At 70.4% G+C, this 55,690-nt stretch carries 53 protein-coding genes, 1 tRNA gene and 2 pseudogenes (1 of these 56 cut by a window edge); 28 read left to right on the forward strand and 28 right to left on the reverse strand.

Annotation, left to right across the window (positions count from 1 at the left end):
• The 4 genes and pseudogenes from ACFYO2_RS25920 to ACFYO2_RS25935 all read left to right on the forward strand — a co-directional run.
• Positions 1 to 112: pseudogene (locus ACFYO2_RS25920) on the forward strand (DUF1772 domain-containing protein); the annotation flags it as partial.
• A 304-nt stretch (positions 113 to 416) separates the two neighbouring features.
• Entirely contained in the window at positions 417 to 581 is a 165-nt protein-coding gene (locus tag ACFYO2_RS25925) for a hypothetical protein (protein ID WP_388354246.1), read from the forward strand.
• A gap of 124 nt (positions 582 to 705) precedes the next feature.
• Positions 706 to 1,035, forward strand: a complete 330-nt coding sequence (locus ACFYO2_RS25930; protein WP_388354249.1) for a hypothetical protein — start codon at positions 706 to 708, stop codon at positions 1,033 to 1,035.
• A complete protein-coding gene (locus tag ACFYO2_RS25935) occupies positions 1,032 to 1,517 on the forward strand; it encodes a hypothetical protein (RefSeq protein WP_388353547.1) in 486 nt (161 codons plus the stop codon). Before ACFYO2_RS25930 ends, ACFYO2_RS25935 begins: the two co-directional genes overlap by 4 nt.
• A 181-nt stretch (positions 1,518 to 1,698) precedes the next feature.
• Here the strand turns inward: ACFYO2_RS25935 and ACFYO2_RS25940 are convergent, their stop codons facing one another.
• Positions 1,699 to 1,962: a hypothetical protein gene (locus tag ACFYO2_RS25940; protein ID WP_388353550.1), complete on the reverse strand. Its 264-nt coding sequence runs from the start codon at positions 1,960 to 1,962 to the stop codon at positions 1,699 to 1,701.
• A gap of 342 nt (positions 1,963 to 2,304) precedes the next feature.
• Here ACFYO2_RS25940 and ACFYO2_RS25945 point away from each other — a divergent pair, with 342 nt between their 5' ends.
• On the forward strand, positions 2,305 to 2,817 hold the full coding sequence (locus tag ACFYO2_RS25945) for a YbaK/EbsC family protein (RefSeq protein WP_388353552.1): 513 nt from the start codon (positions 2,305 to 2,307) through the stop codon (positions 2,815 to 2,817).
• Positions 2,814 to 3,659: an EamA family transporter gene (locus ACFYO2_RS25950; protein ID WP_388353554.1), complete on the forward strand. Its 846-nt coding sequence runs from the start codon at positions 2,814 to 2,816 to the stop codon at positions 3,657 to 3,659. Before ACFYO2_RS25945 ends, ACFYO2_RS25950 begins: the two co-directional genes overlap by 4 nt.
• Before the next feature lie 18 nt (positions 3,660 to 3,677).
• Here the strand turns inward: ACFYO2_RS25950 and ACFYO2_RS25955 are convergent, their stop codons facing one another.
• Positions 3,678 to 4,082 (reverse strand): RidA family protein, encoded by a 405-nt coding sequence (locus ACFYO2_RS25955; protein ID WP_388353557.1) that lies wholly within the window; start codon positions 4,080 to 4,082, stop codon positions 3,678 to 3,680.
• A gap of 173 nt (positions 4,083 to 4,255) precedes the next feature.
• Here ACFYO2_RS25955 and ACFYO2_RS25960 point away from each other — a divergent pair, with 173 nt between their 5' ends.
• Entirely contained in the window at positions 4,256 to 4,531 is a 276-nt protein-coding gene (locus ACFYO2_RS25960) for a DUF1876 domain-containing protein (protein WP_388353560.1), read from the forward strand.
• A 25-nt stretch (positions 4,532 to 4,556) separates the two neighbouring features.
• Here the strand turns inward: ACFYO2_RS25960 and ACFYO2_RS25965 are convergent, their stop codons facing one another.
• From ACFYO2_RS25965 to ACFYO2_RS25990, 6 genes are all read right to left on the reverse strand, one after another.
• On the reverse strand, positions 4,557 to 5,729 hold the full coding sequence (locus ACFYO2_RS25965) for a serine hydrolase domain-containing protein (protein ID WP_388353563.1): 1,173 nt from the start codon (positions 5,727 to 5,729) through the stop codon (positions 4,557 to 4,559).
• Between the two features lie 55 nt (positions 5,730 to 5,784).
• Positions 5,785 to 6,258: an organic hydroperoxide resistance protein gene (locus ACFYO2_RS25970; protein ID WP_388353566.1), complete on the reverse strand. Its 474-nt coding sequence runs from the start codon at positions 6,256 to 6,258 to the stop codon at positions 5,785 to 5,787.
• A 154-nt stretch (positions 6,259 to 6,412) separates the two neighbouring features.
• A complete protein-coding gene (locus tag ACFYO2_RS25975) occupies positions 6,413 to 6,880 on the reverse strand; it encodes a MarR family winged helix-turn-helix transcriptional regulator (protein WP_388353569.1) in 468 nt (155 codons plus the stop codon).
• 13 nt (positions 6,881 to 6,893) lie between these two features.
• Complete coding sequence (locus ACFYO2_RS25980) at positions 6,894 to 7,661, reverse strand: energy-coupling factor ABC transporter ATP-binding protein (protein WP_388353572.1); 768 nt, start codon at positions 7,659 to 7,661, stop codon at positions 6,894 to 6,896.
• Positions 7,649 to 8,410: a cobalt ECF transporter T component CbiQ gene (cbiQ, locus tag ACFYO2_RS25985; RefSeq protein ID WP_388353574.1), complete on the reverse strand. Its 762-nt coding sequence runs from the start codon at positions 8,408 to 8,410 to the stop codon at positions 7,649 to 7,651. The genes ACFYO2_RS25980 and cbiQ overlap by 13 nt, the downstream gene beginning before the upstream one ends.
• A 1-nt stretch (position 8,411) precedes the next feature.
• Entirely contained in the window at positions 8,412 to 9,455 is a 1,044-nt protein-coding gene (locus tag ACFYO2_RS25990) for an energy-coupling factor ABC transporter permease (protein WP_388353577.1), read from the reverse strand.
• Positions 9,456 to 9,624: 169 nt separating this feature from the next.
• Here ACFYO2_RS25990 and ACFYO2_RS25995 point away from each other — a divergent pair, with 169 nt between their 5' ends.
• Positions 9,625 to 9,999, forward strand: a complete 375-nt coding sequence (locus ACFYO2_RS25995; protein WP_388353580.1) for an SsgA family sporulation/cell division regulator — start codon at positions 9,625 to 9,627, stop codon at positions 9,997 to 9,999.
• On the opposite strand, the gene ACFYO2_RS26000 is transcribed toward ACFYO2_RS25995, so the two are convergent.
• Both ACFYO2_RS26000 and ACFYO2_RS26005 read right to left on the reverse strand, forming a co-directional pair.
• Positions 9,976 to 11,649, reverse strand: coding sequence for a penicillin-binding transpeptidase domain-containing protein (locus ACFYO2_RS26000; RefSeq protein ID WP_388353582.1), 1,674 nt, complete (start codon positions 11,647 to 11,649; stop codon positions 9,976 to 9,978). The two genes, ACFYO2_RS25995 and ACFYO2_RS26000, sit on opposite strands and share 24 nt — an antisense overlap.
• A gap of 96 nt (positions 11,650 to 11,745) precedes the next feature.
• The gene (locus ACFYO2_RS26005) at positions 11,746 to 13,386 is read right to left on the reverse strand and encodes a penicillin-binding transpeptidase domain-containing protein (RefSeq protein ID WP_388353585.1); all 1,641 of its coding nucleotides are present in this window, start codon (positions 13,384 to 13,386) and stop codon (positions 11,746 to 11,748) included.
• 242 nt (positions 13,387 to 13,628) lie between these two features.
• Here ACFYO2_RS26005 and ACFYO2_RS26010 point away from each other — a divergent pair, with 242 nt between their 5' ends.
• The gene (locus tag ACFYO2_RS26010) at positions 13,629 to 13,916 is read left to right on the forward strand and encodes an SCO0607 family lipoprotein (protein ID WP_388353588.1); all 288 of its coding nucleotides are present in this window, start codon (positions 13,629 to 13,631) and stop codon (positions 13,914 to 13,916) included.
• 10 nt (positions 13,917 to 13,926) lie between these two features.
• On the opposite strand, the gene ACFYO2_RS26015 is transcribed toward ACFYO2_RS26010, so the two are convergent.
• A complete protein-coding gene (locus tag ACFYO2_RS26015; RefSeq protein ID WP_388353591.1) occupies positions 13,927 to 15,672 on the reverse strand; it encodes a dolichyl-phosphate-mannose--protein mannosyltransferase in 1,746 nt (581 codons plus the stop codon).
• A 63-nt stretch (positions 15,673 to 15,735) separates the two neighbouring features.
• Between ACFYO2_RS26015 and rsmI the strand changes: the two genes are divergently transcribed.
• The 9 genes from rsmI to ACFYO2_RS26060 all read left to right on the forward strand — a co-directional run bounded on the left by rsmI (position 15,736) and on the right by ACFYO2_RS26060 (position 26,911).
• A complete protein-coding gene (rsmI, locus tag ACFYO2_RS26020) occupies positions 15,736 to 16,593 on the forward strand; it encodes a 16S rRNA (cytidine(1402)-2'-O)-methyltransferase (protein WP_388353594.1) in 858 nt (285 codons plus the stop codon).
• 344 nt (positions 16,594 to 16,937) lie between these two features.
• The gene (locus ACFYO2_RS26025) at positions 16,938 to 17,348 is read left to right on the forward strand and encodes a hypothetical protein (protein WP_388353597.1); all 411 of its coding nucleotides are present in this window, start codon (positions 16,938 to 16,940) and stop codon (positions 17,346 to 17,348) included.
• A 44-nt stretch (positions 17,349 to 17,392) separates the two neighbouring features.
• Positions 17,393 to 18,274, forward strand: a complete 882-nt coding sequence (locus ACFYO2_RS26030; RefSeq protein ID WP_388353599.1) for a TatD family hydrolase — start codon at positions 17,393 to 17,395, stop codon at positions 18,272 to 18,274.
• Between the two features lie 141 nt (positions 18,275 to 18,415).
• A complete protein-coding gene (locus tag ACFYO2_RS26035) occupies positions 18,416 to 19,762 on the forward strand; it encodes a ubiquitin-like domain-containing protein (RefSeq protein WP_388353600.1) in 1,347 nt (448 codons plus the stop codon).
• A gap of 206 nt (positions 19,763 to 19,968) precedes the next feature.
• A complete protein-coding gene (gene rsmA, locus ACFYO2_RS26040) occupies positions 19,969 to 20,868 on the forward strand; it encodes a 16S rRNA (adenine(1518)-N(6)/adenine(1519)-N(6))-dimethyltransferase RsmA (RefSeq protein ID WP_388353602.1) in 900 nt (299 codons plus the stop codon).
• Positions 20,865 to 21,761: a 4-(cytidine 5'-diphospho)-2-C-methyl-D-erythritol kinase gene (locus tag ACFYO2_RS26045; protein WP_388353604.1), complete on the forward strand. Its 897-nt coding sequence runs from the start codon at positions 20,865 to 20,867 to the stop codon at positions 21,759 to 21,761. Before rsmA ends, ACFYO2_RS26045 begins: the two co-directional genes overlap by 4 nt.
• 248 nt (positions 21,762 to 22,009) lie before the next feature.
• Entirely contained in the window at positions 22,010 to 23,818 is a 1,809-nt protein-coding gene (locus ACFYO2_RS26050; RefSeq protein WP_388353607.1) for an ABC-F family ATP-binding cassette domain-containing protein, read from the forward strand.
• A 194-nt stretch (positions 23,819 to 24,012) separates the two neighbouring features.
• The gene (locus ACFYO2_RS26055; RefSeq protein WP_388353609.1) at positions 24,013 to 25,809 is read left to right on the forward strand and encodes a PQQ-binding-like beta-propeller repeat protein; all 1,797 of its coding nucleotides are present in this window, start codon (positions 24,013 to 24,015) and stop codon (positions 25,807 to 25,809) included.
• Between the two features lie 388 nt (positions 25,810 to 26,197).
• Positions 26,198 to 26,911 (forward strand): LuxR C-terminal-related transcriptional regulator, encoded by a 714-nt coding sequence (locus tag ACFYO2_RS26060; protein ID WP_388353612.1) that lies wholly within the window; start codon positions 26,198 to 26,200, stop codon positions 26,909 to 26,911.
• Between the two features lie 293 nt (positions 26,912 to 27,204).
• Here ACFYO2_RS26060 and ACFYO2_RS26065 read toward each other — a convergent pair.
• Positions 27,205 to 27,778: pseudogene (locus ACFYO2_RS26065) on the reverse strand (hypothetical protein); the annotation flags it as partial.
• Positions 27,779 to 27,934: 156 nt separating this feature from the next.
• Here ACFYO2_RS26065 and galT point away from each other — a divergent pair.
• From galT to galK, 3 genes are read left to right on the forward strand one after another with little or no spacing between them, the layout of a single operon-like run.
• Positions 27,935 to 28,996 (forward strand): galactose-1-phosphate uridylyltransferase, encoded by a 1,062-nt coding sequence (gene galT / locus ACFYO2_RS26070; protein WP_388353615.1) that lies wholly within the window; start codon positions 27,935 to 27,937, stop codon positions 28,994 to 28,996.
• Positions 28,993 to 29,955 (forward strand): UDP-glucose 4-epimerase GalE, encoded by a 963-nt coding sequence (gene galE / locus ACFYO2_RS26075; protein ID WP_388353618.1) that lies wholly within the window; start codon positions 28,993 to 28,995, stop codon positions 29,953 to 29,955. Before galT ends, galE begins: the two co-directional genes overlap by 4 nt.
• Positions 29,956 to 30,002: 47 nt before the next feature.
• Positions 30,003 to 31,169, forward strand: a complete 1,167-nt coding sequence (gene galK / locus ACFYO2_RS26080; RefSeq protein ID WP_388353621.1) for a galactokinase — start codon at positions 30,003 to 30,005, stop codon at positions 31,167 to 31,169.
• Here the strand turns inward: galK and ACFYO2_RS26085 are convergent.
• A complete protein-coding gene (locus ACFYO2_RS26085; RefSeq protein WP_388353624.1) occupies positions 31,162 to 31,617 on the reverse strand; it encodes a GNAT family N-acetyltransferase in 456 nt (151 codons plus the stop codon). The two genes, galK and ACFYO2_RS26085, sit on opposite strands and share 8 nt — an antisense overlap.
• 259 nt (positions 31,618 to 31,876) lie before the next feature.
• On the opposite strand from ACFYO2_RS26085, the gene ACFYO2_RS26090 reads away from it, so the two are divergent.
• Positions 31,877 to 32,644: a LuxR C-terminal-related transcriptional regulator gene (locus tag ACFYO2_RS26090; protein ID WP_388353627.1), complete on the forward strand. Its 768-nt coding sequence runs from the start codon at positions 31,877 to 31,879 to the stop codon at positions 32,642 to 32,644.
• Here ACFYO2_RS26090 and ACFYO2_RS26095 read toward each other — a convergent pair.
• Positions 32,603 to 33,100: a MarR family winged helix-turn-helix transcriptional regulator gene (locus ACFYO2_RS26095; RefSeq protein ID WP_388353630.1), complete on the reverse strand. Its 498-nt coding sequence runs from the start codon at positions 33,098 to 33,100 to the stop codon at positions 32,603 to 32,605. The two genes, ACFYO2_RS26090 and ACFYO2_RS26095, sit on opposite strands and share 42 nt — an antisense overlap.
• A gap of 119 nt (positions 33,101 to 33,219) precedes the next feature.
• Here ACFYO2_RS26095 and ACFYO2_RS26100 point away from each other — a divergent pair, with 119 nt between their 5' ends.
• Positions 33,220 to 34,038, forward strand: a complete 819-nt coding sequence (locus ACFYO2_RS26100; RefSeq protein ID WP_388353633.1) for a trans-aconitate 2-methyltransferase — start codon at positions 33,220 to 33,222, stop codon at positions 34,036 to 34,038.
• A 51-nt stretch (positions 34,039 to 34,089) separates the two neighbouring features.
• Here the strand turns inward: ACFYO2_RS26100 and ACFYO2_RS26105 are convergent, their stop codons facing one another.
• The 3 genes from ACFYO2_RS26105 to ACFYO2_RS26115 form a co-directional block, all read right to left on the reverse strand.
• Positions 34,090 to 34,692 (reverse strand): Uma2 family endonuclease, encoded by a 603-nt coding sequence (locus ACFYO2_RS26105; RefSeq protein WP_388354212.1) that lies wholly within the window; start codon positions 34,690 to 34,692, stop codon positions 34,090 to 34,092.
• 86 nt (positions 34,693 to 34,778) lie between these two features.
• Positions 34,779 to 35,456 (reverse strand): TetR family transcriptional regulator, encoded by a 678-nt coding sequence (locus tag ACFYO2_RS26110; RefSeq protein WP_388353635.1) that lies wholly within the window; start codon positions 35,454 to 35,456, stop codon positions 34,779 to 34,781.
• Entirely contained in the window at positions 35,453 to 36,463 is a 1,011-nt protein-coding gene (locus ACFYO2_RS26115) for an acyl-CoA desaturase (RefSeq protein WP_388353638.1), read from the reverse strand. The genes ACFYO2_RS26110 and ACFYO2_RS26115 overlap by 4 nt, the downstream gene beginning before the upstream one ends.
• 288 nt (positions 36,464 to 36,751) lie before the next feature.
• Between ACFYO2_RS26115 and ppc the strand changes: the two genes are divergently transcribed.
• Positions 36,752 to 39,493 (forward strand): phosphoenolpyruvate carboxylase, encoded by a 2,742-nt coding sequence (gene ppc, locus ACFYO2_RS26120; protein WP_388353641.1) that lies wholly within the window; start codon positions 36,752 to 36,754, stop codon positions 39,491 to 39,493.
• Positions 39,494 to 39,563: 70 nt separating this feature from the next.
• On the opposite strand, the gene ACFYO2_RS26125 is transcribed toward ppc, so the two are convergent.
• The 8 genes from ACFYO2_RS26125 to ACFYO2_RS26160 form a co-directional block, all read right to left on the reverse strand.
• Positions 39,564 to 40,247, reverse strand: coding sequence for an LPXTG cell wall anchor domain-containing protein (locus ACFYO2_RS26125; protein WP_388353644.1), 684 nt, complete (start codon positions 40,245 to 40,247; stop codon positions 39,564 to 39,566).
• 139 nt (positions 40,248 to 40,386) lie between these two features.
• On the reverse strand, positions 40,387 to 40,890 hold the full coding sequence (locus ACFYO2_RS26130; protein ID WP_388353647.1) for a hypothetical protein: 504 nt from the start codon (positions 40,888 to 40,890) through the stop codon (positions 40,387 to 40,389).
• 102 nt (positions 40,891 to 40,992) lie between these two features.
• Positions 40,993 to 41,595, reverse strand: coding sequence for an aminoacyl-tRNA hydrolase (pth, locus tag ACFYO2_RS26135; RefSeq protein WP_388353651.1), 603 nt, complete (start codon positions 41,593 to 41,595; stop codon positions 40,993 to 40,995).
• A gap of 70 nt (positions 41,596 to 41,665) precedes the next feature.
• Positions 41,666 to 42,250 (reverse strand): 50S ribosomal protein L25/general stress protein Ctc, encoded by a 585-nt coding sequence (locus tag ACFYO2_RS26140; protein WP_388353654.1) that lies wholly within the window; start codon positions 42,248 to 42,250, stop codon positions 41,666 to 41,668.
• A gap of 184 nt (positions 42,251 to 42,434) precedes the next feature.
• Entirely contained in the window at positions 42,435 to 43,415 is a 981-nt protein-coding gene (locus tag ACFYO2_RS26145; protein WP_388353657.1) for a ribose-phosphate diphosphokinase, read from the reverse strand.
• Positions 43,416 to 43,550: 135 nt separating this feature from the next.
• The gene (gene glmU, locus ACFYO2_RS26150) at positions 43,551 to 44,999 is read right to left on the reverse strand and encodes a bifunctional UDP-N-acetylglucosamine diphosphorylase/glucosamine-1-phosphate N-acetyltransferase GlmU (protein WP_388353658.1); all 1,449 of its coding nucleotides are present in this window, start codon (positions 44,997 to 44,999) and stop codon (positions 43,551 to 43,553) included.
• 125 nt (positions 45,000 to 45,124) lie between these two features.
• Positions 45,125 to 45,201 (reverse strand) — tRNA-Gln (locus ACFYO2_RS26155).
• A gap of 14 nt (positions 45,202 to 45,215) precedes the next feature.
• Positions 45,216 to 46,076: a hypothetical protein gene (locus ACFYO2_RS26160; RefSeq protein WP_388353661.1), complete on the reverse strand. Its 861-nt coding sequence runs from the start codon at positions 46,074 to 46,076 to the stop codon at positions 45,216 to 45,218.
• 168 nt (positions 46,077 to 46,244) lie between these two features.
• On the opposite strand from ACFYO2_RS26160, the gene ACFYO2_RS26165 reads away from it, so the two are divergent.
• Positions 46,245 to 47,561, forward strand: coding sequence for a sensor histidine kinase (locus tag ACFYO2_RS26165; RefSeq protein WP_388353664.1), 1,317 nt, complete (start codon positions 46,245 to 46,247; stop codon positions 47,559 to 47,561).
• Between the two features lie 20 nt (positions 47,562 to 47,581).
• On the opposite strand, the gene ACFYO2_RS26170 is transcribed toward ACFYO2_RS26165, so the two are convergent.
• Positions 47,582 to 48,076 (reverse strand): SUKH-3 domain-containing protein, encoded by a 495-nt coding sequence (locus tag ACFYO2_RS26170; RefSeq protein ID WP_388353667.1) that lies wholly within the window; start codon positions 48,074 to 48,076, stop codon positions 47,582 to 47,584.
• Positions 48,077 to 48,198: 122 nt separating this feature from the next.
• Entirely contained in the window at positions 48,199 to 48,795 is a 597-nt protein-coding gene (locus tag ACFYO2_RS26175; protein ID WP_388353669.1) for a YwqJ-related putative deaminase, read from the reverse strand.
• Between the two features lie 297 nt (positions 48,796 to 49,092).
• On the opposite strand from ACFYO2_RS26175, the gene ACFYO2_RS26180 reads away from it, so the two are divergent.
• The 3 genes from ACFYO2_RS26180 to ACFYO2_RS26190 all read left to right on the forward strand — a co-directional run bounded on the left by ACFYO2_RS26180 (position 49,093) and on the right by ACFYO2_RS26190 (position 54,103).
• Positions 49,093 to 50,082, forward strand: coding sequence for an SMI1/KNR4 family protein (locus ACFYO2_RS26180; RefSeq protein ID WP_388353671.1), 990 nt, complete (start codon positions 49,093 to 49,095; stop codon positions 50,080 to 50,082).
• 8 nt (positions 50,083 to 50,090) lie between these two features.
• A complete protein-coding gene (locus ACFYO2_RS26185; RefSeq protein WP_388353674.1) occupies positions 50,091 to 52,844 on the forward strand; it encodes an SUKH-4 family immunity protein in 2,754 nt (917 codons plus the stop codon).
• A gap of 371 nt (positions 52,845 to 53,215) precedes the next feature.
• Positions 53,216 to 54,103, forward strand: coding sequence for a cellulose-binding protein (locus tag ACFYO2_RS26190; protein WP_388353676.1), 888 nt, complete (start codon positions 53,216 to 53,218; stop codon positions 54,101 to 54,103).
• Positions 54,104 to 54,181: 78 nt separating this feature from the next.
• On the opposite strand, the gene ACFYO2_RS26195 is transcribed toward ACFYO2_RS26190, so the two are convergent.
• Positions 54,182 to 55,690, reverse strand: partial view of a cation acetate symporter gene (locus ACFYO2_RS26195; protein WP_388353679.1) — the 3' portion only. It continues 102 nt past the right edge of the window; 1,509 of the gene's 1,611 nt are visible here — the last part of the coding sequence; its start codon lies beyond the right edge, outside the window; its stop codon occupies positions 54,182 to 54,184.

Here is a 55,690-nt window from a genome sequence, read left to right on the forward strand (position 1 = left end):
GAACCGGCCCGAGGACTGGAAGGAGCAGATGACGCGTTGGGACCGCTGGCACTACGTCCGCGTCGCCGTCATCGTCGCCGCCTTCGCCCTGCTGGTCGCCGCCCTTGCCTGAGCCCGCGGGCCGACACCGCGCTGGTGGCGCACGATCCCCACTCCCCGGGCGGCAGCGGGCCGCCGAAATCCCGACATCCGGGAAATGCAGCACGGGCCATCGCACCGAGTCGGCCGCTCGGTGTCATCCTCCCAGCCCTGTCTGTCGTTGATCTCTACCGTCTGGTCGGCGGATATGGCCGTGTCGTCGGCCTGCGCTTCCTCGGCGGCAGCAGTGCCCGCAGTCCCGAGGCAGAGAAGCAATGCAGCAGTGGCAGCGCCGGTCGAAGCGCGCCGTGAGCTGATGCCCATGTGACACCTTTCAGGTGGACCGCCGCCTGGCGACCGTCGACCACGACGCCGAGCTCTACAAGGAGAGGAACACCGTCGAGCGCCTGATCAACAAGCTCAAGGCGTGGCGGGGCATGCGACCCGCTACGACAAGACCCCGGAAAGCTGCCTCGCCGGGCTTCACCTGCGTGCCTCGGTGATCTGGATCGAAGGCCTCACCCGAACCAGCGCCGAGAGCCGCGCAGGTCATCGAGGGTCGAAGACGAGCTACCACATTCCCTTTGGTGGAACGGCACCAAGTTCAAGGATGGTCCGGGCGGCACCATGTCGGCGAGCGTCACCAAATCCGGCACGATCACGGCGGAGATGACCGTCGGCGCAGAGGCTGAGTTGAAGGGGCTCATCACCAAGGCGAAGGCCACTGTCAGCGTCAAGATCGGTGGGAGCGTGTCGATCACCACCGGTCACACATACACCCACGAAATCAGCAGAAACAAGTACGGCCACCTGCAGTACGGTTCGTGGGGATACAAGGTGTCGTGGAAGAAGTACCGGGCCAGCGGCAACGGTTGCGACGGTGTTGAAATCGGCAGCGGCAAGGCCACGTTGCCCACGTCCGAGACCGGCTGGAAGTACTGGGAAACCGCGTCATGACCTATTTGAGCCCGCGGGCTTGGCTCGCCGGATGCGCAGTGGCGGCGTCAGCGTTCCTGCTCACGTCGTGTTCGTCCGGCGGCGGTGACGACACAGCTGCCGATTCGTCGTCTCCCGTACCGAGTGCCTCTCTGACGGCGACTGGATCGTCCGAGAAGAAGCTCACCGCGCAGGCTCAGGCGGCCCTTGCTGCCGTCCACAGCGGGACCATGGTTGAGGCTGGCACAGAGCGTGTGAGTGATGGCATCCACACCGAGCCCACCCTGAGTGAAGGTAAGACGTACAGGCTCAACCTGGTGTGCGTCGGCAGCGGTAGCGCGCAAGTTTCGTTCACACCGGCGAGCGCCGGCACCAAGGCCACGGTGCCGTGTGATCAGTCGGTGGTGCAGCAGCGGATCACCTCTCAGAAGCCGGTTCGCATCAACGTCGACGGCGCTAAGGGGTCGTCGGGCGTGATTGCCTGGCAAATCGACACCATCTGATCCAGACGCATGGTGGGCGCCCCCAGGATGACCGCTGGGGGTGCCCATAAATCGCTCAAGCACGGCTCATGCCTGTAATAACCTCGCTGGTCATAAGACTGCATGGAGAATGTTCCGTATACCCCGGATCCCATCCCTTGTCCGTTCCCTGCCGTTCCTACATGCGTGATCTTGGCGCTGCTCAGTCACGCCGGATGGAGAACAGGCTCGCCGCCACAGCCAGCACCAGCCCGGCCGCGACGAGGTAGAGGCCGAAACGTTCTTCGGGCACTGCCGGCGACCACACCCGCCAAGCTGACGAGGTGTAGCCATCGGCTGCCAGGAAGGACCCGTAGACCCTGGGAGGCGCGGTCTGGCCGCGCACCCACAGCAGGGTGCCTATGGCCGCACAAGTCGCGGATATCGCATACAGGACCGTGGCGCGGCGCGGGACCGGTCTGTTCACGGGTCCTCCCATGGCTTTGTCGTTGTGATGCGAGGATTCTCGCTGCCCGTGCCGGTCACGTTCGCGCCGGGGCATCGTGTCGAATATGGGCTTGATCCCATGGACACCGCCGCTGCCGACCGTCCGTCGGCGACCTACGACCGCATAGGCTGGCGGCGGGGCTGCTCGTCGTCGGAATCGGGCTGATGGTGCACGCCGGGTAGGCGTCATGGCCGTTCCACCACCGTGCCCTCTGCGCGTTAGGGCGTACCGCCACCTGATGAACGTCAGTACCTTCAGACCAGGGGGCGATCGCCGTAACCCGGTCGCATGCCCCGTACACGCACCGCTAGCGTGCCGGGTATGACGACGACCGACACCGACACCGACAGCGAGGGCTCCGGAGCCCACCCCCGTTTCGCCGAAGCCCTGCGCGAGCTGGGTCTTCAGAGCCTGGAGGTCCGCCGCTTCCCGGACGCCACCCGTACCGCCGCCGAGGCCGCGGCGGCGCTCGGCTGCGAGTTGAGTGAGATCTGCAAGTCGTTGATCTTCGCGGCGGACGGGGTGCCGGTGCTGGTGCTCATGGACGGCGCATCCCGGGTCGATCTCGACAGGGTCCGGGAGGCGCTCGGCGCCGAAAAGGTCACGCGGGCGAAGGCCGACGTCGTGCGGGAGACGACCGGGTATGCGATCGGAGGCGTGCCGCCCTTCGGGCACCGGACCCGGACGCGGGTTCTCGCCGACCGGTCGCTGCTCGACCACGACGTCGTGTGGGCGGCCGCGGGTACTCCGTACACCGTCTTTCCCATGCAGCCGAAGGACCTTGTCGCCCACGCCGGCGCCACCCTGGTGGACGTGCGCGAGCGCACCTCGTGACGCCGCTGGTCACCGCGGCCGTGCTGCTGGCCGCGGTGACGCACGCCAGCTGGAACGCCATCGCGCATCAGATCACCGACAAGCTCGTCGGGTTCACGCTCATCGCGGGCGGGGGATCTTTGATCGGGCTGGCCATGATGCCGTTCGTGCCGGTTCCGGCGGCGGGGGCGTGGCCGTATCTGGTCCTCTCGGCGGTCATTCATCTCGCCTACTACGTGCTGCTGATGAAGTCCTTCCGGCTGGGCGACTTCGGGCAGGCGTATCCGATCGCGCGCGGCACCGCGCCCCTGGTGGTCACGCTGCTCGCCGCCGTCTTCGCGCACGAGGTGCCGGACGCGTGGGCGGCGGCGGGTATCGCCTTCTCCTGCGCGGGGCTGACCGGCGTCGCCCTGTGGGGGATGCGCGGCCGCCGTCCCAACTGGGCGGCGATCAACGCGGCGCTGGCGACCGGGCTGACCATCGCGGCGTACAGCGTCGTCGACGGGCTGGGGGTACGCGCCTCCGGGTCGTCCCTCGGGTACATCGCCTGGCTGATGGCGGTGGAGGGCGTGGCGATCCCGGCGTACGCGCTCTACCGCTGGCGCGGGCAGTTCGGCACCGTCCTGCGGCCCTTCGCGGGCGTCGGCCTGCTGGGCGCGGCGCTCTCCGTGACGGCGTACGGGCTCGTCCTGTGGGCCCAGACCAAGGCGGAACTCGCGCCGATCGCCGCCCTGCGCGAGTCGTCGATCATCGTGGGCGCGGCGATCGGGGCGGTGTTCTTCAAGGAGAAGTTCGGAGCCCCGCGCATCGCCGCGGCGGGGCTGCTGGTGGTCGGGATCGGGCTGATGCTCCACGCCGGGTAACCGGTACCAAGGTGCGGGCTACGGCCGTATCGCGACCGCGTCCACCTCGAAGAGCATCCCGGGCAGCGCGAGCGAGGCGACACCGCTCAGGGTCTGCGCCGGCAGCCGGTCGCCGAAGTGGCGGTGCAGCGCCTTGCCGAGGATCTCCAGCTTGGCGAGGTCGTGGTCGACGATGAACGTGCCGAGCCTGACCACGTGTGCGAAGCCGAGCCCGACTCCCTCCAGAGCCGACCGCAGCCGGTCGAAGGCCAGGTCCACCTGCGCGGCGAAGTCGCCGGGCACCGGGGCGCCGGTGGCGTCGGAGGCGTACTGGCCGCCGATGAAGACGGTTTCGCCGGGCGCGGAGACGGCGTGGCTGTAGCCGAACGGCGTGGGATCGTGCAGGGCGGGCGGGTTGGTGATGGTGCGCTGGTCGGGCGTCATGACTGTGCGAACGTCCCGCGTGGCGCCGCCCATTCCACCTCCCGCGTGGCATCGCCCATTCCACCCTCCCGCGCGGGGCGACCCGTTCCGCGCCCCCGCGGGCGGCTTCCCAGGCCGTGCGTCCGCGCCCCCGGAGGAGCACCCTGGAAGGAGGTCTTCCGGAGGTGATCGTCATGATGCACAGCGCTGTGGGATGGCACATCGAGCTGGAGTTCCAGGAGGATGATCAGCAGACGCGGGCGGCCGCGATGGTGCGCCTGCCCGACGGCACGGAAGTACGTACGCGAGGACACGCCACCCGCCACCACACTGACTCGAATCAGCCGAGGGTGGGGGAGGAGGTCGCCGCTGCCCGCGCTTTGAACGAACTGGCCATGCAGCTGCTGACCAAGGCACACGACGAGATCGACCAGGCGTCCGGCCGGACCTCCCACCCGATCCACGTCTGAGCCGGCGGGGCCGAGCCGGCCGGGTTCAGGGCCGTACGACGCTCCGCACCGCCCTGACCAGCGCCTGCGCCCGTGGATCCGCCGTCACGGTCTTGCGGAAGCCGTTCGTCACATAGCCGAGGGCGATGCCGGTCTCCGGGTCGGCGAAGCCGAGGGAGCCGCCGCGGCCCGGGTGGCCGAAGGAACCCGGGCCGAGGAGCGGTGAGGCGCTGCCGTGCAGCATGTAGCCGAGGCCGAAGCGGGTGTTGACGACGAGGACGCGGTCGGGGCCCGCCGACTCCTCGGTGCGGGCCGCCTCCATGGTGGCCCTGTCGAGGAGGCGTACGCCGTCGACCTCGCCGATCAGTGCCGCGTAGAAACGGGCCAGCCCGTCGGCGGTCGCGATGCCGTTGGTCGCGGGCAGGGCGGCCGCCCGGTAGGCGGGGGCGTTCTGGTCGGGGAAGGGGGTGATCGCGGCGAAGGCGCGGCGGGTGAGGGAGGCGGGGTCGTCGTACGCCTCGGTGACCGCGCGCTTCGGGCGGACGCGCGGGCCCGCACCGGTGGCGGGCTCCGGCGTCTCGATACGGCCCACGCGGCCCGTCCGTCCGGCTGCCTCCTCGGCTTCCGGCAGGCCCAGCCACAGGTCGGCGCCCAGCGGTCCGGCGATCTCCGCCGCGATCCACTCGCCGGCCCACCGGCCGGTCACGCGGCGCACCAGCTCGTCGAGCATCCAGCCGTACGTCAGCGCGTGGTAGCCGTGGTCGGTGCCGGGCTCCCAGACCGGGGCCTGCGCGGCGACCGCCTCGGCGCCCCGGGCCGGGTTCAGCGCCTCGTCCGGCGTGAGCGGACGGTCGAGGACGGGTAGGCCGGAACGGTGGTTCAGCACGTGCCTGACCAGTACCCGCTCCTTGCCGCGCGCCTTGAACTCCGGCCAGTACTCGCCCACCGGCGCGTCCAGGTCAAGGAGCCCGCGCTGGTGCAGCAGCAGCGGTACGGCGGCGGCGACACCCTTGGTCGCCGAGCGCACGATCTGCGCGGTGCCGCGCCGCCAGGGCTCGGTCCCGTCGATGTCCCTGGTGCCCGCCCACAGGTCGACGACCCGGTGCCCGTCCCGGTACACGGCGACCGCCGAGCCCCGGTCCCCGAGCGCCTCGAAGTTCCTCGCGAACGCTTCCCTGACCGGCTCGAAGCCCTCGGCGACTGTGCCGTTCACGTCCACGTCCGTACTCCTCGTCTCGCTGCCGGGCACTTGGCTTCAGCGCCCGGCTCTCCCCTCAGCCAAGCAGGATCGTCACGTCGATGTTCCCGCGGGTCGCGTTCGAGTACGGGCAGACCTCGTGCGCCGCGTCGACCAGCTTCGCCGCGATGTCCGCGTCGAGGACCGGGAGGGAGACGCTGAGGGCGACGGCGAGGCCGTAGCCGCGCTGCTTGTTGGGGCCGATGCCGACCTTCGCGGCGACCGTGGAGCCGGACAGGTCGAAGCCGGACCGGCGGCCGACCATCACCAGCGCGTTGTGGAAGCAGGCGCTGTAACCGGCCGCGAAGAGCTGCTCCGGGTTGGTGCCGTTGCCGTCCCCGCCGAGCTCGGGCGGCATCGCGACCTTCAGCTCGATCTGCCCGTCCTGACTGGTGACAAAGCCGTCCCGGCCACCGTGCGCGGTGGCCTCGGCGACGTACACGATCTTCGACGGGCGGGTGTCGGCGGCGGTGCTTTGGACGGCGGTGCTTTCGACGGTTTCTTCGATCACGGCTGAACCTCCCCCAGCAATTACATCGTGCACAAGGTACCGGCCGGTAGCCATGCCTTCCACGACGGGGGGCGGCAACCGCGGGTAACGCGATGTCAGCGGCGCCAGAGGGGATGTCAGTGGGTGATGCCAGAGGGAATGCCGGCGGGTGATGTCAGTGGGCGCGCTCGGCCGCCGCCTCCGCCCGGTCCGCGAGCCGCCACAACTCCTCGCGCAACCGCGCTACCTCCGCACCGTCCAGCTCCGTCGCCGCGAGCAGGGCGCCGGGCACGCGCGCCGCGCGCTCCCTGAGCTCCTCGCCGCGCTCCGTGCACGCGATGAGCACCGAGCGCTCGTCGTTCACCGCGCGCGCCCGGCGTACGAGCCCCGCGCCCTCCAGCCGCTTGAGCAGCGGCGACACCGTGCCGTAGTCGAGCCGCAGCGCGCCCGCCAGTTCCTTGACCGTGATCTCACCGCGTTCCCACAGCACCAGCAGCACGAGGTACTGCGGGTAGGTGAGCCCGAGGTCCTCCAGGAGCGGCCGGTACGCGGCCGTCACCGCACGCTGGGCGGCGTACAGCGCGAAGCACAGCTGGTCGTCCAGCAGCAGCGAGCCCTCGACACCGGCGTCCTCTTGGTTCATCACGCGCTCATTGTCACGGACGGCCGGGACCAGCCGTCGCGGAACGCGGATCGAATCCGAACGGCAGCTCCAGCCGGTGGGCGCGCATCAGCGCGTCGTCGGCGAGGAGCTCCGCGGTCTTCCCGTCGGCGGCGATCGTGCCGTCGCTCAGGATCAGGGAGCGCGGGCACAGCTCCAGGGCGTAGGGCAGGTCGTGGGTGACCATCAGCACGGTCACGTCCAACGACCGCAGGATGTCGGCCAGTTCGCGGCGGGAGGCGGGGTCGAGGTTGGAGGAGGGCTCGTCGAGTACGAGGATCTCCGGCTCCATCGCCAGCACGGTGGCGACCGCCACCCGGCGCCGCTGCCCGAAGGACAGGTGGTGCGGTGGCCGCTCGGCGAAGTCCTGCATGCCGACCCGCCGCAGCGCCACCAGCACCCGTTCCTCCAGTTCCGGGCCCTTCAGCCCGGCCGCGGCCGGTCCGAACGCCACGTCCTCGCGCACGGTCGGCATGAACAGCTGGTCGTCCGGGTCCTGGAAGACGATGCCGACCTTGCGCCGGATCTCGGCCATGTGCTGCCTGCCTACGGGCAGCCCGGCGACCGTCACCGTGCCGGTGCCGCCGGTCAGGATGCCGTTGAGGTGCAGCACCAGGGTCGTCTTGCCGGCGCCGTTCGGCCCGAGCAGCGCGACCCGCTCGCCGCGGGCGATGGAGAAGTCCACGCCGAACAGCGCCTGGTGTCCGTCGGGGTAGGCGAAGGCGAGGCCGGAGACCTCGAGGGAAGCGGTCACAGCGTCCATCCCAGCAGACATACGACGAGGGCGGCGAAGGGGAGGGTGAGGGCGTACGACCACTGCGCCCGGGACGCGGTCACCTCGTCGATGACCGGCATCGAACCGGCGTACCCGCGGCTGACCATGGCCAGGTGCACGCGTTCGCCGCGTTCGTAGGAGCGGATGAACAGGGCGCCGGCGGACTTCGCGAGGACGCCCCAGTGCCTGACGCCGCTCGCCTCGAACCCCCGTGACTCCCGCGCGATCCGCATCCGCCGCATCTCGTCGGTGATGACATCGCCGTAGCGGATCATGAAGGAGGCGATCTGCACGAGCAGCGGCGGGAGCTTCAACCGCTGCAGTCCCAGCAGGAGTTCACGCAGTTCGGTGGTGGAGGCGAGGAGCACCGACGCGGCGACGCCCAGGGTGCCCTTGGCGAGCACGTTCCACGCGCCCCACAGTCCGCTCTCGCTGAGGGACATCCCGAGCACGTCGACCCGCTCGCCCTCCGCCACGAACGGCATCAGCACCGCGAAGGCGACGAACGGCACCTCGATCAGCAGCCGCTTGAGCAGGAAACCGGCGGGCACGCGAGCCGCGTACGCGACGCACGCCAGGAGCACGGCGTACAGGCCGAACGCCCACATCGCCTCCCGCGGGGTCGACACCACGACCAGCACGAAGCCGAAGGTCGCCGCGAGTTTCGTATGAGGGGGCAGGCCGTGCACGGGCGAGTGCCCGTGCCGATAGAGCTTGTGCGCGTGTCCGGCGCCCATGTCAGAGGCCCGTGCTCACGGGCGAGGTGTCATCCGTAGGACGCCTGCGCACGGCCCAGAACACCGTGCTGCCCGCGACGACCGTGACACCGACGCCGATCACGCCCGCGAGGCCGCCGGAGAGACGGGCGTCGTCGACGTCCTTGACGCCGTAGTCGGCGAGCGGGGAGTCGGCGTTCGTGTGCTTCTCGGCCTTCGCGTCGATGCCCTTGTCGGCGGCGACCTTCTCCAGGCCGTCGGGGTTCGCGGAGGCGTAGAAGCTGACGAACCCGGCGAGGAGGACGGAGGTGATCAGACCGGCGATCCACACCGTGCGGTGGGAGCGGGCGGCCACGGGGGCCGGCTGCGCCGCGGGTACGTCGACCAGCTCGCCGTTGACCCGCAGCTTCAGCTTCTGCTGGAGGCCGCGGGCGCCGTACACGAGGTCCGGGCGTACGGCGACGACGGCGCCGACGGTCAGTGCGGTGATCGCGGCCTCGCCGAGGCCGATGAGGACATGCACGCCGATCATGGCCGTGGCGACCTTGCCGATGGAGACGTCGGTGGTGCCGCCGAGCCAGTAGAGGAAGGTGAAGGCGAGGGCCGCGGCCGGCACGGACAGCAGGGCGGCGACGAAGGAGGCGACCGTGATCGAGCGCCGCTTGCGGGGCAGCACCTTCACCAGCCCGCGGAAGACGGCGTAGGCGACGACCGTCGTGACGATCGCCATGTCCGTGATGTTCACGCCGAGCGCGGTCAGGCCGCCGTCCGCGAAGAGGATGCCCTGCATGAGCAGGACCACGGAGATACAGAGGACGCCTGTATAGGGGCCGACGAGGATCGCCGCGAGCGCGCCGCCCAGCAGATGTCCGCTTGTTCCGGCCGCGACGGGGAAGTTGAGCATCTGTACGGCGAAGATGAACGCCGCCACGAGACCGGCCAGCGGCGCGGTGCGTTCGTCCAGTTCGCGGCGCGCGCCGCGCAGGCTCACCGCGACGGCGGCCGCGGCGACCGCTCCGGTCGCTACCGAGATGGGGGCGTCGATGAATCCGTCAGGCACATGCACCGTTCGATGATAGTGGCTTGTTGCGAACGTCTTGCAAGAGGGAATCGATGCGAACAGCAACGAACAAGCTGTGCGGCCCCAGGGGCGGAATCCAGGAAATATGCGACGCTGGAGGTGGAGTGGGTGCACAGCTTCCACACAGGTAACGCAGCGTGAGAGGGCCGTCACGATGTCCGTAGTCGAGCAGTACGCGCGAGCCCACATCGTTTCGGACGCCGACATCGTGGAGGACGAGGCGATCCCGGTCGTCCTTCGCTACGACCCCGAGTCCGACCCGCGTTCGGTGCGGGTAGGACTGCCCGGCACCCACGACGAGTGGACCTTCTCGCGTTCACTTCTGGAGCAGGGCCTGCGTGCCCCGGCCGGCAACGATGACGTCCGCGTGTGGCCGTGCGGGCGGGTGCAGGCCGTGCTCGAGTTCCACTCGGCGCAGGGCGTCTCGGTGGTGCAGCTCGAGACGAAGGCGCTGCTCAGGTTCCTGCGGCGGACCTACCTGGCGACCCCGATGGGATCCCGGGAGTCAACCGCCCATCTTCAGCAGTGACGCCACGATGGGACCGGCCGTGTCACCGCCGTGCCCGCCCTGCTGGACCACACCCGCGGCCGCCAGGTCGCCCCGGTACGCGGTGAACCAGCCGTTCGGCTTCTTCTGGCCGTCGACCTCCGCCGAGCCCGTCTTCGCGCCGACGTTCCCGGTCACTCCGGACATCGCCTCCGCCGCCGTGCCGTAGGCCGCCGTGTACGCCATCAGCTCCCGCAGCTGGGAGAGGGTGTTCGCGGACAGCGACCGCGAGGCCGTCGCCAGCGTGCGGTTGTCGACCGTCGGGGACACCAGGTAGGGCTGCTTGAAGGTGCCGGACTCGACCGTCGCCGACACCGACGCCATGTTCAGCGGGTTCATCCGGACCGCGCCCTGCCCGATGAGCGAGGCCGCCATCTGGGCCGCGCTCTGCACCGGCACCGAGCCGTCGAAGGACGGCACCCCGATGGCCCAGTTGTTCAGCCCCAGGCCGAAGACCTGCTGGGCCTGCTTGGTCAGGTCGTCGTTCTCCAGGTCGGGCGCCTGGCTGATGAAGGCGGTGTTGCAGGAGCGGGCGAAGCTCGCCTTGAAGGTGCCGCCCTTGATCTCGAACTTGTCGTCGTTCTGGAACTTCCAGCCGCCGTACGTGAAGTACTTCGGGCACGGATGCGCCTTGTCCGCCGACGCCAGCCCCTTGTCGATCAGCAGCGAGGAGGTGATGACCTTCATCGTGGAGCCCGGGGCGAGGGAACCCTGGAAGGCGGTGTTGAAGCCGTGCGAGGCGTTCGCCACGGCGAGGATCTCGCCGGTGGAAGGACGCATCACGACGACCGACGACCGCGCCTTCTTGGCCACCTGCTGCTCCGCCGCCGCCTGGAGCGTCGGGTTCAGGGTCGTCTTCACGGTGCCCGGCGTGCCCTTGCTCAGCTCCAGCAGGGTCTTGTCGGACGACTTCGACGACTTGCCGCGGATGACGCGCAGTTCGATGCCCGCCTTGCCGCCGGCGATCTTGCCGTACTTCTCGCGCAGTCCGTCGAGGACCGTACCCAGCGACGAGTACTTCGCCTCGGTCAGCTCGCCGCCGTTCCGGTCGAACGCCTTGATCGGCGGGGTCCCGGACTCGCCGGTGACCAGGGTGTCGCCGTCCTGGAGGTCGGGGTGGGCGACCGCGGAGTGCCAGCCGACCCGCGGCTTCCCGGTGCCGGTGTCGCGGACGACGGTGAGCGCGCTGTCGTACGCCAGCGGCTTCTCGGTGCCCTTGTACGACACCGTGGCCTTCACCGAGAAGGGGACCTTGTCGCCGGTGCGGGTGCCCGGCGTGAGCGTGACGCCCTTGATGTGGGCGTCCTTGGTGTAGCCGGTCAGCAGGGCGGTGGCCGACTTGGCGTCGTCGGTGGCGGCGGCCGCCGCGGCCACCTTGCCCTGCTGCCAGGCCGTGAGGAACGTCTGCGCGGCGGTGGTGACCTCGGTCGCCGAGAGGGGGCCGGACGGGATGTCCTTCGCCTTGTCGTCGGCGCTGGCGGACGTCGGCTGTGTCCGGTCGTCGGCCGCGGCCCCGCCGCCGTAGAGCACGTACACGCCGAAGCCGGCGCCGGCGACGACCACGGCGATCATCCCGCCGATCACGGCGGGCTTGGTCTTCCGTCGCTCGGCGACGCGCCTTCTGTTACCCACAGCTTTCGATTCCTCCGTAATAACCCCAGGGTCCCCGTTGCCCTCTTCAGTCCCAACGACGGCAACAGCCTAGAGTCCCGTCATCCGGAGATGACTTCAGCCGGCAGCTCGTAGCACAGTCGCGACAATCGGGCCGGCCGCGTCGCCGCCGTGGCCGCCCTCCTCGGTCATGGCCGCCGCCGACACGTCGTTGCGGAAACCGGTGAACCAGCTGTTGGACACGGCCTGCCCGTCGACCTCGGCGGAGCCGGTCTTCGCGCCGATGTCCCCGCCGAGCCCGGCCATCGCGTTCTGGGCGGTGCCCTGGGTCGCGGTCAGCCGCATCATCTGCTTGAGCTGGGAGGCGGTGTTGTTCGGCAGACCCTTGGCGGTGGCCGGCTGTCGGTCGTCCAGCTTGGGCGACACCAGGTAGGGCTGGCGGAATTCGCCGGTGATGGCGGTGGCCGTCACCGAGGCCATGTTCAGCGGGTTCATCTGGACCTGGCCCTGGCCGATCGCGTTGGCCGCGCGGTCCGGGCCGCCGGAGGCGGGGACCCGGCCGTCGAAGGAGACGACGCCGGTCTTCCAGTCCAGGCCGATCCCGAAGCGGGTCTGGGCCTCCGTGGTCAGCGACTCGTCCGTGAGCGGCTTCTCGTCGATGAGCTTGACGAAGGCCGTGTTGCAGGACCGCATGAAGCTGTTGGCGAGAGTGGCGTTCGGATTGGGCTTCATACCCGTGAGGTTCTTGAACGTCTGGCTCTGCCACACGGCCGAGTTCTCGCAGGGCGCCGGGCCGTTCATCGAGGTCACGCCGTTGTCTATGAGCATCGCCGCAGTGATGATCTTCATCGTGGAGCCGGGCGCGACCGTGCCCTCGAAGGCCGCGTTGAAGGCGTCGTTGCGGTTGTTGGCCACCGCCAGCACCTCACCCGTGCTGGGCTTGACGGCGACGACCGACGACTGGGCGTACAGCTTGACCGCCTTCTCCGCCGCGGCCTGCGCGGTCGCGCTGAGCGTGGTCTGCAGCTTGCCCGGTCTGCCCTCGGCGAGGGTCACCAGCGGGGTGTCGGCGGCGCCCTCCTCGGGGTGCCGGATCGCCAGCTCGACTCCGGCGGTGCCGCCGGCCTTGTCGCCGTACTTGCCGCGCAGCGCGTCCAGGATCGGCCCCAGGGAGGGGTACTTCTTCTCCGTCAGCACGGTCCCGTTCCGGTCCACGGCCTCGATCGGCGGGTTCGCCGACTCCCCGGTGACCAGGGTGTCGTCCCGCTGCAGCTCGGGGTGGATCACGGACGGCTGCCAGTCGACCAGCGCCCGCCCGGTGGTGACCCCGCGCACGACGGTCAGCTTGCTCTTGTACGTCAGCGGCTTCGACTTCCCGTCGTACGACACCTTCGCGCTCACCGTGTAGGGCACGGTCGCGTCGGACGCCGCACCGGGCGTGATCTTCACGTCGCCGATGTGGGCGGCCTCGCCGTACGCCGTCAGCAGCGGCTCGGCCGCCGTGTCGTTGTTCGTGTACGCCGCCGCGTTCACCGCGTCGCCCTTCTCCCAGGCCGCGAAGAACTTGGCGGTGGTCTCCTTGACCTCGTCCGCGCTCGGCGGCCCGCTCTTGACCGGAGCGGGCCCCGCCGCCGTCCCCGTCCCGCCGCCCTCGTCACCGTTCAGCGCGGACACGACGTTGTACGCCCCGTACCCCGCGCCCCCGACCATCACGGCAAACACACCGCCGATGACAGCCGTCTTCACCCCCCTGCCCATGTGGTGCTTCCCCTCCCCGTTGCGCCTTCCACGCATCTTCTGAACGCGTTCAGAAAGGCTGCTTATCGGTGGCACTCTATGCGCAAGCGGTTGCTGGCGTAACCGGAGTTTGACTTTTGTTGAGCGAATCCGGGGGGTTCCGCGCTCGGGTACTGCGACCACGTACTCCTGAGTACGGCTACTCATGCCGACCCTCCCCGCCCCGCCCAAGCTGGTCCTACACCGACCAAGGGGGAGTCAACGTGCGCAAGACCATCCTCGGCCTCGCACTGGCCGGCACGACCGCCGCCGTACTGCTGACCGGCTGCTCGATGGAGGACGCGAGCTGCGGCGGCGGCGAGTACGGCGTCATCGCCGTGGGCAGCACCGGCACCGCCTGCGTCTCCGACGACCAGGACCCGCCGAAGGGGTACGCCCGCTATCCGAAGGGCAAGGAGCCCGAGCACGTCGGCGACAAGTGGGACGTCTACTGGGAAACCCACACCGTCGACGAGAACGGAAAGATCATCAAGGCGCCGGACGAGGGCTGATCAGCCCCCACTAGACCCAGGTGTCCAGCCACATCCGCGACCGCCACTCGTCTATCGGGATGGCGGTGCCGGTGTACAGCGGCCAGAAATAGATGAAGTTCCAGGCGATCAGCAGGACCAGGACGCCCGCGCCCGCGGCGCCCGCCACCCGGCGGGTGTCGCCGGCGCCGGATGGGCCGATGATCGCGCCGAGGAGCATCGCTACGGCCAGGCAGAGGAACGGGACGAAGATGATCGTGTAGAAGAAGAAGATCGTGCGGTCCTGGTAGAGGAACCACGGCAGGTAACCGGCCGCGATACCGCAGGCGATCGCGCCGGCCCGCCAGTCGCGGCGGAAGAACCAGCGCCACAGGACGTACAGGATCGCGAAGCAGCCCACCCACCACAGCAGCGGTGTGCCGATGGCGAGGACCTCGCGGGCGCACTTCTCGCCGGCGTCCGTGGGGCAGCCGTCCTTGCCGGGCGCGGGGGACTCGTAGAAGTACGAGACCGGGCGGCCGGTGACGATCCAGCTCCACGGGTTGGACTGGTAGGTGTGCGGCGAGGAGAGGTTGATGTTGAACTTGTAGACCTCGTGCTCGTAGTGCCACAGACTGCGCCACCAGTCGGGGAAGAGCCAGGACCAGCTGCTGCCCTTGCCGTCAGGGGTGGTGGCCCAGTTGCGGTAGTAGCCGCCGCTGCCGTTGGCGGGGGAGAGGATCCAGCCCAGCCAGGACATGACGTACGTGGCGATCGCGACCGGCCATGTGGCCAGGATCGCGAAGCCGAGGTCGTGCCGGAGCACAGCCACGTACGGGCGGCCCGCGCCCGCCACCTTGCGGGAGCCGACGTCCCAGAGCACGGTCAGTACGCAGAAGAAGATCAGGACGTACAGGCCGTTCCATTTCGTGCCGATCGCGAGGCCGATCATCAGGCCCGCCAGCCAGCGCCAGGGGCGCCACCCGAATCGGGTGGTCTCCGCGATGTGAGCGTCGGGGCGGATCCGACCGTCGGCGTCGGCCGGGAGCGCGGCGGCGAGTTTCTCGCGCGCCCGGTCGCGGTCGATCAGCAGGCAGCCGAACGCGGCCAGCACGAAGAACATCAGCACGCCGTCGAGCAGCGAGGTGCGGGCCATCACGAACGCCAGGCCGTCCACCGCCATCAGCGCGCCGGCCAGGCAGCCGAGGAACGTCGAGCGGAACAGGCGGCGCCCGATCCGGCACAGCATCAGGATCGCCAGGGTGCCGAGCAGGGCGGTCATGAACCGCCAGCCGAAGGGGTTGAGCCCGAAGATCAGCTCCCCGAGCCCGATGACGTACTTGCCGACCGGCGGGTGCACGACGTACGCCGCGTCCGTCGGGATGGGGACCTTCCCGTTGTTCGACAGGATCAGGTCGTTGACGTTCTTGTCCCAGTTGACCTCGTAGCCGCGGTGGACGAGCGCCCACGCGTCCTTCGCGTAGTACGTCTCGTCGAATATCACCGCCTTCGGGCTGCCCAGGTTCCAGAACCGGATGACGCCCGCGAACAGCGTCACCAGCAGCGGACCGCCCCAGGCGGACCAGCGGCCGATCCGCCCGGCGAACTCCTTCGACACCCCGAGGGTCTGCCACAGCCGTGGGCTTGGCTCGACGTACGGCGGCACGAGGCGGTCGCGCACGTCGCTTCTGGGCCCCGCCGCATAACCGAAACGGCGCAGCCGCTGCTGCCACGACGGCCGCTGGTCCTTAAGGGCCTGCTCCTGCCGGGTGTCCATGGAGGACGCGGTACTGGTCACCGCGCCATCGTAGGGAACGGCGCTGTGTGAGTCCCGCGCTTGGGCCCCTGCGAGGATGGAAACGTGACAGTTACGCCCGGAACCCTGGTCCTTGCCGGAACCCCCATCGGCGACATCTCCGACGCCCCGCCACGGCTCGCCGAGGAGCTGGCCGGTGCCGACGTCGTCGCCGCCGAGGACACCCGGCGGCTGCGGCGGCTCACGCAGGCGCTGGGGGTGACGCCCAAGGGGCGGGTCGTGTCGTACTTCGAGGGCAACGAGGCGGCCCGCACGCCCGAGCTGGTCGAGGCGCTGGTGGGCGGCGCGCGGGTGCTGCTGGTGACCGACGCGGGGATGCCGTCCGTGTCCGACCCCGGGTACCGGCTGGTCGCCGCCGCCGTCGAGAAGGACATCCGGGTCACCGCCGTACCGGGGCCGTCCGCGGTACTGACCGCGCTCGCGCTGTCCGGGCTGCCCGTCGACCGGTTCTGCTTCGAGGGGTTCCTGCCCCGGAAGGCGGGCGAACGGCTGTCCCGGCTGCGGGAGGTCGCCGAGGAGCGACGCACCCTCGTCTACTTCGAGGCCCCGCACCGGCTCGACGACACCCTCGCCGCCATGGCCGAGGTCTTCGGCGCCGACCGGCGGGCCGCCGTCTGCCGGGAGCTGACCAAGACGTACGAGGAGGTCAGGCGCGGCGGGCTGGGCGAGCTGGCCGCGTGGGCGGCGGAGGGCGTACGCGGGGAGATCACCGTCGTCGTGGAGGGGGCGCCGGAGCGCGGCCCCGAGGAACTCGACGCCGCGGAACTGGTGCGACGGGTGCGGGTGCGCGAGGAGGCGGGGGAGCGGCGCAAGGAGGCGATCGCCGCGGTGGCCGCCGAGGCGGGGCTGCCGAAACGGCAAGTGTTCGACGCGGTGGTGGCGGCGAAGAACGCGGGGGCGTGAGCGGAGAAGCCCCAGGGGCGGGAGCGGCGAGGGGGCGGGAGCGGCGAGCACCCGGGGGCGCAGGCAAGGCGCACGGCCCTGTCGTGTGCGCTGGGCGCGTGCATCGTGTGAGCGGGCGCACATGCCCTCTGAGCAGGGCGTATCTCCTCTGAGCGAGCGCCCCATGGGTGCGCAAAGAGTCAGCTTGGAAGGCAAAGCCGGGAGCGGGTCAACGGGGCCGTTTGGCAAGGAACGCTCAAATCGGCGCCAACACTCGACAGCCTTGCTGCGTTCATGCCGGTGGAGGCGTCCACTGGGTCGAGGGACTCATCCGTCCCTCGATCCAGCGGACCACAGGAGCTGGCATGAGTGAGATCGCAGGGCAGACCGGACTCCGCGCCGGTGCCACGGCCGTCGTCCACGAGTCGTATTCCTTCGCCTGCATGCGGTGCGGGCACGGGTGGGAGCAGTCGTACGAAATAGAGCACCACGTGGACGCCCACGACCACGAGTTCGTGCTCTACGTGGTGAACGGCCAGGTCGTGCCCTCCCCGCTCTCCCGGCCCACGTGCACCAACTGCGACAACCACGTCGTACGGATCATGCGGCCGGGCCGGGTCGCGTCGGCCCGCGACGCGGCACACCGGCAGCACGGCACGCCGCCCGCCGGTCCGGTGGAGGCGCCGGCGGCCGAGGGGGAACGGGAGGAACGCGGGGAGCACCACCACTGGCACCTGTCCGATCTCCTGCACCCGTTCCAGCGCAAGGCGAGCTGAGCTCCGGCACCGGCGGCGGCATGCCCCTTTCGTAGGATCGGGGCATGCCTTCGAACACCGCCGACAAGAACGCCGCCCCGCCGCTGCCGGAACCCCTCCGGGTGCCGGTCGCAGACTCCCACACCCACCTCGACATGCAGTCGGGGACCGTGGAGGAGGGGCTCGCGAAAGCCGCGTCGGTGGGAGTGACCACGGTCGTGCAGGTCGGCTGCGACGTGGCGGGCTCCCGGTGGGCCGCCGAGACGGCCGAGCGGTACGACGCCGTCCACGCGACCGTCGCGCTGCACCCCAACGAGGCCCCGCGGATCGTCCACGGCGACCCGGACGGCTGGTCGCGGCAGGGGGCGCGTACGCCGGGCGGGGACGCGGGGCTCGACGAGGCGCTCGCCGAGATCGACCGGCTGGCCGGGCTGCCCCAGGTCAAGGGCGTCGGCGAGACCGGCCTCGACTACTTCCGCACCGGCCCCGAGGGCAAGGAGGCGCAGGAGAGGTCCTTCCGCGCCCACATCGAGATCGCCAAGCGGCACGGCAAGGCCCTGGTCATCCACGACCGCGACGCCCACGCCGACGTCCTGCGGGTGCTGAAGGAAGAGGGCGCTCCCGAGCGCACCGTCTTCCACTGCTACTCCGGCGACGCCGGGATGGCGGAGATCTGCGCCCGCGCCGGATACTTCATGTCCTTCGCCGGCAACGTCACCTTCAAGAACGCCCAGAATCTCCGGGACGCCGTGACCGTGGCCCCTTTGGAGCTGCTCCTGGTGGAGACCGACGCGCCCTTCCTGACGCCGGTGCCGTACCGCGGACGGCCCAACGCCCCTTATCTCATTCCCGTCACGGTGCGCGCGATGGCCGCCGTGCGCGGCATCGACGAGGACGCGCTGGCGTCGGCACTCGCCGCCAACACGGCGCGGGCGTTCGACTACTGACCCGCTGTCAGTCCGTTACCGACCTGCCCGAAGGCAACTCTGGGTAGCCGCGTCGCTTTGGAGAGTGACGGTGGCTCCGCTAGGTTCTGGGGGCCCGATCCGGACCCCTCTGGACCCTTCCGGCCCCTGGAGCGTGACGGCGTGAGCAACTCGCAGTACCAGACGTACGACACGTACGAGGCGTACGACCAGAGCGAGCCGTACACCGACGTGCACAGCGCGCAGACGCCGGCCTATGGCGTGTACGTGGCGCCGACGTCCTACCAGGACACATACACGCCCGCTTACGAGGCGGCACTTGAGCCCGAACCGCCGCCGCGGAGTGTGCCCAAGCCTGTCGTGGAGGCCGGAGCGGACGGGCGGGCCGCGCGCCGACGCAGGGCCCGCTACGCCGATCGCTCGGACGGGACCATGCGGCGACTCCTCCCGCAGGCGCTGGTCGTCGCGTTCCTCGCGGGCGGCACCACCGCGTTCGTGGCCGATGACAAGGCGATCGAGCTCAGCGTCGACGGCAGGCCGCGCAGCCTGCACACCTTCGCGGACGACGTCACCGAACTGCTCGCCGAGAAAGGCGTCCGGGTCGGCGCACACGACGTGGTCGCGCCCGCCCCCGGTGAGGAACTCGCCAGCGGCGACGAGATCACGGTGCGCTACGGGCGTCCCGTACGGCTCACCCTCGACGGACACCGGCGCCAGGTGTGGACGACGGCGCACACGGTGGAAGGGGCGCTTCAGCAGTTGGGGGTGCGTGCGGAGGGCGCGTATCTTTCCGCATCGCGCTCCCGGGGCATCGGGCGCGAAGGGCTCGCGCTGGACGTCCGTACCGAACGCGCCGTGACGGTCATGGCGGACGGCCGGGCCCGCACGATCCGCACCAACGCGGCGACCGTGCGCGAGGTCGTCGAGGAGGCCGGGATCACCCTGCGCGGGCAGGACGCCATGTCCGTCGCGCCGGACAGCTTCCCGCGCGACGGGCAGACCGTCACCGTGCTGCGCATCACCCGCACGAAGGAGGTCCGCGACGAGCAGATCCCCTTCGAGGTGGAGCGGACCGAGGACCCCTCCCTGTTCCGCGGCACCGAGGTCGTCGAGCGCGCCGGGCAGCCGGGGGTGCGGCGGATCACGTACTCCCTGCGGATCGTCAACGGGGTCAGGCAGAAGCCGCGGCGGACCCGGACGGAGGTGGTGCGGGAGCCGCGTTCGCACGTGGTCAAGGTGGGCACCAAGCCGCCGCCGACGTCCGTGCAGGGCGCCGACGATCTCAACTGGCAGGGGCTCGCGGTGTGCGAGTCCGGGGGGCGGCCGGACGCGGTCGATCCCTCTGGGACGTACGGCGGCCTCTACCAGTTCGACACCCGGACCTGGCAGAGCCTCGGCGGCAAGGGGCGCCCGCAGGACGCGTCGGCGGCGGAACAGACGTTCCGGGCGAAGAAGCTGTACATGCGGCGGGGGGCGAGTCCTTGGCCGCATTGCGGATCGCGGTTGTGAGCCCGCTGGCAATCGTGCCGCTGGGGCGATGTGGGTCCCCCCGCTCGAGCGAAGTCGAGAGTGGGGGAGGGTGGGCGCGGACGGCACCCCCGCGGCGCCGGGCTGCGCGACCCACCTCCGTCAGCCCCAGCCGCGACCCACCTCCCTCAGCCCCAGCGCCGGGCACCTGGACAATTACGTCAACTGCAGCCCCGTACCCTTGTCGCGTGAACAGCCCCACCCCCGACGCCCTCCTGGGCCCCGCCGACGTCCGTGAACTCGCGGCAGCGCTCGGCGTGCGTCCCACCAAGCAGCGCGGCCAGAACTTCGTGATCGACGCGAACACGGTCCGCCGTATCGTCCGCATCGCGGATGTCCGCCCCGACGACACGGTGGTCGAGGTGGGACCGGGACTCGGCTCGCTCACGCTCGCGCTCCTGGAGGCCGCCGACCGGGTCGTCGCCGTCGAGATCGACGACGTACTCGCCGGGGCGCTGCCCGCGACCGTCGCGGCGCGGATGCCGGAGCGGGCCGACCGGTTCGCGCTGGTGCACTCCGACGCGATGCAGGTGGGGGAGCTGCCCGGCCCCGACCCGACCGCGCTGGTCGCGAACCTGCCGTACAACGTGGCCGTACCGGTCCTGCTGCACATGCTCGAGACCTTCCCGAGCATCGAGCGGACCCTCGTGATGGTCCAGGCGGAGGTCGCCGACCGGCTCGCCGCCCCGCCCGGCTCGAAGGTGTACGGCGTCCCCTCGGTCAAGGCCAACTGGTACGCCGAGGTCAAGCGGGCCGGTGCCATCGGGCGCAAGGTCTTCTGGCCCGCGCCGAACGTCGACAGCGGGCTCGTCTCGCTCGTGCGGCGGGCCGAGCCGCTCAAGACGACCGCCTCCAGGCGCGAGGTCTTCGCCGTCGTGGACGCCGCGTTCGCGCAGCGCCGCAAGACCCTGCGGGCCGCGCTCGCCGGATGGGCGGGGTCCGCGGCCGCCGCCGAGGCCGCCCTTGTCGCCGCCGGGGTCTCGCCGCAGGCGCGCGGGGAGGCCCTGACGGTGGAGGAGTTCGCGCGCATCGCCGAGAACCGCGTCGCCGCCGAAGACGACGACAACAAGGAGCAGGCCGAGCAGTGAGCGTCACCGTCCGCGTCCCCGCCAAGGTCAACGTCCAGCTCGCGGTCGGTGCCGCCCGGCCCGACGGCTTTCACGACCTGGCCAACGTCTTCCTCGCGGTCGGCCTCTACGACGAGGTGACGGTGACCCCGGCCGCCGAACTGCGCGTGACCTGCTCGGGGCCGGACGCCGACCAGGTGCCGCTGGACCGTACGAACCTGGCGGCGCGTGCGGCGATCGTCCTCGCCGAGCGCCGCGGCCTCGATGCCGCCGTACACATCCACATCGCCAAGGACATCCCGGTGGCGGGCGGCATGGCGGGCGGGAGCGCGGACGGCGCGGGGGCACTCGTCGCGTGCGACGCGCTGTGGGGCACGCACGCCACCCGTGAGGAACTCCTGGACATCTGCGCCGAGTTGGGCAGCGACGTGCCGTTCAGCCTGGTCGGCGGGGTGGCGCTCGGCACCGGGCGCGGGGAGCGGCTGCGGCTCCTGGAGGCGGGCGGGACCTTCCACTGGGTGTTCGCGATGGCGTCGCGCGGGCTGTCGACGCCGGCCGTCTTCCGCGAGTTCGACCGGCTGACGGAGGGCCTCGGCGTCCCCGAGCCGGTCGCCTCCCAGCCCCTGCTCGACGCCCTCGCCAAGGGCGACCCCGACGCGCTCGCCGCCGCCGTCTCCAACGACCTCCAGCCCGCTGCGCTCTCCCTCTTCCCTGAGCTCGCCGACACCCTCGCGGCCGGGCGGGCCGCGGGTGCCCTCGCCACCCTCGTCTCGGGCTCGGGCCCGACCACGGCGTTCCTCACGCGGGACGCCGAGTCGGCGGCGAAGGTGGCGGAGGCGCTGCGGACGTCGGGCACGTGCCGGACGGTGCGTACGGCGTCGGGGCCGGCGCCGGGGGCGACGATCCGGCGCTGATCCCCGGCGCGTGCGCGTTCTTGGGGGCTCCGGCCCTGAATGGTCACCTCTCGACCCACCGAGTCGGGTGGTGGGTGGGCGAGGTCCGGGGGTCCAGGAGGCGGAGCCCCCTGGTACGGGGGTCGAAGGGGCGGCGCCCCTGGGGACGGGACGGGAAGGGGCGGCGGGGGCGAGAACCCCGGCCGGGAATGACCATCCACCCCGCCGACTACCCTGGAAGGTCGATCGTCCCCCCTGTCAGGAGAGTAATGGCCGTCAACCTGGTCAATGTCGAGAACGTCAGCAAGGTGTACGGCACTCGTGCCCTCCTGGACGGCGTGTCGCTCGGCGTCTCCGAGGGCGACCGCATCGGGGTGGTCGGGCGCAACGGCGACGGCAAGACGACCCTGATCCGGATGCTCGCCAAGCTGGAGGACGCCGACACCGGCCGCGTCACGCACTCCGGCGGCCTGCGGATCGGCGTGCTGACCCAGCACGACTCCCTCGACCCGACGGCGACGGTCCGGCACGAGGTCATCCGGGACATGGCCGACCACGAGTGGGCCGGGAACGCGAAGATCAGGGACGTACTCACCGGACTGTTCGGGGGCCTGGACCTGCCCGGCTTCCCGCAGGGGCTCGACACCGTCATCGCCCCGCTCTCCGGCGGCGAGCGGCGCCGTATCGCGCTCGCCAAGCTGCTCATCGAGGACCAGGACCTGATCGTCCTGGACGAGCCCACCAACCACCTCGACGTCGAGGGCATCGCCTGGCTCGCCCAGCACCTGCGCGAGCGGCGCTCGGCGCTCGTCTGCGTGACCCACGACCGGTGGTTCCTGGACCAGGTCTGCACCCGGATGTGGGACGTGCAGAAGGGCGACGTGTACGAGTACGAGGGCGGCTACTCCGACTACGTCTTCGCGCGCGCGGAGCGTGAGCGCATCGCCGCCACGGAGGAGACCAAGCGGCAGAACCTGGTCCGCAAGGAGCTGGCGTGGCTGCGGCGCGGTGCCCCCGCCCGTACGTCCAAGCCGCGCTTCCGCGTCGAGGCGGCCAACGAGCTCATCGCGGACGTGCCGCCGCCCCGGGACAGCAGCGAGCTGATGAAGTTCGCGTCCTCGCGGCTCGGGAAGACCGTCTTCGACCTGGAGGACGTGACCGTCCAGGCAGGTCCCAAGGTGCTGCTCAAGCACGTGACCTGGCAGCTCGGCCCGGGCGACCGGATCGGCCTCGTCGGCGTGAACGGCGCGGGGAAGACCTCCCTGCTGCGGGCCATGGCCGAGGCCGCGTGGACGGAGGGCGAGAAGCAGCCGGTCGGCGGGCGGGTCGCCGTGGGACGGACCGTCAAGCTCGCCTACCTCTCCCAGGAGGTCTCCGAACTCGACCCGAAGCTGCGCGTGCTGGAGGCCGTGCAGCAGGTGCGGGAGCGCGTCGACCTCGGCAAGGGGCGCGAGATGACCGCCGGGCAGCTGTGCGAGACGTTCGGCTTCAACAAGGAGAAGCAGTGGACGCCGGTCGGGGACCTGTCCGGCGGTGAGCGGCGCAGGCTCCAGCTGCTGCGGCTGTTGATGGACGAGCCCAACGTCCTCTTCCTCGACGAGCCCACCAACGACCTGGACATCGAGACGCTGACCCAGCTGGAGGACGTGCTCGACGGCTGGCCCGGCTCGATGATCGTCATCTCCCACGACCGGTTCTTCGTCGAGCGCACCACCGACCGGGTCTTCGCCCTCCTCGGCGACGCCACCCTGCGGATGCTGCCGCGCGGCATCGACGAGTACCTGGAGCGCCGCCGGCGGATGGAGGCGGCGGCGGCCGCGGCGGCTCCCGTCCCGGGCGCCGACAAGGCCGTACCGGAGAAGAGCTCCGCCGACCAGCGCGCCGCCAAGAAGGAACTCCAGAAGATCGAGCGGCAGTTGGACAAGATCTCCGAGAAGGAGACGAAGCTGCACGCCCGGATCGCGGAGAACGCCACCGACTTCGCGAAGGTGGCCGAACTCGACGCCGAGCTGCGCGACTTGGCCGGCGAGCGGGACGAACTGGAGCTGCGGTGGCTGGAACTCGCCGAGGACGCGTGAAGGGTGCGTGAAAGCGCGTAACGGGGGCATCACGGGCCGGTTTTCCCTTGGGAACAGGGGCAGAACCGGCCCGGTGCGTTGTCGGTCCTGAGTGATAGAAGTGGCCGTCTTGGATCTTTCTGAGTGCGACTCTGGGTCCACTACGTACCTCAGGGCGTGGCTAGAAATCAGTGACTGAACGGGGGAACGCGCTGATGACGCAGCCGCCCAACCAGCCGCCGCAGGGTGGCTTCGGAGCGCCGCAGGACCAGCCACCACAACAGCAGGGCGGAGGCTTCGGGGCCCCGCCGCCACCGCCACGGACTCCGCCGCAACCCGGTTACGGGTATCCCCGGCAGCCCCCGCCGCCGTCGGGCCCGTACGCCCCACCGCAGCCCGGCCCTTACGACCGGCCGGGACCGTACGGCGAGCAGCCGCAGCCGGGACCGTACGGCCAGCCGTCGCAGCCGGGATCGTACGGCCAGCAGCCGCAGCAGCCGGGGCCGTACGCACAGCCGCAGGGTTACGGCTCCCCGCCGCAGCCCCAGTTCCCGGGCGCGCCCGGCACCCCGCCGCCCGGCTCCGGGAACCGTCTCAAGGGCAAGCCCGCCGTCATGATCGGTGCCGCGGTGGCCGTGCTGCTCGTCGTCGGCGGGACCGTGTTCGCGGTCACCGGCGGTGGTGACGACGACAAGAAGCCGATCGCCGAGCAGAGCGACGACTCCAAGCCCACCGCCTCCGACTCCCCGGTCAACCCCGGCGACGGCAGCGGTGCCGGCGGCTCGGACCCGGAGAACCTCAACAAGGGCCGGAAGGCCGGCGAGGCCCAGGTGCTCTGGTACAAGGAGGCGCCCGACGCGCCCGGTGACGGAGCCGACGCTCCCGGCATGTGGATCACCGGCAAGACCGCGGTGAAGGCGGCGTACAAGCAGCTCGTCGCCTACAACGTCGGTGACGGTACCCCCACCTGGGACACGATCACCTTCGAGCAGAAGATCTGCGCGGTCACTCCGCAGAAGACGGCCGACGACAAGATCGTCGTCGCGTACATGAACGGCACCAGCGACCGCGCCGAGTGCAACCAGCTTCAGGAGATCGACCTCAACACCGGCGCGAAGGGCTGGACCGGCGAGGTCGAGGACGGCGCGCTGTTCGACAGCAACGCCTCGATCGAGCTGTCCATCACCGGCAAGACGCTGATGGTGGGCCGCTTGCAGTCCGGTACGGCGTACGACGTGACGACCGGCAAGAAGCTGTTCGACAAGAAGAAGTACGGCGACGCCTGCTTCCCGAGCGCGTTCGCGGGCGGCACCCGGCTGGTCCAGGTCGCCTCCTGCGACGCCGGCCAGACGACCGCGCACGACGAGATGCAGGAGCTGGACCCCGCGACCGGCAAGGCCAAGTGGACCCAGAGGTTCGACAACGGCTGGACCGTCGAGCACACATACTCCGTCGATCCGCTGGTCGTCTACAGCATCAACGACGACAAGAACGCGTGGAACATCTCCACGATCGCCGCCTCCGGCAGGTTCCGCTCGCAGGTCGCCTTCGACGAGGACTTCGCACCCGAGTGCGGCTGGGGATTCCTCGGCGGTGACCTTCAAGCCTGCGAGGGCGTGGCAGCGGACGCCGACACGCTCTACCTGCCCACCGAGGCGACCAGCGGGGCGAACGAGATCGTCGCGATCAATCTCGCCGACGGCAAGGAGAAGTGGCGCGTGAAGTCCCCGGCGGACGAGTCGATGCTGCCGATGAAGATCGAGGGCGGCAAGCTCGTCGCCTATGTGCAGCCGTCGTACGACGCGGGCGGCCGGATCGTGTCCATGCCGGTGACCGGGGGCAGGCACACGCCGACGACGCTGTTGCAGCTGCCGGAGGGCACCGCCGCCGTCGAGGGCGGCTTCTACTCGAAGGACATCGCCTGGGTCGACGGGCGCTTCTACATCTCGACCACACGGCTGGCCGGGGACACCGACAAGAAGGAGAAGTTGATGCTCGCCTACGGCAAGTGACCCTTCCCCGTCAGCTGTTCGCCGTCCCCGCCACCCGCCCGACCTTGTTGGGGCACCTGTTCATGTCGGACACCTGATGATCGCGTTCGGCGCGAGCCGAAGCGCCCGAGTGGCCTTGTCGCGACGGTCCCGTCCCTGCTCAGGGGCGGGGCCGTGCGCGTACCGCTCATCACCCTCGAATGCAGGGAAACCGATAAATTCCGTCGATCCGGGGCACTTCTGTCCCGTTAGGGGAAGCGCAACGTCGAACAAGCGTGTAGCTTCCGGGGGCATGAAGGGCGGGGGAGCCGGGAGGGAGCTTCTGTCCGTGCGGACCAGTGGGCATCCATAGTGGGGCATCCACAGCGATGCATGGGGATCCATTGGGGGGACTGGGGGGTTGGGCTCGATGGGAGTGCGGCTCATGGTGGTCGACGACCACCGACTGCTCGCCGAGGCGTTGGCCTCGGCGTTGAAACTGCGGGGGCACCGGGTGCTCGCCGCGGCGGCGCCCGCCGCGGGCGCGGCGGAACTGGTGATCAGCCGGGCGCCGGAGGTGTGCCTGCTGGGGACGGCGACACCGGCGGAGCCGGGGATGTTCGACCCGGTGGTGCGGATCAAGCGTGAGCGTCCACAGGTCGCGGTGCTGGTGCTGGGCCCGGTGCCCAGCCCGCGCGGTATCGCGGCGGCGTTCGCCGCGGGCGCCTCCGGCTACGTACGGCATGACGAGCGGATCGAGGGGGTCGAGCGCGCGATCATGAAGGCCCGGGCGGGCGAGGCGGCAGTGGCGCCGCAGTTGCTCCAGGGCGCGTTCAGCGAACTGCTCAACCCGGTGGCCCAGCCCGACGACGAGGGCCAGCGCCTGCTGCAGATGCTGACCCCCAGGGAGGTAGAGGTCCTGGTCCGGGTCGCCGACGGCGAGGACACCCGCCTGATCGCCGCCGGCATGGGCATCGCCCCGTCCACGGCCCGCACCCACGTCCAACGGGTCCTGATGAAACTGGGCGTGGGTTCAAGACTGGAGGCGGCGGCACTGGCAGCACGCACAGGCCTGCTGGACCGAGCGGGCCCGGTGCCGAACTCCTTGCCGGAGGTGGGGGCGGGACCGGGTCCGGAGTCCTAGCGGACGCCTTGGGGAACAGCATCGGGGAGTTCGCTCTCGCGGCTGGTCCCGGCCTGGTCCGCATGCCTGTGCGGGTGTGGGCGCGAGCGGTGTCCCTACCGCCCGCGCCTCGATCCTCAGTCCCTCGGATCGTCAGCCAGAACAACGTCCGGCGGCGGCGGAGCCACCGGTCGGAGCTTCAGTCGGACCAGGAAGAACACGCCCAGGGCGAGCATTCCCAGGCCGGTCCAGAGGTTGATGTTGACGCCCTCGGCCTTGTCGATGTCGGCGTCGGACGCGGTGAGGCCGGCGAGCAGCCAGTTGGCGCCCAGCGGATGCGCACTGCCGATGCCGGTGCCGCCCCAGGGGGTCATGAAGTCGGCGCCGTGCGTCTTGGACAGTCAGTCGGACAGCCCGTCCCAGCCGCCTACCTTCTTCAGGCCGAGGATGGACAGCGGGATCAGCGCCGCGAGGATCACGAAGAACTGGAGGACCTCGTTGTAGATCGCCGAGGACCGGCCGCCGAGGGTGATGTACGCGAGGACGAAGGCGCCGGCGACCACGATGGCGACCCATTCCGGCCAGCCGAGCAGCGCCTCGACGACGATCGCGAGGGCATAGAGGTAGACACCGGCGATCAGAATGGCGGCGAAGGCGAACAGGATCGAACTGAGCAGATGGGCCGCCTGTCGTAGCGCAGCAGCAGGAACTCGGGGACCGAGTGGACCTTGCTTCCACCGAGCGGCGGGCGGCGAAGCCGATGCCCAGGACGACGACGAAGTAGCCGAGGATCGTGTAGTCGAGCCAGTTCGTCGGGAGTCGCAGCTCGGCTGCGAGATTTGTAGCGGATTCGCATAAGAGCTCGCTTCGCTGCGTGAACTGACGCAGAGCGGAACCTACGCCTCCGCCTTCAGTAAATGAACAGTCACCTTGACGCTCTTTGTTTGATTGTGATGTTGACTGCTGTGGTGACTTGTGTTTCGATGTGTTTAGTTCTGTTTGATGATTCGGTGATGAATCGGTGGCTCGAAAGAGGAGTCCGGCGTGAAGAAGACCTCGACCCGACTGGCCGACGGTCGCGAGCTGATCTACTACGACCTGCGTGACGACACCGTGCGGGACGCGGTCGACCGCCGTCCGCTGGACCCGACCGTCACCACGTCCGAGGTCCGCCGGGACGTGTTGCTCGGCGACGCGGTCGCCATCGCCTCGCACCGTCAGGGTCGCACCTACCACCCGCCGGCCGACGAGTGCCCCCTGTGCCCGTCGCAGGGCGAGCGGCTGAGCGAGATCCCGGACTCGTCGTACGACGCCGTGGTCTTCGAGAACCGTTTCCCCTCGCTGGCCGGCGACTCGGGCCGCTGCGAGGTCGTCTGCTTCACCTCCGACCACAACGCGTCCTTCGCCGACCTCACCGAGGAGCAGGCGCGTCTTGTCCTGGACGCGTGGACCGACCGGACGTCGGAGCTGTCGCATCTGCCCTCCGTGGAGCAGGTGTTCTGTTTCGAGAACCGTGGTGCGGAGATCGGTGTGACTCTGGGTCACCCGCACGGCCAGATCTACGCCTACCCGTTCACCACTCCGCGCACCGCGCTGATGCTGCGGTCAGTGGCAACTCATAAGGAAGCGACCGGAGGTGAGAACCTCTTCGACGCCGTCCTGGAGCGCGAACTCGCCGATGAGCGGGTCGTCCTGGAGGGGGAGCACTGGGTCGCCTTCGTGCCGTACGCGGCGCACTGGCCCTACGAGGTGCATCTGTACCCGAAGCGCCGGGTGCCGGACCTGCTCGGCCTCGACGAGGACGCGCGCACAGAGTTTCCCAAGGTCTATCTGGAACTCTTGAGGCGCTTCGACCGGATATTCGGCGAAGGTGAGTCTCCGACGCCGTACATCGCGGGCTGGCATCAGGCGCCGTTCGGTGCGCTGGAGGAGTTCGAGGGCGTCAGCCGTGACGACTTCGCGCTGCACCTCGAGCTTTTCACCATCCGCCGTACGTCCGGCAAGCTGAAGTTCCTCGCGGGCTCCGAATCCGGCATGAACGTGTTCATCAACGACATCCGGCCGGAGGCCGCGGCCGAGCGACTGCGAGAGGTAGCGAGTTCATGAGCGGCAAGTATCTGGTCACGGGCGGTGCGGGGTACGTCGGCAGCGTGGTCGCCCAGCACCTGCTGGAGGCGGGTCACGAGGTCGTCGTTCTCGACAACCTCTCCACCGGCTTCCGCGAGGGCGTGCCTGCGGGCGCCACCTTCGTCGAGGGCGACATCCGCGACGCCGCCAAGTGGCTCGACTCCACCTTCGACGCGGTGCTGCACTTCGCCGCCTCCTCCCAGGTCGGCGAGTCGGTCGTGAAGCCCGAGAAGTACTGGGACAACAACGTCGGCGGCACCATGGCGCTGCTCGGCGCCATGCGCGAGGCGGGCGTACGCAGGCTGGTCTTCTCCTCCACGGCCGCCACCTACGGCGAGCCCACCGAGGTCCCGATCGTCGAGTCGGCGCCGACCCGGCCCACCAACCCGTACGGCGCCACGAAGCTCGCGGTCGACCACATGATCACGAGCGAGGCGGGGGCCCACGGGCTGGCCGCGGTCTCCCTGCGCTACTTCAACGTGGCGGGCGCGTACGGGGAGTACGGCGAGCGCCACGACCCCGAGTCGCACCTCATCCCGCTCGTCCTCCAGGTCGCCCAGGGCAAGCGCGACGCGATCTCCGTCTACGGCGACGACTACCCGACGCCGGACGGCACCTGCGTCCGCGACTACATCCACGTGGCGGACCTCGCCGAGGCCCACCTGCTCGCGGTGCGGGCCGCCACCCCGGGCGAGCACCTCATCTGCAACCTCGGCAACGGCAACGGCTTCTCCGTCCGCGAGGTCGTCGAGACGGTCCGGCAGGTCACCGGCCACCCGATCCCCGAGGTCGTCGCCCCCCGCCGCGGCGGCGACCCGGCGGCCTTGGTGGCGTCGGCCGCCACCGCCCGCGAGAAGCTGGGCTGGAACCCGTCCCGCGCGGACCTCGCGGGGATCGTCGCGGACGCGTGGGACTTCGCGCAGCGGCGCGCAAACTAGCGGCAACCAGCCGCATCGGCAGGTACGGAAAGGTCAGGGATCAGGGCATGAGCGAGGCTGTTGTCGCAGGGGCGGTCGCCGAGCGGTTCGAGGAGCTGTACGGGACCGGGCCGGAGGGAGTGTGGGCGGCGCCGGGCCGGGTCAACCTCATCGGCGAACACACCGACTACAACGACGGCTTCGTCATGCCGTTCGCCCTGCCGCACGTCACCGTCGCCGCGGTGTCCCGGCGCGAGGACGGTCTACTGCGCCTGCACTCGGCCGACATCGACGGCGGCGTCGTGGAGCTGCGCGTCGACGACCTGGCCCCGGAGACCGACCGGAACTGGACGGCGTACCCGGCGGGCGTGGTCTGGGCGTTGCGCGAGGCGGGTCACCCGGTCACCGGCGCGGACGTCCACCTGACGTCGACGGTGCCGTCCGGCGCGGGCCTGTCCTCGTCGGCGGCGCTGGAGGTCGTGGTGGCGCTCGCCCTCAACGACCTCTTCGAACTCGGCCAGAAGGGCTGGCAGCTGGCCCGCCTGTGCCAGCGCGCCGAGAACGTCTACGTCGGCGCCCCCACCGGGATCATGGACCAGACCGCGTCCGCCTGCTGCGAGGCCGGCCACGCCCTGTTCCTCGACACCCGCGACCTCTCCCAGAAGCAGATCCCCTTCGACCTGGCCGCCGAGGGCATGCGCCTGCTGGTCGTCGACACCCAGGTCAAGCACGCCCACAGCGACGGCGAGTACGGCAAGCGCCGCGCCGGCTGCGAGAAGGGCGCGGCCCTGCTCGGCGTCGACGCCCTGCGGGACGTCCCGTACGACGGACTGGACGCGGCCCTTGCCCGCCTCGGTGACGAGGAGGAGGTCCGCGGCCTGGTCCGGCACGTCGTCACCGAGGACCAGCGGGTCGAGCGGGTCGTGTCCCTGCTGGAGTCGGGCGACACCCGCGCGATCGGCCCGGTGCTGACCGAGGGCCACGCCTCCCTCCGCGACGACTTCCGCATCTCCTGCCCGGAGTTGGACCTGGTCGTGGACACGGCGCTGGGCGCGGGCGCGTTGGGCGCCCGCATGACCGGCGGCGGCTTCGGCGGCTCGGCGATCGTCCTCGCGGAGGCCGCCGACGTCGACACCATCACCAAGGCCGTCCAGGAGGCCTTCGCCGCGGCGGACTTCACCGCCCCGCGCGTGTTCGAGGCGGTGCCGGCGGCGGGAGCGCGCAGGCTCAGCTGAGCCGCTTCGTCAGCGTGTACTCCGTGATCCCCGGCGGATAGTCGGGGATCACGCACACCACCTCGTACCCCTGCCTCTGATAGAACCTCGGCGCCTGGAAGTCCCAGGTCTCCAGGCGTACGGCCGCACAGCCCCGTTCCCGGCGGGCCATCCGCTCCGCCTGCGCGAGCATCCCGGAGCCCAGGCCCGCGCCGCGGTGGCGGTCGTCCACCCAGAGGTAGGTCACATGGAGCCAGGTCGCCCAGGTGTGGCCGACGAGACCGCCGGCCAGGCGGTCGGCCTCGTCCAGGATCCAGACGTGCAGCGGATACTCGCGTTCGCCGGGGGTGCCGCGCAGAGCGCGCAGGACGGGAGAGGTCGCAGTGTTCGTCTCCCGCAGCCGGGTCCGGAGCAGATCACGCCGTTCCTTGTCGACTTCTGTCTCCATACGAAACATGCGCCTCACCATAAACGCGTCGGACAGCCAGTTCTGCAAATTACCTTCCGCTCCTGCCCCCCGGCCGTACCCTGATGAACAGCACCGGTGGGGGCCGGTGTGATCAGGGGGCGAGACAGTCGGGTACGACGCCCGAAGTGGGGGTAGCGGTTCTGCACGGCGGCGGCCGTGCGGCGGCGGATGCCCCTGGGCGTCGTACCCGCGTACAAGTCGTCGTTCTCCGGACCTTGAGGTATCCCCTGCTCTTCAGGAGCTTGGGGAAGGGGGTTTCGTGGTTCGCATCCGAGTTCTGGTCGTCGACGACCATCGCATCTTCGCCGAGTCACTCGCCGCGGCGCTGGCGGCCGAGCCCGACGTGGACGTCTCCGCGGCGGGCAGCGGCCCCGCCGCGGTGCGCAGTCTGGAGCGCGCGGCCGCCGAGGGGCGCCGCTACGACGTGCTGCTGGTCGACGCCGACCTGGGCGGCAACGTGCCCGGCGTCCGGCCCGCGGTGCCGGTTCAGGAGGTGGGCGAGGACGGCCTCGTCGACGGGATATCCCTGGTCGTCGGGGTGCGCGCGTCGCAGCCCGCCGTCCGGATCGTCGTGCTCGCCGAGAAGGACGATCCGCGCCGGGCCGCGCTCGCCCTGCAGGCCGGTGCCTCCGGGTGGGTCGCCAAGGACTGCTCGCTGTCCCGGCTGCTGACGGTCATACGGGGGGTCCTGCGCGACGAGACCCACCTGCCGCCCGCCCTGCTCACCGGCGTGCTGCGGGAGCTGACCGCCGCGCGCAAGCACCGCACCGAGAGCGAACAGCTGGTGGAGTCCCTCACGCCGAGGGAGCGCGAAGTGCTGCGCTGCATGGTCGCCGGGCTCGGGCGGAAAGCCGTCGCGGAGAGGCTCTTTCTCTCCCCGCACACCGTCCGCACCCACATGCAGAACGTCCTCGGCAAGCTCGGGGTGCACTCCACCCTGGCCGCCGTCGCACTGGCCCGGCGGGCGGGGGTCGGTCCCGTCGACCTAGCCGGGGATGTTGTCGAACGGGGCGGTCAGCTGGCGTAGTAGTCCGGCCAGTTCGCTGCGCTGGGCGCGGGAGAGTTCGGCCAGGATGGCCCGCTCCTGGTCGAGCAGCCCGGCCAGGGCCTGGTCCGCGCGGTCGCGGCCCTCGGGCGTGAGCCGGACCAGCACCCCGCGCCGGTCGCTCGGGTCGGGCAGTCGCTCGACCAGGCCTTTCTTGGTCAGGCGGTCGATGCGGTTCGTCATCGTGCCCGACGTGACCAGGGTCTGGGTCAGCAGCTGTCCCGGGGAGAGCTGATACGGCGTTCCCGCGCGCCTCAGTGCCGTCAGCACGTCGAACTCCCAGGGCTCCAGGCTGTGCTCGGCGAAGGCCAGCCGGCGTGCCCGGTCCAGGTGCCGGGCCAGTCTGCTCACCCGGCTGAGTACCTCGAGCGGTTCCACGTCGAGGTCCGGGCGCTCCCGGCGCCATGCTGATACCAGCCGATCGACCTCGTCCTCCATGACGATCAGTGTAGTGGTTGTGTCGATGTGGAGTCTCTTGACATCAAGACTCTTGACGTCAAGGTACATCGACGTCAGGCTGGGACCGTTGAGTACGGTCACACCGAGGAGGCCCGCCCATGCCCGCCACCGCCCCCACCTGGGACCCCGCCCAATATCTGCGCCACGCCGACCACCGCGCCCGCCCCTTCGTCGACCTCCTCGCCCGCGTCCCCGATCTCCCCGGTGACCCGCCCCGCATCGCCGACCTCGGCTGCGGTCCCGGCAACGTCACGACCCTGCTCGCCGACCGCTGGCCCGCCGCACACATCACCGGGTACGACAACTCGCCGGAGATGCTCGACAAGGCACACGTGGACCACGCGGGGCCCACCCCCGGCGGCGGCCGCCTCGACTTCGCCCACGCCGACGTACGGACCTGGGCGCCGCCGGAGCCGTTCGACCTGATCGTCAGCAATGCCACCCTGCAGTGGGTGCCGGGGCACGTGGAGCGGTTCGCGGAGTGGGTGGCGGGTCTCGTGCCGGGCGGTACCTTCGCCTTCCAGGTGCCGGGGAACTTCGACGCCCCCAGCCACCGGCTGATGCGCGAACTCGCCCACTCCGCCCGCTGGAAGGACCGCCTCGGCGACACCCTGCGGCACGACGACGCCGTCCTCGCGCCCGGGGTCTACCTGGAGCGGCTGGCCGACCTCGGCTGCACGGTGGACGTGTGGGAGACGACGTACGTCCATCTGCTGGGGGGCGAGGACCCGGTGCTGGACTGGGTGAAGGGGACCGGCCTGCGCCCCGTCCTCACCGCGCTCGCCGACGACCCGGCGGCGCGGGAATCTTTCCTGAGCACCTACCGGGCTGCTCTGCGCGAGGTCTATCCGGCCGGCGCGCACGGCACGCCCTTCCCCTTCCGCCGTATCTTCGCGGTCGCCCGCAAGGACGCGTGATGATCACCGCAGTCGACCATGGCAACCGGCTGGAGTTCCTGGTCGAGCCGGTCACAGCTCCTTGAGGGCGTCCAGCGTGATGTCGAGGTCGAGGTCGTAGGGGACGCCGAGCTTGAGCCGGTCGTGGTGGATGCCGGTCAGCGCGTACGTCTTCGACAACGGGTCGAGCTCGTAGACCCGCACCACGGGATGCCGGCTCTCTCCGGCCATCTCCACCAACCAGAAGTGGGGGATGCCGGCGGCGGCGTACTTGTGGGGCTTGGTGTCCCGGTCGCGCGCCTCGGAGTCGGGGGAGACGACCTCCACGGCGAGCAGCACGTCGGCGGCCTCGAACCGGGTCTGCTCCAGGCCGGTGACGGCCTCGGCGCGGACGACGGACACGTCGGGCTCGGGGCCGTTGCGCCGGTCCAGGACGACGGTCATCTCACGAAGGACCTTCAGCTGCTTCGGGGCCGCGCCACGCAGGCCGGCCAGCAAAAGGTCGATCATGCGGCTGTGGAAAATCCGCTGCGGACTCACGAAGACAAGGCTCCCGTCGATCAGCTCGGTGTGCGGCGGGAGGTCAGGCAGCGTGAACAGGTCGTCCACGGTGTACCCGTCCTGCGGCGGCACCGGCCAGCGGCAGCCGTGCTTGGCGGTCGGCTCGGCGGTCATGGTTCCTCCCATGGACGGGATTCTCGGCCTGCGGCACCAACGGTAGCGGGCGGAATCCGCAGGCGTCATCACAAAGAGTGACCGCGTCAGCTCTTCCGGCGTCCTATCAAGTGCGGCTTCGCCTCCAGGCCGTCCAGCCCGTGCCAGGCCAGATTCACCAGATGGGCCGCCACCTCCGCCTTCTTCGGGCGGCGCACGTCCAGCCACCACTGGCCGGTCAGCGCGACCATGCCGACCAGGGCCTGGGCGTACAGCGGGGCCAGCTTGGGGTCGAAGCCGCGGCTCTTGAACTCGCGGCCCAGGATGTCCTCCACCTGGGTGGCGATGTCCGAGATCAGGGAGGCGAAGGAACCCGTCGACTGGGGGATGGGAGAGTCACGCACCAGGATGCGGAAACCGTCCGTGTACTCCTCGATGTAGTCCAGGAGCGCGAAGGCCGCCTGTTCGCACAGTTCGCGGGGGTGGCCGGCGGTCAGGGAGCTGGTCACCATCTCCAGCAGCCGCCGCATCTCGCGGTCCACCACCACCGCGTACAGCCCCTCCTTGCCGCCGAAGTGCTCGTACACCACCGGCTTGGACACCCCGGCCTTCGCCGCGATCTCCTCCACCGACGTGCCCTCGAAACCCTTCGCGGCGAAGAGGGTGCGACCGATCTCCAGCAGCTGCTGGCGACGCTCCACACCGGTCATCCGGGTGCGACGCGCACGCCGCGGCTTCTCATTGCTCGGGGTGCTGCTGGAGTCGGTCGCCACGGCATCAATCATGCAGCCTCGGCCGTCTCCCTCTTGCTTCGGGAGCCGTCCTCACCAGTGTTCCGGCGGGAATCGATACGCGAGCGTGACGGCCAGCGCACGTCGTACGCCCAGCCGAGCATCTCGAACCAGCGGATGAAGCGTGCCGAGGAGTCCAGCTGGCCGCGCTCCACCCCGTGCCGCGCCGACGTCGGGTCGGCGTGGTGCAGGTTGTGCCACGACTCGCCGCAGGACAGCACCGCCAGCCACCACACGTTGCCCGAGCGGTCACGCGACTTGAACGGGCGCTTGCCCACCGCGTGGCAGATCGAGTTGATCGACCAGGTGACGTGGTGCAGCAGGGCCACCCGGACCAGGGAGCCCCAGAAGAAGCCGGTGAAGGCGCCCCACCAGGACATCGTCACCAGACCGCCGATCACCGCGGGCAGCGCCAGCGAGAGAACCGTCCACATGATGAACTGCCGGGAGATCGTCCGGATCGCCTTGTCCTTGATCAGATCCGGCGCGTACTTGTCCTGCGGGGTCTGCTCCTCGTCGAACATCCAGCCGATATGGGCCCACCACAGGCCCTTCATCAGCGCCGGGAGCGTCTCACCGAAACGCCACGGCGAATGCGGGTCGCCCTCGGCGTCGGAGAACTTGTGGTGCTTGCGGTGGTCGGCCACCCAGCGCACCAGCGGCCCCTCGACCGCCATCGACCCCATGATCGCGAGCGCGATCCGCAGGGGCCGCTTCGCCTTGAAGGAGCCGTGGGTGAAGTAGCGGTGGAAGCCGATCGTGATGCCGTGGCAGCCCAGGTAGTAGAAGAAGACCAGAAGGCCGAGGTCCAGCCAGCTCACACCCCAGCCCCACGCCAGCGGCACGGCCGCCAGCAGTGCGAGGAACGGAACGGTGATGAACAACAGCAGCGTGATCTGCTCGATCGAACGCTTCTGCTCGCCGCCCAGGGTGGCGGAGGGGGCGGGGGTCTCGTCGGGGGCCTTCGAAGAGCCTTCGATCACATCGGAGCTTGTGGTCATGCGCGTCCCCTGTGGGGTCTGGGATTGAGGCAGATGCCGGGGCGAGGGAACCGTGCGGTACTTCCTACGGTTCCGTAACCTACGCCGTCGTAAGTATGGCAGCGCGTCGCCCTGCGGCAAGGGCCCGAAATTCTGCGCATCCTCATGGACACCTATCCTTGGACCGGTCGGACAGCGCGGTCCGCTCTGATTTCTTCCCGGATGTCCGGCCCGTATGCGGCGACAGCCGCCTGACCGCCGTCCGGGTTCCCCTCCGGACGAGCTTCAACACTGCAAGGAGCCGCACCTGTGAGCAGTGCCGACGACCTGACGACGAGCACCACGTCGACCAGCAGCGAGCTGCGCGCCGACATCCGGCGACTGGGGGATCTCCTCGGCGAGACCCTCGTGCGCCAGGAAGGTCCCGAGCTGCTCGAACTGGTCGAGAAGGTCCGCCGCCTCACCCGCGAGGACGGTGAGGCCGCCGCCGAGCTGCTGCGCGGCACGGAACTGCAGACCGCCGCCAAGCTGGTCCGCGCCTTCTCCACCTACTTCCACCTGGCCAACGTCACCGAGCAGGTCCACCGCGGCCGCGAGCTGCGCGCCAGGCGGGCCGCCGAGGGCAGCCTGCTGGCCCGCACGGCCGACCGCCTCAAGGACGCCGACCCCGAGCACCTGCGCCAGACGGTCGCCAACCTGAACGTCCGCCCGGTGTTCACGGCCCACCCCACCGAGGCTGCCCGCCGCTCGGTCCTCAACAAGCTCCGGCGGATCGCCGCGCTTCTGGAGACCCCGGTCATCGAGGCCGACCGCCGCCGCTACGACACCCGGCTGGCCGAGAACATCGACCTCGTCTGGCAGACGGACGAGCTGCGCGTCGTACGCCCGGAGCCCGCCGACGAGGCCCGCAACGCCATCTACTACCTGGACGAACTGCACGCGGGCGCGGTCGGTGACGTCCTGGAGGACCTGACGGCCGAGCTGGAGCGGGTCGGCGTCAAGCTCCCCGACCACACCCGGCCCCTCACCTTCGGCACCTGGATCGGCGGCGACCGCGACGGCAACCCGAACGTCACACCCCAGGTCACCTGGGACGTCCTGATCCTCCAGCACGAGCACGGCATCAACGACGCCCTGGAGATGATCGACGAGCTCCGCGGCTTCCTGTCGAACTCCATCCGCTACACCGGCGCCACCGACGAACTCCTGGACTCCCTCGGCACCGACCTGGAGCGCCTCCCGGAGATCAGCCCCCGCTACAAGCGCCTCAACGCCGAGGAGCCCTACCGCCTCAAGGCCACCTGCATCCGGCAGAAGCTGGAGAACACCAAGCAGCGCCTGGCCAAGGGCACCCCGCACCAGCCGGGCCGGGACTACCTCGGCACCTCCGAGCTGCTGCAGGACCTGAAGCTGATCCAGACGTCCCTCAGGGAACACCGCGGCGGCCTCTTCGCCGACGGCCGCATGGACCGTACGATCCGCACGCTCGCCGCGTTCGGTCTCCAGCTCGCCACCATGGACGTACGCGAACACGCGGACGCCCACCACCACGCCCTCGGCCAGCTCTTCGACCGGCTCGGCGAGGAGTCCTGGCGGTACGCCGACATGCCCCGCGAGTACCGGGGCAAGCTGCTCGCGAAGGAGCTGCGCTCCCGCCGTCCGCTCGGGCCCACCCCGGCGCCCGTGGACGCGGCCGGCGAGAAGACCCTCGGTGTCTTCCAGACCGTGAAGCGGGCCCTGGAGGTCTTCGGGCCGGAGGTCATCGAGTCGTACATCATCTCGATGTGCCAGGGCGCCGACGACGTGTTCGCCGCCGCGGTACTCGCCCGCGAGGCGGGTCTGCTCGACCTGCACGCCGGCTGGGCGAAGATCGGCATCGTGCCGCTCCTGGAGACCACCGACGAACTCAAGGCCGCCGACACCATCCTGGAGGACATGCTCTCCGACCCGTCCTACCGGCGCCTGGTCGCGCTCAGGGGCGACGTCCAGGAGGTCATGCTCGGCTACTCCGACTCCTCCAAGTTCGGCGGCATCACCACCTCCCAGTGGGAGATCCACCGCGCCCAGCGCCGCCTGCGCGACGTGGCACACCGCTACGGCGTCCGCCTGCGCCTCTTCCACGGCCGCGGCGGCACCGTCGGCCGAGGCGGCGGCCCCTCCCACGACGCGATCCTCGCCCAGCCCTGGGGCACCCTGGAGGGCGAGATAAAGGTGACCGAGCAGGGCGAGGTCATCTCCGACAAGTACCTCGTGCCGTCCCTGGCCCGGGAGAACCTGGAGTTGACCGTCGCGGCCACCCTCCAGGCCTCCGCCCTGCACACCGCGCCCCGCCAGTCCGACGAGGCGCTGGCCCGCTGGGACGCGGCCATGGACCTGGTGTCCGACGCCGCCCACTCGGCCTACCGCAGGCTCGTCGAGGACCCCGACCTGCCCGCGTACTTCTTCAAGGCCACGCCGGTCGACCAGCTCGCCGACCTGCACCTCGGATCGAGGCCTTCGAGGAGGCCCGATTCCGGTGCCGGCCTCGACGGACTGCGCGCCATCCCGTGGGTGTTCGGCTGGACCCAGTCCCGGCAGATCGTGCCCGGCTGGTTCGGCGTCGGCTCCGGCCTGAAGGCCCTGCGCGAGGCCGGCCTGGACACCGTGCTCGACGAGATGCACGAGCAGTGGCACTTCTTCCGCAACTTCGTCTCCAACGTCGAGATGACGCTGGCGAAGACGGACCTGCGGATCGCCGCCCACTACGTCGACACGCTCGTCCCGGACGACCTGAAGCACGTCTTCGACACGATCAGGGCCGAGCACGAACTGACCGTGCGCGAGGTTTTGAGGGTGACGGGCGAGAAGGAACTGCTCGACGCCACCCCGGTGCTGAAGCAGACCTTCACCATCCGTGACGCCTACCTGGACCCGATCTCCTACCTCCAGGTCACCCTCCTCAAGCGCCAGCGCGACGCGGCGGCCGCGGGCGAGCAGCCCGACCCGCTGCTGTCCCGGGCCCTGTTGCTCACGGTCAACGGCGTGGCGGCCGGCCTGCGCAACACCGGCTGACGGTCCCTCCGGACATCAAGGTGCCCCCGAGCCTCGTACAGGAGGCTCGGGGGCACCTTGATGCGCCTGATCAGGCCTTACGGCGACGGAACAGCAGGTAACCGCCCCCCGCGACCAGCGCGGCGGCGAGGCCGGACAGCAGGCCCACCGGGGCGCCGTTGCCGGTCTCGGCGAGGTCACCGCCGGTGCCCTGGGCGGAGGGGGAGGCCGACGGGTCGACCGACTCGCCGGTCGACGAGCCCGGGCTCGGCGACACGGACGGGTTCACCGACTCGCCTGCCGAGGAGCTCGGCGAGGCCGACCCGGACGGCGTCGGACCGCCGCCCTCACCGTCGTCCTCGCAGTCCGTCCAGAACACCTTGTGCTTGGCGGAGCCGTTCTCGCCCTCGAAGTTCCAGAACAGCTTGTAGTGCCCGTCGGGCAGCGACAGGTCGTCCGTACGGCCGTGACCGTCGGCGTCCAGGCTGATCTCGCCGGACTTCACCGTCTCGCCCTTGACGTCGGCCGTCGGGGCCCAGGCCTCGATGTGCCAGTCGACCTCCTGGACGGCGTCGAAACCGAAGGCGTCGAGATAGAAGGTGCAGACATGCGGCTCGTTCTTGCGGAGCTCCTCGCCGGTGGCGGCATCGTGGATCTTCACGGTGCCGTTGTCGCCGAGGCCGGTGGCAAGAGGGGTGGCGTGCGCGAGAGGGGCAGCCAGGAAGGAGGCTGTTGCGACGGCGGACAGGGCGCCGGCGCGGCTGAGGATACGCATGGGGCAGTAGTCCATCTTCGAGATGTGAAGCGGGAAGATGTGGAGGGGGCGGCTCAGCTTCCAGCCGGGACTGACCGCAGGTCAATCACGAACAGAGAACGAATAGTTCCGCCACAGAAGTCGAGACCACCCATGTCCCTCAGACCACTACAAAAGTAGCAGTGAGCAGCGCGACCCCGGATCCCGCGAGCAGCCACGCGACCCGCGTCCGCCGCAGCCCACCGGCCACCACGACCGAGGCCAGCAGCAGCGCGCCGCCCATCGGCACCCAGGCGTAGAGGATCCCGGCAGGACCGGAGCGCACCACGTCGTCGCTGCCGGGCTTCACCACGACGGTGTACGTCCGCCCCCTGCGCACGGCGACCGTGTGCTCGATGGCGACGCTTCTGCGGGCGGTCGACCCCACCGACGCCGGCGTGTACGGCCCCGTACAGGTGTCCTCGCCGCACCGCGTCACCTCGACCGTGCCGCGCTCCCGCCCCTTGGTGAGCATCACGTGCTGGGCCGTCCCCCAGGAGCCCCACACACCGGCGATCAGGATCAGCGCCGCGACCGTACCCATCGCCGCGAGCCGCCCGAACCGCAGCGCGGTGACGGAGGCCTGGCGGGACGTGGTGGCAGTGGCAGACATGGCCGGGATCATTGGCCATGGCGCTGCGGTCGGTCAACTTCGCGGGGTGCGGGTGACGGACAAGTCGCCAGTTGTACGTACCTTTCCCGGGGTCCGCTCCCCGGTTTCCCGGCCTCAGGAGTTATACGTGCTCTGAGCCCGCTCCAGCCCATCGATCACGAGGCACTCCACGGCATCGGCGGCCCGGTCCACGAAATAGCCCAGCTCCTTGCGCTCCGCCGACGAGAAGTCCTTCAGCACGAAATCCGCGACCTGCATACGCCCCGGAGGCCGCCCGATCCCGAACCGCACCCGGTGATAGTCGGGACCCATCACCTTCGTCATCGACTTCAGCCCGTTGTGCCCGTTGTCCCCGCCGCCGAGCTTCAGCCGGAGCACCCCGTAGTCGATGTCCAACTCGTCATGGACGGCCACGATGTTCGCCACGGGCACCTTGTAGAAGTCCTTGAGCGCGTTCACCGGCCCGCCCGACAGGTTCATGTACGACATCGGCTTCGCCAGCACCACCCGCCGGTTCGCCGGCCCGGGCGGCCCGATCCGCCCCTCCACGACCTGCGCCTGCGCCTTCCCCGCCCGCTTGAACCTGCCCCCGACCCGCTCCGCGAGCAGCTCGGCGACCATGAAGCCGACGTTGTGCCGGTTCGCGGCGTACTCCGGCCCGGGATTACCCAGGCCGACGATCAGCCAAGGGGCACCTGCATCGGTCGTCACGTACATGTCTCCTTGATACGCGCCGACCGCCGCCCCCGAGGGGAGCGGCGGCCGACAGCCGGTATTCCGGGGAGGATCAGACCTCGGTGGCCTCGGCCTCGCCCTCCGCCGGGGCCTCCTCGGCCTGGGCGGCCAGGACCTGGAGAACGACCGCGTCCTCGTCGGTCACCAGCGTCGTGCCCTCAGGCAGCGGGATGTCCTTGGCGAGGATGGAGGCACCGGCCTCCAGGCCCGCGATGGAGACGGTGACCGACTCCGGGATGTGCGTGGCCTCGGCCTCGACGTTCAGCGTGCTCAGCACGTGCTCGAGCAGGTAGGCGCCCGGCGCGAGCTCACCCTCGGTGTGGACGTAAACCTCGACGTTGACCTTCTCGCCGCGCGTCACCAGAAGCAGGTCGACGTGCTCCAGGAAGCCCTTGATCGCGTCGCGCTGCACAGCCTTCGGGATCGCCAGCTGGGTCTTGCCCTCGATGTCCAGCGTGAGCAGAACGTTCGGGGTGCGCAGGGCGAGCTGCAGCTCGTGGCCCGGCAGCGTGATGTGGGCCGGCTCGGCACCGTGACCGTAGACAACGGCGGGAACCTTGCTGGCACGGCGGATACGGCGGGCCGCACCCTTACCGAACTCGGTACGGGTCTCGGCGGCGAGCTTGACGTCAGCCATGGTCACTCCTCGTAGAACAGTCGGGGAAGGTGGTCACCCGGCCAAACAATCGGCCTGCTACGAAGAGCGCGTCGATAACGGACCGCCGTACGCCTCCTGAAAAGCGGTACGGCCTCCCTCGCCGAGCAACCTGAGCAGTCTACTCGGCGGGGAGGCCACACCCAAAAGGATCTTCGGGCAGTGCTTACTGCTCGTCGAACAGGCTCGTCACCGAACCGTCCTCGAACACCTCACGCACCGCGCTCGCGATCGTCGGCGCGATCGACAACACCTTGATCTTGTCCAGGTCCACGCCCAGCTCACCCGGCGTCGGCAGCGTGTCCGTGAAGATGAACTCGCTCACCCGCGAGTTCTTCAGCCGGTCCGCCGCCGGACCCGACAGCACACCGTGCGTCGCCGTCACGATGACGTCCTCCGCGCCGTGCGCGAACAGCGCGTCCGCGGCCGCGCAGATCGTGCCACCGGTGTCGATCATGTCATCGACCAGCACACACACCCGGCCCTTGACCTCACCCACGACCTCATGGACGGTCACCTGGTTCGCCACGTCCTTGTCGCGCCGCTTGTGCACGATGGCCAGCGGCGCGCCCAGCCGGTCGCACCAGCGGTCGGCGACCCGCACCCGGCCCGCGTCCGGGGACACGACCGTCAGCTTGCCCTTGTCGACCTTCCTGCCCACGTAGTCCGCGAGGAGGGGAAGAGCGAAGAGGTGGTCCACCGGGCCGTCGAAGAAGCCCTGGATCTGGTCCGTGTGCAGATCCACGGTCAGGATGCGGTGGGCACCAGCCGTCTTCATCAGGTCCGCGATCAGACGCGCCGAGATCGGCTCACGTCCACGGTGCTTCTTGTCCTGCCGCGCGTAACCGTAGAACGGCACGATCACAGTGATGGAGCGGGCCGACGCACGCTTCAGCGCATCGATCATGATCAGCTGCTCCATGATCCACTGGTTGATCGGAGCCGTGTGGCTCTGGATCACGAAGCAGTCCGCACCGCGGGCCGACTCCTGATAGCGCACATAGATCTCGCCATTCGCGAAGTCGAAGGCCTTCGTCGGGACGACCCCGACACCCAGCTGCTGGGCGACCTCCTTGGCAAGCTCGGGGTGGGCGCGGCCGGAGAAGAACATCATCTTCTTCTCGCCGGTCGTCTTGATCCCGGTCACAACAAGTCTCCTCAGAGGTGTCTCAACTGGGTACCGACAGACCGTCTCAACTGGCTGCGAGAGGCCGTCTCGGCTGGTGGGGCGTGCAGATGTTCGCTTATCACGGTACGCCGTGTTCGACGCACTCGTTTCCGGTCAGCCTTCGCGCTCGCCCTGCCGCGAGGCCGCCTCGGCCGCCTTCGCGGCCGCGCTGCCCGGACGCTTACGGGCCACCCAACCCTCGATATTCCGCTGCTGACCGCGGGCCACGGCCAGCGAACCGGGCGGCACGTCCTTCGTGATCACGGACCCCGCGGCGGTGTACGCACCGTCCCCGACCGTGACAGGCGCCACAAACATGTTGTCCGAACCGGTCCGGCAGTGAGACCCAACGGTGGTGTGGTGCTTGTCCTGCCCGTCGTAGTTCACGAACACGCTGGCGGCCCCGATGTTGGTGTACTCACCAATGGTCGCGTCACCGACATAGGACAGGTGCGGAACCTTCGTCCCCTCGCCGATCGAGGCGTTCTTGGTCTCCACGTACGTACCCACCTTGGCCTTCAGCCCAAGACGCGTACCAGGCCGCAGATAGGCGTACGGCCCCACGGTCGCCTGCGGCCCGACCTCAGCCCCGTCCGCGACCGTGTTGTCCAGCCGCGCCCCCGCGCCCACGAGGGTGTCCGTCAGCCGGCAGTTGGGCCCCACCTCGGCACCCTCGCCGAGATGAGTGGCGCCGCGCAGCTGCGTCCCCGGATGCACGACGGCGTCCTGCTCGAAGGTGACGGTCACATCGACCCAGGTCGTGGCCGGATCGATGACGGTCACACCGGCGAGCATCGCGCGGTTCAGCAACCGCTCGTTGAGGATCCGCCGCGCCTCGGAGAGCTGCACCCGGTTGTTGATCCCGGCGATCTCACGATGATCACCGGCGACCGAGGCGCCCACGCGGTGCCCGGCCTCACGCAGGATCCCGAGGACGTCGGTCAGGTACTCCTCGCCCTGGGAGTTGTCCGTACGCACCTTCCCGAGCGCGTCCGCGAGGAGCTGCCCGTCGAAGGCGAACACCCCGGAGTTGATCTCCCGGATGGCCCGCTGCGCGTCGCTGGCGTCCTTGTGCTCGACGATCGCGGTGACGGCCCCGGAGACCTCGTCGCGCACGATCCGGCCGTAGCCGGTCGCGTCCGGAACCGAGGCGGTCAGCACGGTGACGGCGTTGCCGTCGGCGGAGTGGGTGGCAGCGAGCTGCCGCAGCGTCTCCCCCGTGAGCAGAGGCGTGTCCCCGCACACGACGACCACGGTCCCGTCGACCGGCCCGCCCAACTCCTCCAACGCCATCCGTACGGCATGCCCCGTACCGTTCTGCCGCGCCTGCACCGCGGTACGCACCTCGGCGTCGGTCTGCGCCAGATGCGCGGTGACCTTCTCACGGGCGTGACCCACGACCACGACGAGGTTCTCGGGGTCCAACTCACGCGCGGCTGCCAGCACATGGCCCACGAGGGGCCGGCCACAGATCTCGTGCAGAACCTTGGGTGTGGCCGACTTCATACGGGTGCCCTCACCCGCTGCAAGAACGACGACGGCTGCCGGGCGAATGGCGCTCACGGGGTTGCCCTTCGGCTGTGGAGGGGGAGGGGTGGACATCCGCAGGATACCGGGGCGTTTCGTGGGGGACATGAGTAAGGGCCCTGACTGTGCTGTCAGGGCCCGAACCGAGGTCTTGCGCGCTGTGGCTCCCCCGCAAGGATTCGAACCTTGACCTGCCAAGACCAAAACTTGGTGTGCTGCCTGGTTACACCACGGGGGACCGTGCGTCAGACCTTACCGGAGTCGCGCAGTGGCGCCAGCAGCTATCCCGTTCCACCAGCCGTCGATGCGGCAGTACAACTCGGCTCCTTGCCGGACTCGGATGACGAGGCAGCCCCGATAGCTGTCGCCGATGTTCTTGCGAACGGTTTTGGGGTTGTGCTTCTTGAGCGTCGTCCGCTGTAGAGCGGATGCGTCGATGCCAACGAGATCGGCCCAGAACTGCTCGGCACCTGTCACATCCGCGCTCTCGTGGATCATGACCCGGTAGCCGAGTCGCTCGCGGGCCACACCCAGCAAGTCGAGCCAGGCAAGGAAGACTTGGATCACCGCGGGGTCGCTGTTGACGAAGTTCACGACTTCCCGGCGCTGATACGGCTTGCTCTTCTGTCCCTCGGCCCAGTAGAGCGCGATGCCAGCCATGAACAGATCCCTGTCGGTGAGCTCGCCGATCTCCCGGGTAGCGCTGTCCTTTACCCGCTGGCGCTCCTCGTCCTGCGCGTTGCGCAGACGGGTCAGCCCGGCCTGCATGAGCGCTCGATGCTCCTCTGGCGTGTAGCGCGGCTCAGGCTTCGGCAGATCCCGCACCCACAGCGACACCGAGCTCCTGGAGCAGCCCAACTCAGTCTCAATCTGGTCGTACGTCCAGCCCTGGAGTCGTAGCTCCCGCGCCCTCTCTCGCAGGTCGTCCTTCGCGTTCGGTCGCTTCGTCCACTCCGGTGGCGGCTCTCCCTTCACCAGCTGGTTGAGGATGTCGTTGTTGAAGATCTTCAGCTCGTCGCGGATCTGGCGAAGGCTGTAGCCGCCGCGCCGCAACGCCACCGCCTGCTCCCGCAGCCGTTCGAAGTCCGCGTACCTGCCTTGCGAATGTGCCATGGGCATACCGTCCGACCGGAATCCGATCTTCCGGGGTCGAACGGTGAGCGATTCAGCAGTTCGAGGGATATCGGTCGGTTTCGTCACTGTCCGGTCACGGAATGTGGTGTAGGCCAGTCACGGAAACTCACCGGAAATGGGGCCCCCGGCGCCCGTAGGCTGGAAGGCATGACCACGACGGGGGAAGACCACGCGACGGCCTTGGGAGGGCCGTGGTGGTGGGCCAGGCGGCGTAGTGCGGTGCTGGACGTGAGTCTGGCCGTGGTGTCCGCGGTGGAGTGCGCGGTGGAGGGGTATCCGTTCGCGCGGGACGCGGGGATTCCGGTCGCTGCGGGGATCGTGTTCGGCCTGTTGGCCGGCTCGGTACTGGTGTTGCGGCGGCGGTGGCCGATCGCTGTGGTGCTCGTGTCGATCGCGATCACGCCCGCCCAGATGGGCTTTGTGATGGGCATCGTCGGCCTGTACACGCTGGCCGCGTCGGAGCTGCCGCGCCGGATCATCGGGTCGCTGGCGGGGATGTCGCTGGTGGGGACGCTGATCGTGACGTTCGTGCGGGTGCGGCAGGACATGGCGCGGGGGAGCTTGACGCTGGGGGACTGGTTCCTCCCGTTCGCGGCGATCACCACGTCGTTGGGGCTGACTGCGCCGCCGTTGCTGCTGGGGCTGTATGTGGGGGCGCGGCGGCGGTTGATGGAGAGTTTGCGGGAGCGGGCGGACAGTCTGGAGCGGGAGCTGCAGTTGCTGGCCGAGCGGGCCGAGGAGCGGGCCGAGTGGGCTCGGAACGAGGAGCGGACGCGGATCGCGCGTGAGATGCACGACGTCGTGGCGCATCGGGTGAGCCTGATGGTCGTCCATGCCGCCGCGCTTCAGGCCGTTGCGCGGAAGGATCCTGAGAAGGCTGTGAAGAACGCCGCGCTCGTGGGGGACATGGGGCGGCAGGCGTTGACCGAGTTGCGGGAGATGCTCGGGGTGCTGCGCAGCGGGGACGGCGGGGCGGCTGTGCGGCGGGAGGGTGTGCCGTTGGCGGCGGTGGGAGTGGCCGCGGCCGCGGCGGCCTCCCGGGTCGTGGACGACGAGGTGGTCGCGGACGGGCCGTGCTTGTCGGATCTGGATGTGCTGGTGGGGCAGTCGGCGGCCGCGGGGATGGTGGTCGATCTGTCGGTGGAGGGGGAGACGCGGTCGTATGCCGCGGACATCGAGCAGACGGCGTTCCGGGTGGTGCAGGAGGCGCTGACGAACGTCCATAAGCACGCGGCGGGGGCGAAGACGTATGTGCGGCTCGCGCATCGGGTGTCGGAGATCGCGATGCAGGTGGAGAACGAGCCGCCGCCCGAGGTGGCCTCGGAGTCGTCGGCGCGGTTGCCGTCCGGTGGCAACGGGCTGGTGGGGATGCGGGAGCGGGTCGTGGCGCTGGGTGGTGTGTTCGTGTCGGGGCCGACGGATGCGGGGGGATTTCGGGTGTCGGCGGTGATTCCGGCGGCCTAGCGCGATCGCTCTGGGGAGGGTCAGCCCGCCGTCAGGCGGGTCGGTTCGATGCCGGAGACGAGGGCCGCGAGGGCCTGGTCGAGGTCGGGGCCGAGGTACCAGTCGCCGGTGTGGTCGAGGGAGTAGACGCGGCCTTCGGTGTCGATGGCGAGGATCGCGTGCGTGGCGGTCTCGGTGCCGAGCGGGCAGACCTCGGTGTCGAGGGCGCGGCCGAGGTCGCCGAGGGTGCGCGCCATGTGAAGGCCGTACAGGGGGTCGAGGTGGACGGCGGCGGGGGCGATCTGGCGGCCGGGGCCGGTGGGTGTGAGGTGAAGGCCGCCGAACTCGGCCCAGGCTTCGACGGCGGCGGGGAAGACGGCGTGCCGGTGTCCGGCGGGTGAGGCGTGCTCGCGCAGGGTGTCGGCCCAGACTTCGGCCTGTTTTATGTCCCAGCGTCCGGGTTGCCAGCCGGCGGCGCGCAGGGCGGCGTCGACGGGTACGGAGAAGCGTGTGGTGGAGGCGCGGTCGGGGTGCATCTTCCCTGGGTTCGTCGAGGTCGAGGCAGTCGTGGTCGTCGGATGGTTGCGGTTGCGGCCGTCGTGGCGGGGTGCCTTGTTGATGTGCGTCCTGTTGATGTAGTGCGGTGAGCCCGACGGACTCAGTCGTCCGTCGTCGTGGAGTCGATGACATGGACGCCGAAGTGGGCGCTGAGGGCTGTGCAGGCACGGCAGGGGGCGGCGAAGCTGCCGTGCAGGGGGTCGCCGTCCTCGCGGATGTGTCTGGTGGTGAGCTTTGCCTGCTTGAGGGTCTTGCGGGCCTCGCCGTTGGTGATCGGTCTGCGGGCGGCGCGTTTGGTGCGGGCGGCGTCGATGGCGGCGATGTGGCGTGAGATGAGCATGGCTTCGGCGCAGCGGCCGGTGAAGCGGTCGCGTCGGTCGCTGGGGAGGGTGTCGAGGAAGTCCTGGACGAGGGGGTGCAGGGCGGGCGGCTGGTCGCCGCGGGCGGCAGTGCCGGTGAGGGTGGCGCCGCGCACGGAGAGGGCGGCGGCGACGGTGGGGAGTATGCCGTCGCGGCGGTGGCGCAGGCTGGGGGCGTGTGGCGTCTCGTCGCTGCTCCATCCGATGCGGGGATCGCCGGAGGGACCGGTGTGCGGGTCTGCGTGCGGTGCTGTCTGCCGGGCGGTCCGGGGGTCGCCGGACGTGCCTGGTCGCGGTCCTGCGTGTGGTCCCGTCTGCGTCGCGTTCATGATCGTCATCCCCTCACGAGCATCCCCCGGACGACACAGAGTGCCAAACGGCGTGGCTGGTGCGGAAGCTGGGGCGGCGCGACACGCCTGGGTTTGGGCGGGCTGTCACGGCGGGGTGACGGCTGGTCACGGAAGCGGAGGGGTGCTGGGCGGTGCCCGGTGACCCGACTTGTCGTACCGCATAGGCTGTCGGCACCGCGATCCACGCGGTCGACGCGTGGAGACGGACGAGACAGTCGATACGGGGCGTAGTGGCCGGAGGTGGCCGCTGCGGGCCGTACCAGAGTGCCGCAGGGGGCAACCGCCATGACGACAGGTCGGCTCGGGCAACAAGCCGCGCCGCCGAACGCGGCCTATGCCGGGCAGGTCGTGCATTTCCCGGATCCGGTCCGGGCGGCCCGTCACCCGAGAGGGGTGCGGGTGGACGAGCGCGGCTACCCCGACTTCTCGCCCTACGCGCGTGCGGTCGCGGAGATCGCCGATCCGCCCGAGGGTTTCGGGGTCGACGAGTTGCGGCTGACGGACTACGTTTCGGCGAACGCGGCTTTGGCGGCCACGGGGCACGAGTTGTGGGACACGGTGCCCGCGGTGGCGACCCCGCACGGCTGGACGTGGCATCACGCGGCGGGCTCGCGGCGGCTGGAGCTGGTGCCGGTCGATGTGAAGGCGTTGCTGCGGCATCACGGTGGGATCGCGACGGCTGCTGTGGACCAGGACAAGAGGGGTACACGGCCGCTCCAGGAGACGCGTCCGGCGCACTTCGGGCTGCCGAAGTCGGGTGTGGCGGTGACCGAGTCGCAGGTGCTGGGCGTCGAGGAGGATCTCGGGTACCGGCTGCCGGGCGCGTACCGGTCGTTCCTGAAGGCGGCGGGTGGGTGCGCGCCGGTGGGCGCGGCCCTGGACGCCGAGTTGGGCCTGCTGATCGACCAGCCGTTCTTCACGGTGCGGGACGAGGCGGCGGTCAACGACCTCGTGTACGTCAACAAGTGCCTGCGTGACCATCTGACCAAGGATTACCTGGGAGTCGGCTTCGTGCAGGGCGGGCTGCTGGCCGTGAAGGTGAAGGGCGGGCGGGTCGGTTCGGTCTGGTTCTGCGCCTACGACGACGCGCGGGACGTCGATCCTTCGTGGGCGCCGGCCGAGCGGGTGGAGCGGCTGCTGCTGCCGTGTGGTGACGACTTCGACGCGTTCCTGTCGCGACTGGCGGGCAATCCGCCGGAGTTGGAGACGGTGGCGAACCTGATGGTGGACGGCGGGTTCGCGCGGTCCGTGCCTGTCTCGTCGGTGGGGGAGTGAGCTGGACCATGGTGACCTTTGCGCAGGCGCAGGAGCGCGCCGAGGAATGGATCAACGGGGATGTGCCGTCGTACCAGCATCGTGAGGTGCGGGTAAGGGAGTTCGACCTCGGGTTCGTGGTGTGGGGCGAGGACCGTGCGGACGGGCCGCGTTCCGGCGGCGGTCAGCGGTTGGTCATCGCCCGGGACAGCGGGGAGGCCACGCTGTGGCCCGCGCTGCCGGTGGGCGAGGTGATCCGCCGGTACGAGGAGGAGTACGGCCGAGCGGATGTCGTCGCCGATGCGGCACCGGCGCCTGCGGCCCGGGTCGACCTGAACCAGACGTCGTTCTTGCTGACTCCGCCGGAGTGGTTGCAGGAGGCGGCGGACAAGTTGGGGATTCCGGATCGGCGGGGGTCTGGGAGTTCCGGTGGTTCCAGGACTTCTGGTGGCGGTGTGGCTGCTGCGCGGGCGAATGCCGGGGGCGGGGCCGTGGGCGGCGGGGAGCCGCTTCCTCGGACGGAGGCCGGGCCTTCCGGTGTGCTGTCGGGGGCGCGGCCTGCTCCTGCGCCGGCTGCTCCTGGTGTGCCTGCGGGGGCGACGCCCTGGGCCGGGACCGACACCAACGCGGATGCGGGCGAGGACCGTTCCGTTCCGCTGCCCGCGACCGTGTTCGCGCCGCCGCTGAGCGGTGCGGACGACGAGGATGCTCCGGATGCCCCGCCGGACGCCAAGAGTGCGCTGATGTCGGGCGGCAGCGGGCTTCCGCCGGCGGCGGGTGCTCCGGCGGTGGATGACGCGGGTGCGGCGAATTCGGCAGGGGCTGGGGCAGGGGCTGGGGCTCCGGGCGCGCCTTCGTCGTACGGCTATCCGCAGGGTCCGGGTGTGCGGGGGACGCCGCCTGCGGGGACCACGCCGCCGCAGCCGCCTCCGCCTTCGTCGTACGGCTATCCGCAGGGGCCCAGGGCGCCGGGTACGCCGCCTCCCGGTGTTCCCGGGCCGGGGGCGACGCCGCCGTCGGGCGCGCCTCAGTCGTACGGCTATCCGCAGGCGCCCAACGGTGCCGCGGGGGCGCCTCAGCCTCCCGCTCCCGGGCCCGGTGCGCCGGGCGGGCGGCCGCTCGCGCCGAACGCCGGGGACATCGCCGACGCCGCGACGAGCAAGGCGGCGCCTCCGCCGCGTCGTGCCGGGGCAATCCCGCCGCCTCCGCCGGGTGCTCCGGGAACGCCGGGCGCGCGTCCGGGCGGCCCGCCCCCGTCGGCCGGTCACGGTGCGCCGGGTGCGCCTGCGGGCGGGTACGTGCCGACGCAGATGGTGTCGACGCTCGGCCCCGACGGCTCTCAGGGGCCTGTCGGCGGTCCGGGGGTTCCGCAGGCTCCGGGTGCTCCTGGGGCTCCGAATCCGCCCGGCGGTACACCTCCGGGTGAGGCCCACCATGCCGCCACGATGTTTGCCGATCCCGGGCGGATGGGCCCCGGTGGGGGCATGCCGCAGCCGCCGGGAGCTCCGGGTGTGCCCGGCGCCCCTGGTGGACCCAAGCCGCCCGGTGCCCCGGGCACGCCTGGCGCACCTCAGCCTCAGGGCGTCCCCGGCATGCCGCAGCCGCCCGGTGCCCCTGGCGCCCCCGGCGCGCGAGGTGCCGTACACCATGCGGAGACCGTGCTGTCCGGGCCTCCGGTGGGCACTCCCGGCGCACCTCCGCCGCCGATGCCTCCCGGTGCCGTGCCGCCTCCGGGTGCCGTGCCGCCGCCGGGACAGCAGCCCATGCCGGGGCAGCCGTCGGCGTACGGCTATCCGCAGCAGCAGGGGCAGCCGACGGTCGGGCCCGGATATCAGGCCGTATTGCGGTACCGCGCGCAGGACGGCTCCGAGCAGCAGCTGATCCGGCGTTCGGCGCCGGGGACGCCGCATCCGGAGTGGCAGATCTTCCACGAGCTGCGGTCGATGAACGTGCCGCCGGACCAGGTGCTGGAGCTGCACACGGAGTTGGAGTCGTGCGAGCTGCCGGGTGCGTACTGTGCGCGGATGATCCGGGAGCAGTGGCCGCAGGCGCGGATCACGAGCATCGCGCCGTACGGCACGGATCACGCGAGCCGGCAGCAGGGCATGCAGCAACTCCTCGAACATCAGGGCGAGTTGCACCAGGTCGCCGACGGGCCCGCCCGCCCGGCTCCGGTACGGGTTCCGGTTCCGCGGGTGCAGCCCGCGCCGCCGATCCCGCCGGAGGGCGTCGCGCAGGAGGTCGCGGGGGCGTTCGGGCCGGGGGTCTTCCGGTTCGAGCAGGCCGCCGTGTCCCGGCAGGGTGTGCCGCCGTTGGTGGCGCACTCGCTGGTGGTGGCGGGGCTGCCGATGGACATGGGGCCGTTCTTCTGGGCGCAGGCCCAGCCGGGGCGGCCGGTGCCGACGCTGGCGGAGCTGGCGGCCGAGCGCGGGGTGCAGCCGGCCTCGGACGCGGGCTCGTATCTCGTCATGGGCAGCGACTTCGGCCGTGCGGTCTGCGTGCAGTACGGCACGGCGAACATCGTCGCGGTGCCCGTGGAGGCGGGGGCGGGCGGTGCGCCCGTACCGCCGCAGTTCGTGAACACGGGGCTGCCCGAGTTCCAGCGGTGCCTGGCGCTGCTCGGGCGGATGTGGCGGCTCAGGTTCGGGCTGAACCAGGAGCAGGCGGGACGCTGGACCGTCGACTTCCAGGCCCAGTTGGCCGCGCTCGACCCGGCGGCGCTCGGTTCCCCGGAGAGCTGGTGGTCGGTGCTGCTGGAGCAGATGTGGGACGGGCTGCTGTGAGGCGCCTCAGCTGAGACACCCTGCGCGAAAAGGGCCGGGGGGGGGGGGGGGGGGGGGGGCCCCCCCGCGGGCGGGGGGGGGGGGGGGGCGCCGCGCCCCCCCCCCCCCCCCCCCCCCCCCCGCCGCGGCCCCCCCCCCCCCCCCCCCCCCCCCCCCCCCAACCCCCCCCTGCCCTGCGTGCCCGTGCCCTGCGTGCCCTGCGTACCGCTTGTCTGAAGCCGGCGCGCGGAGTGTCGCGTTATGAACACTTCCGCCCGATACATCAAGATGTCCGCGAAATCATTATTTCGCATCCATTCGTGTCGGTTCGGCGGAGAGCCCGGCGGAGAGCTCGACGTCCGGCACAGAGTTCGACGGAGAGGGGTTCCAGGATGAGCGGCGCGTCGGTTTCACCACATGGATTCGTGGCCGTACGGGGGCGCGGCTACCGCCCCGAACAGGTCGATGCGTACGCCGACGCGCTCTCCCGGGACCGCGACGCCGCCTGGGAGCGCGCCGCCCGTCTCACCGTGCTCGCCAAGGAGATGGAGGTGGAGGCGGCGCGGCTGCGGGAGACCGTGGCGGAGCTCGCCCCGCAGACGTACGAGGCGCTCGGGGAGCGTGCGCGCCGGCTCTTCGAGCTCGGGCAGGAGGAGGCCCACGCCGTACGGGAGGGTGCGCGGCAGGAGGCGCAGCGCCTCGTCGAGGAGGCGCGGGAGCGCGCGGACGGCGTGCGCGAGGCGGCACAGGCACACGCCGACGCCGTACGCTCCGAGGCCGAGGAACGCGCCCGGCAGCGCCTGCTCGCGGCGCGCGCCGAGGCCGACGAGATCCGCATCGGAGCCCGGCGCGAGGTGAAGGAGGGGCGCGGGGAGGCGCTTGCGGCGTTGCGCGAGGTGCGGCAGCGCACCACCGGGATGCTCGGCGAACACGCCAACGAGCACGCCGAGCGGTGGGCCGAGGCCGAGCGGGATGCGGAGCAGCGGGCGGCCGCACTGGACGCGCACAACGCCGAGCGGGTGGCGCGGGCCGAAGCGGCGTTGTCGGAGGCGAAGCAGGCGTTCGCCGATGCGGAGGCGTTGGCGCGATTGCGGCAGGAGGAGGCGCGGGCGCGCGCGGCCGAGCTGCTCGCGGAGGCGCGGGTGCGGGAGGAGCGCATCGCCCGGGAGACGGAACGGGTGCTGCGGGAGCACGGGGAGCGGTGGGACGACGTACGGGCGCAGATGGATCACGTACGCAACAGTCTGGCCGCGCTCACGGGGCGAACGGCGATGGAGTGACGTCGTGTGTCGGGGGGCGCCCGGCACTGAGTGGGCGCCCCGTCGACGACCTCGGTGATCTCAGCGATCTCAGCGACCTCAGCTCCCCTTCCGCACCGCCCCCGCCAGAATCCACCCCTCCACAGCCTCGTACTGCCGCCGCTGCTCCTCCGACTTCTGCCGCCCCGACGCCACCGTCCCCAGCCACCCGAAGGCGAAGCCGGCCGGGATCGACACCAGGCCCGTCGTCGTGAACGGGAACCAGTTGAAGTCGGCCTCGGGGAAGGCGGAGGTGGGGGAGCCGGAGACCAGGTTCGTGCCCGGCATCAGCAACAGCACCACCAGCGAGCCGCCGATCAGCGTGCAGAGCAGGCCCGCTCGGGTGTAGCGGCGCCAGAAGAGGCTGTAGACGAGGGCGGGCGCGATGGCGGAGGCGCCGATGCAGAAGGAGAGGGTCACGAGGGGTTGCAGACTGCGGTGCTGGACCAGCGTGGCCAGCACGATCGCCGCGACGCCGACCGCCAGCGCCGACATCCGCGCCAGCATCATCTCGCGGCGCTCGGACATCTCCCGCACACGGGCCGCGAACACGTCGTGGGCGAGGGAGTTGGCGCAGGCGAGGATCATGCCGGCGACCGAGGCGAGCAGGGTCAGGAAGATCGCCGTCGTGACGGTCGTGAACAGCAGCGTCTCCGCCAGGGAGACGTCCGCGCCGAACGCCGCCCGGGAGGCCAGCAGATACGCCGTGTTGCCCTGCGGGTCCGCCTGCGCGATCACCGCCCGGCCGACCAGCGCCGTCGCTCCGAACCCGACGACCGTGATGACCAGCACGAACAGCGCCACCGACGCCACCGCCCAGGACATCGAACGGCGGACCTGGCGGGCGCTGGAGGCGGTGTACATGCGCATGGTGATGTGCGGCAGACAGCCGCCGCCGAGGACCACGGCCAGCTGGGTGCTGACCATGTCGAGGCGGGGATGCGGGCTGCCCGCGAACTCCAGCCCCGACTGCAGGAAGGTGGACCCGACTCCGCTCTGCTCCGCCGCCGTGCCGAACAGCGCGCCCGGATCCCAGTCGAACCTGTTCATGATCAGTACGGCGACCACGGTGCCCGATCCGAGCAGCATCACGATCTTCAGGATCTGGATGAGAGCCGTGCCTTTCATGCCGCCGATCGCCGCGTAGCTGATCATCATCGCGCCCAGCCCGATGATGCAGCCGGTCTTCAGCGCATCGCCGGAGAAGCCGAGGATGAACGCCAACAACTGTCCCGTACCGGCCAGTTGCACCAGCATCAGCGGCAGCAGCGCGGCGATGGTCACCGCACACGCGGCGATCCGCACACTCCGCCCGGGCATCCGCCGCGCCAGCGCGTCGCCCATGGTGAACCGGCCTGCGTTGCGCAGGGGTTCGGCCAGCAGGAACATCAGCAGCATCAGCGACAGTGCCGTACTGAGGGCGAGGACGACACCGTCGTACCCGCACAGCGCGATCACCCCACCCGTGCCGAGCACGGTCGCGGCGGAGATGTAGTCCCCCGCGATCGCGAGGCCGTTGCGCATGGGGGACAGGGAGTTGTAGCCGGTGTAGAACTCGTCGAGGTCGTC

Origin of the sequence: Streptomyces sp. NPDC006602, assembly GCF_042870385.1 — a bacterium.
Taxonomy (GTDB): domain Bacteria; phylum Actinomycetota; class Actinomycetes; order Streptomycetales; family Streptomycetaceae; genus Streptomyces.

What these genes read in the sequence shown, in the direction of transcription:
- ACFYO2_RS25955 (WP_388353557.1), bottom strand. Translation starts at nt 4,082, where the DNA reads ATGACGCCCGACCAGCGCACCATCACCAACCCGCCCGCCCTGCACGAT.
- ACFYO2_RS26005 (WP_388353585.1), bottom strand. Translation starts at nt 13,386, where the DNA reads ATGGGCAGGGGGGTGAAGACGGCTGTCATCGGCGGTGTGTTTGCCGTG.
- ACFYO2_RS26055 (WP_388353609.1), top strand. Translation starts at nt 24,013, where the DNA reads ATGACGCAGCCGCCCAACCAGCCGCCGCAGGGTGGCTTCGGAGCGCCG.
- ACFYO2_RS26060 (WP_388353612.1), top strand. Translation starts at nt 26,198, where the DNA reads ATGGGAGTGCGGCTCATGGTGGTCGACGACCACCGACTGCTCGCCGAG.
- ACFYO2_RS25975 (WP_388353569.1), bottom strand. Translation starts at nt 6,880, where the DNA reads ATGAACCAAGAGGACGCCGGTGTCGAGGGCTCGCTGCTGCTGGACGAC.
- galE (WP_388353618.1), top strand. Translation starts at nt 28,993, where the DNA reads ATGAGCGGCAAGTATCTGGTCACGGGCGGTGCGGGGTACGTCGGCAGC.
- ACFYO2_RS26140 (WP_388353654.1), bottom strand. Translation starts at nt 42,250, where the DNA reads ATGGCTGACGTCAAGCTCGCCGCCGAGACCCGTACCGAGTTCGGTAAG.
- ACFYO2_RS25960 (WP_388353560.1), top strand. Translation starts at nt 4,256, where the DNA reads ATGATGCACAGCGCTGTGGGATGGCACATCGAGCTGGAGTTCCAGGAG.
- ACFYO2_RS26115 (WP_388353638.1), bottom strand. Translation starts at nt 36,463, where the DNA reads ATGACCACAAGCTCCGATGTGATCGAAGGCTCTTCGAAGGCCCCCGAC.
- ACFYO2_RS26110 (WP_388353635.1), bottom strand. Translation starts at nt 35,456, where the DNA reads ATGATTGATGCCGTGGCGACCGACTCCAGCAGCACCCCGAGCAATGAG.
- ACFYO2_RS26175 (WP_388353669.1), bottom strand. Translation starts at nt 48,795, where the DNA reads ATGACGATCATGAACGCGACGCAGACGGGACCACACGCAGGACCGCGA.
- ACFYO2_RS26095 (WP_388353630.1), bottom strand. Translation starts at nt 33,100, where the DNA reads ATGGAGGACGAGGTCGATCGGCTGGTATCAGCATGGCGCCGGGAGCGC.
- ACFYO2_RS26180 (WP_388353671.1), top strand. Translation starts at nt 49,093, where the DNA reads ATGACGACAGGTCGGCTCGGGCAACAAGCCGCGCCGCCGAACGCGGCC.
- ACFYO2_RS26185 (WP_388353674.1), top strand. Translation starts at nt 50,091, where the DNA reads ATGGTGACCTTTGCGCAGGCGCAGGAGCGCGCCGAGGAATGGATCAAC.
- ACFYO2_RS26160 (WP_388353661.1), bottom strand. Translation starts at nt 46,076, where the DNA reads ATGGCACATTCGCAAGGCAGGTACGCGGACTTCGAACGGCTGCGGGAG.
- ACFYO2_RS26130 (WP_388353647.1), bottom strand. Translation starts at nt 40,890, where the DNA reads ATGATCCCGGCCATGTCTGCCACTGCCACCACGTCCCGCCAGGCCTCC.
- ACFYO2_RS26165 (WP_388353664.1), top strand. Translation starts at nt 46,245, where the DNA reads ATGACCACGACGGGGGAAGACCACGCGACGGCCTTGGGAGGGCCGTGG.
- ACFYO2_RS26125 (WP_388353644.1), bottom strand. Translation starts at nt 40,247, where the DNA reads ATGCGTATCCTCAGCCGCGCCGGCGCCCTGTCCGCCGTCGCAACAGCC.
- ACFYO2_RS26050 (WP_388353607.1), top strand. Translation starts at nt 22,010, where the DNA reads ATGGCCGTCAACCTGGTCAATGTCGAGAACGTCAGCAAGGTGTACGGC.
- ACFYO2_RS26025 (WP_388353597.1), top strand. Translation starts at nt 16,938, where the DNA reads ATGAGTGAGATCGCAGGGCAGACCGGACTCCGCGCCGGTGCCACGGCC.
- ACFYO2_RS26170 (WP_388353667.1), bottom strand. Translation starts at nt 48,076, where the DNA reads ATGCACCCCGACCGCGCCTCCACCACACGCTTCTCCGTACCCGTCGAC.
- ACFYO2_RS26190 (WP_388353676.1), top strand. Translation starts at nt 53,216, where the DNA reads ATGAGCGGCGCGTCGGTTTCACCACATGGATTCGTGGCCGTACGGGGG.
- cbiQ (WP_388353574.1), bottom strand. Translation starts at nt 8,410, where the DNA reads ATGGGCGCCGGACACGCGCACAAGCTCTATCGGCACGGGCACTCGCCC.
- ACFYO2_RS26030 (WP_388353599.1), top strand. Translation starts at nt 17,393, where the DNA reads ATGCCTTCGAACACCGCCGACAAGAACGCCGCCCCGCCGCTGCCGGAA.
- ACFYO2_RS25980 (WP_388353572.1), bottom strand. Translation starts at nt 7,661, where the DNA reads ATGGACGCTGTGACCGCTTCCCTCGAGGTCTCCGGCCTCGCCTTCGCC.
- ACFYO2_RS26085 (WP_388353624.1), bottom strand. Translation starts at nt 31,617, where the DNA reads ATGGTGAGGCGCATGTTTCGTATGGAGACAGAAGTCGACAAGGAACGG.
- ACFYO2_RS25945 (WP_388353552.1), top strand. Translation starts at nt 2,305, where the DNA reads ATGACGACGACCGACACCGACACCGACAGCGAGGGCTCCGGAGCCCAC.
- ACFYO2_RS26100 (WP_388353633.1), top strand. Translation starts at nt 33,220, where the DNA reads ATGCCCGCCACCGCCCCCACCTGGGACCCCGCCCAATATCTGCGCCAC.
- ACFYO2_RS25995 (WP_388353580.1), top strand. Translation starts at nt 9,625, where the DNA reads ATGTCCGTAGTCGAGCAGTACGCGCGAGCCCACATCGTTTCGGACGCC.
- galK (WP_388353621.1), top strand. Translation starts at nt 30,003, where the DNA reads ATGAGCGAGGCTGTTGTCGCAGGGGCGGTCGCCGAGCGGTTCGAGGAG.
- pth (WP_388353651.1), bottom strand. Translation starts at nt 41,595, where the DNA reads ATGTACGTGACGACCGATGCAGGTGCCCCTTGGCTGATCGTCGGCCTG.
- ACFYO2_RS25935 (WP_388353547.1), top strand. Translation starts at nt 1,032, where the DNA reads ATGACCTATTTGAGCCCGCGGGCTTGGCTCGCCGGATGCGCAGTGGCG.
- ACFYO2_RS25930 (WP_388354249.1), top strand. Translation starts at nt 706, where the DNA reads ATGTCGGCGAGCGTCACCAAATCCGGCACGATCACGGCGGAGATGACC.
- ACFYO2_RS26105 (WP_388354212.1), bottom strand. Translation starts at nt 34,692, where the DNA reads ATGACCGCCGAGCCGACCGCCAAGCACGGCTGCCGCTGGCCGGTGCCG.